The organism is Agrobacterium sp. D14 (assembly GCF_001526505.1).
GTDB classification, from domain to species: domain Bacteria; phylum Pseudomonadota; class Alphaproteobacteria; order Rhizobiales; family Rhizobiaceae; genus Agrobacterium; species Agrobacterium leguminum.
Genome location: NZ_ASXX01000013.1, coordinates 114,804 through 160,553 on the forward strand (window position 1 = coordinate 114,804; position 45,750 = coordinate 160,553).

Here is a 45,750-nt window from a genome sequence, read left to right on the forward strand (position 1 = left end):
CGGCATCGGCAAGATGCGCGACAATCCCGATTACGTGCATGTGAGAATGCGCGGTTCGACGCCGCCTTCCAGCTATCGTCTGACGATGCGCGAGGCGCGGTTCCATGGCGTCGAGGCCATTCGCCTGACGCCGGAAAACGGCGTCAACCCGCACGGTCGAGACGGTCTTCTGGCGCATACCTACATGCTGGCGAAACGCGGCGAATCGAATGGCTGCGTGGTGTTCCGGGATTACCCGCGCTTCCTTGCTGCCTTCAAGCGCGGCGAAGTCAAGCGCATGGTGGTGGTGCCGAAGTTGAACGGCAACCGGCCGACACTTGCGAGCAGCGGCGGTAAAAGCGGCGGCAAGACCCTGCTCGGCATGTTTTCGCGCGGCAGCGATTCCTGAGCTTTAAGCATTTTCCCGACGTAAAACCGCTGCGCACTATTACTGGAAATGCTCTAGCGACCGCGCCGCTGTGTCAGCACCATGCCGGCGAAGATGAGCAGGATGCCGAGTGCACTCGCCCAGAGTTTCGGCGGATGATCACCGAAAAGATCGAGAACCACGCCTGAGACCATCTGGCCGCTGATGACCAGAAGGGCGGTATTGACCGCACCGATGCGCGGAATGAGCCAGCTTCCCGAAGCGATGAAGACGACGCCGATCGGCCCGCCGATAAAGGCAAGCCAGGGCGCTTCGGTCGCGCCCGGCGGAATGAGGCCGCCGACGATGAGGCCGATGACCGTCAGCACGGCAAAACCGACGATATGGTTCCAGAACGATGCGATGAGCGGCGAGTTGGAGAGGCTGAGGCGGCCGTTGATCTGGCGGCTCAGCGCCACGAAGACGCCGCCGGTAAAGGCCATGGCGATCCAGACAATCATGCCGTTCTCCCGACAAGGATGATGAGTGCGCTGCCGCACAGGATCAGCGCCACCGCCGCCATGTCCCGCAGGTCCGGCTTTCTTTTGGGCAGGCCGAAGAGGCCGAAAAGATCCGCCAGGAGGCTGAAGATCACCTGTCCGCCAAGCCCGAGCGCAATGGTGCCGGAAAGCGCCAGCGGCGAATTGACGGCGGTGGAGGTGAGGATGACGATGGCCGCACCCACGACCCCGCCGCAATAGGCCCAGAGCGGCGCTTTCGGTTTTTCTGCCGCGCCGGCGTCTTTCTTCGGACGCATGATGGCGAGATAGATCAGCGCTGCCACCGTGCCGGTGCCATGCGCCGTCCAGGAGGAAAACAGCGCATTGCCGTAATGGGCAAGCTGACCGTTGAAATGCACCATCAATGTCAAAAGGCAGCCGCTGGCGAAGGCGGCGGCAAGATGCAGCGGGTTGAGGCGTGGATGCGTCGTGTCTGTCATGGCGGGCCGGAAAGCTGAAGATGGAGACGAGCTTTAGCCCATATGTGCCTGAAGCGGAATCGAATTGCGCCGGCTCACGGTTTTAGACGACATTATCCTGTGCGTTGCGGAACAAGCGATGCGGCCACGCATTATTCCACCATGAAGAAAACGACGCGCAAACCATTGAACCGGATGACGATTTTCGTCATTTCTATTTTCATTCTCGCAGCCGTGGTCGCGGCGGTCTATCTCGTCGGCTTCACGCCCGGCGAAGTGTAAGACGGATCGATCAGTGACCGGCCTGGGCGGTCTTACCCTTGCCGCGCTCCATCGCAACGCACACTTTGGCGACGGCGAAGCGAATGCCGCGCAGCAGGAACCGGCTGGTTTCCAGATAGGCGCGATAGGGCAGAACGGTGAAATAACGCCAGCGCGGCAGGCGGTAGATGCGCAGATTGTTCTGGATCTGGCTTTCTCCGTCCGCATCCTGCGTGGCGCAGAGCGGGTAGAGGAAGGCCGCCTTCAGCCCCGCGAGATATTCGAGATCGAATGCGATGTCATAAGCGAGCCGCATGGGGATCAGCTTCGATATCCATTTTCCGGCGCGACGGTTGACGAGATAGGCTCCCGACCCTTTTTCCCGCGTGATGGCAATGGCGAGCGAACGACCGTTGGAAAGCGGGCGGAACGGGAATTTCCGGCCATTGCTGACGGTCGTGAGCCGCAGCAAATCCCAGTCGCCGCCATTCAGCACCGCCTCGTCGATGGCGTTGAGAAAATCATCGTCGAAGACCACGTCATCCTCAAGGATGAGCGCGATATCGGCATCGCCCGCCATGAATTTATTGGCGCAGGCGACATGGCTGAGATAGCAGCCGATTTCCGGCGGCGAGGTACGGCGGCCATGCATGAGCATATAGGAAATCTCGCTGAATTCCGGGATGGGGTAATTCAGTTCCCTGCCATTGACGCCGGGGACACGCTCCGCCTTGAGCCCCATGGCGTCGAGGCGCGCGGTCATATCCGCGAGGCGTTTGGTGGCGCTGTCCATATTGATCAGGAAAACGGCGAGCCTGCGCTGGCTTTTCGGTAATATATGCAAAGCTGTCCTCGCCAGTTCCACTTCCCCATTGCAACTCCTTTATTGCAACGGCATGACGCGGGCTATGGAAAAAGCAGCCTTCAGGCACTCATGGTTGTCGAATCAGACCTTTTCCACAAATCCGTCCAGCACGCGCTTCTGGCCGGCGCGATCGAAGTCGATCGTCAGCTTGTTTCCTTCGATGGCGGAAATATTGCCATTGCCGAATTTGAGGTGGAAGACGCGGTCGCCGACAAAAAATTTCGATGGCGTGTCGGCAACGGATTTCGCCACCAGCTCGCCGTCGATCGTGCGGGTGCGCGGGCCGCTTTCGCCATAACCGATGCGTTCCACCGCATGGCCGGAGCGCGTGCCCCAATTGTCGCGGGTGGCGTCGCTGCGGTTCTGCTGCGCGCGCTTCCAGCCGGGGGTGGAATAGTTGTTGGTGAAAGGATCGGCCTTGTCGAAACGCGACTGGCCATAGCCGCCGCGTCCGCCATAACCGCCGTAACTGCTGTCGGATGCCGCGACATCCACATGGGCGGGCGGCAATTCATCGAGGAAACGCGAGGGCAGGGTGGATTGCCACAGCCCGTGAATGCGCCGGTTCGACACGAACCAGATATGGCAGAGCTTCTTGGCGCGGGTGATACCTACGTAAGCGAGGCGGCGTTCTTCCTCCAGACCGGAGCGCCCGCCTTCGTCCAGCGCCCGCTGGTGCGGGAACAGGCCTTCTTCCCAGCCGGGCAGGAAGACGGTGTCGAATTCCAGACCCTTGGCGGAGTGCAGCGTCATGATGGAGACGGCATCGAGATTTTCGTTCTGCTCGGCATCCATGACGAGGGCGACGTGCTCGAGGAAGCCGCGCATGCTCTCGAAGGCCTCCATCGAGCGGATGAGTTCCTTGAGGTTCTCAAGCCGTCCGGGCGCTTCGGCCGTCTTGTCGGCCTGCCACATGGCGGTATAGCCGCTTTCGTCGAGAATCTGCTCGGCAAGCGTGGTGTGCTCGGTGTTTGCCAAGAGGCCCTGCCAGCGGCGGAAATCCTGTACCACATCGAACAGCGCCTTGCGCGCCTTCGGCTTCAGCTCGTCGGTCTCGATGATGTCGGCGGCTGCAGCCAGCATCGGAATATCGCGGGCGCGGGCATAGTCGTGCAGGTTACGGATCGTCGTATCGCCAAGACCGCGCTTCGGCGTGTTGACGATGCGCTCGAAGGCGAGATCGTCGGCCGGCTGGCAGACGAGGCGGAAATAGGCCATGGCGTCGCGGATTTCGAGGCGCTCATAAAAGCGCGGGCCGCCGATGACGCGGTAATTGAGGCCAAGCGTGACGAAACGGTCTTCGAATTCGCGCATCTGGAAGGAAGCGCGAACGAGGATCGCCATGTCGTTCAGATTATGGTTCTTGCGCTGGAGCTGTTCGATTTCCTCGCCGACCGCGCGGGCTTCCTCCTCGGAATCCCAGGCGGCATGCACCACGACCTTTTCATCGTCCGGACTGCTGCGTTCGGTGAACAGCGTCTTGCCGAGACGTCCCTCATTATGGGCGATCAGATGGCCGGCCGCGCCGAGAATATGCTCGGTGGAGCGATAGTTGCGCTCGAGCTTGATGACCTTGGCGCCGGGAAAATCCTTGTCGAAGCGGAGGATATTGTCCACTTCCGCGCCGCGCCAGCCATAGATCGACTGGTCGTCATCGCCGACGCAACAGACATTCTGCGGTTCGCCCTTGGCGCGCTGTGCGAGAAGCCGCAGCCACATATATTGCGCCGTATTGGTGTCCTGATATTCGTCCACCAGAATGTAACGGAACTTCTGGTGATACTCCTTCAGAATATCGGTGTGGCGGCGGAAGATGCTGATCGGATGCATCAGAAGGTCGCCGAAATCGCAGGCGTTCAGCGTTTTCAGGCGGTTCTGATAGGCGGTGTAAAGTTCGCGGCCCTTGCCATTGGCGAAGGCGCGGCTGTCACCCTCCGGAATGTCCGGCGGCGTCAGGCCCTTGTTCTTCCAGCCGTCGATCATGCCGGCGAACTGCTTTGCCGGCCAGCGCTTGTCATCCAGCCCTTCGGCCTGAATGAGCTGCTTGATCAGCCGCACCACGTCATCGGTATCGAGAATGGTGAAGTCCGATTTCAGGCCGACGAGTTCGGCATGGCGGCGCAAAAGCTTGACGCCGATGGAGTGGAAGGTGCCGAGCCAGGGCATGCCCTCGACAGCGCCGCCGACGAGAACGCCGATACGTTCCTTCATCTCGCGGGCAGCCTTGTTGGTAAAGGTCACGGCAAGAATCTGACTCGGATAGGCGCGGCCGGTGGCGAGAATATGGGCGATGCGGGTCGTCAGAACGCGGGTCTTGCCGGTGCCGGCGCCGGCGAGCACGAGAACGGGTCCGTCCAGCGTTTCCACGGCATCGCGCTGTTCCGGGTTGAGGCCGGAAAGATAGTCGGGCGCAGCACGCGTCTGATCGCGCGCCGCCATGGCGCGGGCGGCAATGCCAAGCCCGCCGCCGCTTTCCGCACCGGCATTGTTCGTTGCCCTGCGCGGTGCGGCGGGTTCCTCATCGAAGAACGGCATATCGTCAAAACTGTTGCTCATGCGGCCCAATGTAGTGATTCGGGATATAAAGGCCAGAACCGTGTTCTGCTTTTATTCCGGTATCAACCGTCAAAACGCCCATTCCAAGGCATTTTTTCGTTTCATGTCTGCCTGTCGGCGTCGAAAGCGGCGTCAACGGGCACTTGCAGCGCCACCGCAAGCTGGTTGGTCTTGGCGGCAAGCGCGATGACGCGCAGCAAATCGGCATGTTGCTCTGTCGTCATGCCTTTCGCTTTGGCGGCTGCCGTGTGGGAATGGGCGCAATAGGAGCAGCCATTGGTGACGGAAACGGCTATATAGAGCATTTCCTTCACCACGGGATCGAGCGCCGAAGGTGTCGCCATCACCGCCTTGACCTCACCCCATGTCTTTTCAAGCAGATCAGTATCGAAGGCGAGGTAGAGCCACATATTGTTGATGAAATCCGATTTGCGGGTGGCGCGGATATCATCGAACACCGCTTTTACGCGTGGATCGGTTTCCGGGTTTTTGGTCTTCGTCACGGTACTCATGGCTTCCTCCGGTTATGGCGTCTCGGTGGCGCAGATTAGCCCAATGGCGGATATTTGCGACAGGAATGCACGGATGGATTGCGGATTGGCTGCTTCTGGCGGCAATTGCGCCCAAATTACAATTACGTAAGGAACGGATTTGTGCGTTGCCTTGCCTTGGCCAAGCAGGAATACTGCATCTGTCCCGGAACGTGTCGTTTTTGGGAACATATCGTGCTGCGCGGATCAACCGGAGAAATATATGCGGGTCTGGAAACAGGTGGGTGTCAGTGTTGCCGTGGTGGGAGCGGGGCTCTGTCTCTGGGGCTTCTATTCGCCCGAAGCCCGCAATGTGCTCGCCAGCATGGGGCTTGGCAAAACGCCTGCCGGGGCGATTGAAGTCGCCGCATCCGGCGGCCCGGCAGCCGGTGCGTCCACAGGGCAGAATGCCGGCGGTGCGCGCCGCAACGGCAACGCCACACTGGTGGTGACGGCCCCGGTGAAGAAGGGCACGGTCAATGACCGGCTGAACGCCATCGGCAATGGCGAGGCGATCCAGTCGGTTGTCGTCATGCCGCAGGCTTCCGGCACGCTTTCCGAAATCCGCACCTCTTCCGGCGCACGTGTCGTGAAAGGCCAGGTGCTGGCGCGGCTCGACGATGAAGAGCAGGTGATCGAGCGCGACAAGGCGCAGGTGGCGCTGCGCAGCGCCGTTGAAAAATCCAATTCCTACAAGAACCTCAAATCCGTTTCCCGCCTTGATGTGCTGGATGCGCAGATTGCCGAAGAAGCCGCCAAGCTTGCGCTGAGCACCGCCGAACTCAATCTCAAGCGCCGCGACATCGTTGCGCCGATAGAGGGTGTGGCGGGTATCGTCGCCGCCAATATCGGCGATAACGTCACCACGCAGTCAACCATCGTCAGCATTGATGACCGTTCGGAAATTCTCGTCAATTTCTGGGCTCCCGAGCGGTTCGCAACCGCGATCAAGGTCGGCATGCCGGTGGAGGCGACGTCCATTTCCCGCCCCGGTGAGACCTTCAAGGGCGAGATCGAGGCCGTCGACAACCGCGTCGACGAGGCAAGCCGCACGATCCGCATCCGGGCGAAGTTCGGCAATGAGAAGGACGAGCTGAGGGCCGGCATGTCCTTCGGTGTCACCATGCGCTTCGCCGGGGAAACCTATGCCTCGGTCGATCCGCTGGCCGTGCAGTGGGATGCGGAAGGCTCTTACGTCTGGCGTGTGGCCGACAATAAATCGAACAAAGTGCGGGTTCAGATCGTGCAACGCAATCCCGATGCCGTTCTCGTCAAGGCGGAGCTGGCGGATGGCGAGCCTGTCGTAATCGAGGGCCTTCAGCGTGTCAGGGAAGGCGGCGCGGTCCGCGTCGGCAGCCAGCCGAAGCCCGAGGAGGTTGCCAGCCAATGACGACGCAGCCGCCCTCGGTTAAGGATTCCAAACTCGCCTTTACGGCATTGTTCGTGCGCCGGCCGATTCTGGCGGCGGTTCTCAACACGCTGCTGGTCGTTGCCGGCCTTGCGGCTCTGGTGGGCGTTGAAGTGCGCGAATTGCCTGACGTCGACCGGCCGACGATCAGCGTCCGGACCACCTATGAGGGGGCTGCGCCCGAAACCATCGATCAGGAAGTGACGCAGACCATCGAAGGTGCGGTGGCGCGTGTCAGCGGCGTCAAGTCCATCTCGTCCAACTCGCAATTCGGCACCAGCCGCGTGACGCTGGAATTCGGCGACGATGTCGACCTGGCGGTTGCCGCCAATGACGTGCGCGACGCCATCGGCCGCGTCACCAACGAGTTGCCTGACGATGCCGACGAGCCGCAGATCATCAAGGCGGATTCCGACAGCCAGCCGATCATGCGCCTTGCCGTCACCTCCTCCACGCTCAGCATGGAAGACCTGACCAAGCTTGTGGATGACGAAATCATCGACCGTCTGGCCGCCGTCGACGGCGTGGCCGATGTGGAGCTTTACGGCGATCAGGAAAAGGTTTTTCGGGTCGATCTCAATCAGGCCGCATTGGCGAGCCGTGGTTTGACGGTGACCGACGTTTCCAATGCGCTTGCCAGCGCCGCACTCGATGTGCCGGCGGGATCGCTGAAAAGCACGACGCAGGATATTGTCGTGCGCGCCACGGCCAGCCTGACGAAGCCTGAGGATTTTTCCAACCTTCTCATCAAGAACAATATCCGCCTTCGGGACGTCGCGACTGTCATGCTGGGGGCGGATGACGAATCCACCTCGCTGCGCTCCAATGGCGTGCAGGGCGTCGGTCTCGGTGTCATCCGTCAGGCGCAGTCGAACACGCTCAGTATCTCGACCGGCGTGAAGGCCGCCGTCGACACCATGTCGGCCAATCTGCCCGAGGGCACGCGTATCGTCGTAACCAGTGACGACGCCGTCTTCATCGAAGGCGCGCTGCATGAGGTCGAGCTGGCGCTCGGTCTCTCGGCGATCATTGTCGTCGTCGTGCTTTATCTCTTCCTGCGCGACTGGCGCGCCACCCTCATTCCGGCAATTACCATGCCGGTGGCGCTGATCGGCACCATTGTCGCCATCTATATGGTCGGCTTCTCGGTCAATATCCTGACCCTGCTTGCCATCGTTCTGGCGACCGGTCTCGTGGTCGATGACGCCATCGTGGTGCTGGAAAATATCGTGCGCCGCCGGGCAGAAGGCATGGGGCCGCGGGCCGCCGCCGTTCTCGGCACGCAGGAAGTCTTCTTCGCGGTCATCGCGACGACGGCGACGCTTGCCGCCGTCTTCATTCCGCTTTCCTTCCTGCCGGGCCAGCTTGGCGGCCTGTTCCGCGAATTCGGTTTCGTGCTGGCCTTCGCGGTGGGCTTGTCCTCCATCGTGGCGCTGACGCTCTGCCCGATGCTCGCATCGCGTATGCTGAAGGAGGGGCTGAAGGAGCCGACGGGGCCGCTCGCATGGTTCGGCAATGTCTTTGCGTCCACCTACAAAACGACGCTTTCCGCCTGCCTCAACAATCCGCTGATCGTCATCGTCGTGGCGCTTATCTTTTCCGGCCTGTCATGGATCGCCTTCGGCATGATCCAGAACGAGTTGACGCCGCGCGAGGACCGCGCCTCGATCATGATGCGGGTCACCGCGCCGCAGGGCGTCAGCCTCGACTATACCCGCGACCAGTTGCAGCGGATCGAGGAAAACCTGCAGCCGCTGCGCGACAGCGGTGAAATCCGCAATATTTACTCCATCACCGGCATGAACGGCTCGTCCAATACCGGTTTCATGGTGCTGACGCTGGCGCCCTGGGCCGACCGCGAGCGCACGCAGAATCAGATTGCCGCCGATGTCACTTCCGCCGCGAACAGGGTGCCGGCGCTGCGCGGCAATGCGATGCAGCCGAACAGCCTCAGAATTCGCGGTGCCGGCAACGGCCTGCAGATGGCGATGGTTGGCAGCAACTATGCGGCGCTGACCGAGGCAACGCAGAAATTGCTGCTTTCCATGGAGGAAAGCGGCCTGTTCGATACGCCGCGTTTCGACAATGAGCCCAATCAGGCGCAGATTTCCGTCTCCATCGACCGCGAGCGTGCATCGGATCTCGGCATCGATATCACCGGCCTGTCGCGCGCCATGCAGTCGCTGCTGGAAGGGCGCTCGATTGTCGACGTCTTCGTGGATGGCGATGCGATTCCCGTGCGGCTTTTGTCCTCCACCCGGCCGATCAACGATCCGACCGATCTGGAAAACGTCTTTCTGAAAACCGGCGACGGTAAGATCGTGCCGATGTCGGTCATCGCCACGCTGAAGGAAAATGCGGTTGCGCCGCAGCTCAACCGCGAGCAGCAGCTTCCCTCCGTCGGCTTTACCGCCAACCTCAAGGACGGTGTTTCGCTGGGCGAGGCGCTGCAAAAGGTGAATGAGCTCTCGCAATCCGTCATGCCGCCCGGCGCACGCCTGCTGCCGCTGGGTGAAGCGGCGACGCTCGAGGAAAATTCGAGCGGCATGTTGCTGACCTTCGGTTTCGCCATCGCCATCATCTTCCTCGTGCTGGCCGCGCAGTTCGAAAGCGTCTTGAGTTCGGTCATCATCATGACGACGGTGCCGCTCGGCCTTGCCTGCGCGGTCATCGCGCTGCTCGTTACCGGTTCGAGCCTCAACGTCTATAGCCAGATCGGGCTTGTCTTGCTCGTCGGTGTGATGGCCAAGAACGGTATTCTCATCGTCGAATTCGCCAATCATCTGCGCGATCAGGGCGCAACCGTGCGGGAAGCCATTGAAAAGGCCACCAGCATTCGCCTGCGCCCCGTGATGATGACGATGATCGCCACCATTCTCGGCGGCGTGCCGCTGGTGCTGGCGCAGGGTGCCGGCGCGGAAGCGCGCATCGCGCTCGGCTGGGTCATTGTCGGCGGCCTCGGTTTTGCGACGCTGGTGACGCTTTACATCACGCCGGTCTCCTACCTGCTGATCGCCCGCTTCGCCAAACCGCAGGCGGATGAGGAAATCCGCCTTCACCGCGAGCTTGAACTTGCCGCCCGCCGCAAGGCGCTGGAAGAGGACAAGCCGTTGCTCGCAGCGGAATGAAAAACGGTTGCCGCCAAACAGTGTCTGGCGCAATCGCGATGCTGGACAAAGCGTTAACCTTATCCCATACCACCTGACGGAATTTCGTAACGGATCGAATCCGTTACGGGCAGATGTTGCGGTGGAGACGGACGATGGCGCTGAAAGATGTGGTGGCGGGAAAGCGGAACGAAGAGGGCATCGCGTCGGCACTCGCGGTGCTGAAACAGCAGCTTGGCGACAGGCTCCAGACCGGACAGGCGTTTCGCGAACAGCACGGCCACACCACCACTTATCTGACGCTACAGGCGCCTGACGGCGTCGTTTTTGCCGAGAGTGCGGACGATGTGAAGGCGGTGGTGAAGGTCTGCGCGCAATACAAGGTGCCGGTCATTCCTTTCGGAACGGGGTCTTCGCTGGAAGGGCAGGTGAATGCGCCGAACGGCGGAATCTGCATCGATTTCAGCCGGATGAATCGCATCATTGAGGTGAATGCCGAAGATCTTGACGTGACGGTGGAGCCGGGCGTGACGCGCGAGGACCTCAATGTCTATCTGCGCGATACCGGCCTGTTCTTCCCCATCGATCCCGGTGCCAATGCCTCCATCGGCGGCATGGCCTCGACGCGGGCTTCAGGCACCAATGCCGTGCGTTACGGCACGATGAAGGACAATGTGCTGGCCGTTACCGCCGTCGTTGCCAATGGCGAGGAAATCCGCACCGCCCGCCGGGCCCGCAAGTCGTCTGCGGGTTACGATCTGACGCGGCTTTTCGTGGGTGCCGAGGGGACGCTGGGCGTCATCACTTCCGTGACGCTGCGCTTGCAGGGCATTCCCGAAAAGATCGCCGGCGGGGTCTGCACTTTCGACAGCATCAAGGCTGCCTGCGATGCCGTCATCATGACGATTCAGATGGGGGTTCCGGTCGCCCGCATCGAATTGCTGGACGAGGTGCAGGTGCGAGCCTGCAACGCCTATTCCGGTCTGAACTATGCGGAGAAGCCGACGCTCTTCGTGGAGTTCCATGGCACCGAAGAAACGGCGGCGCTGCAATCGCAGCAATTTGCCGAGATCGCCGCCGAATGCGGCGGCGTCGATTTCCGCTGGACCAGCGACGCGGCCGAGCGCAACAAGCTGTGGAAGGCGCGGCATGACGCCTACTGGGCTTCCCGCGCGCTTGCGCCCCATCTCGACGGGCTTTCCACCGATGTCTGCGTGCCGATTTCGCGGCTCGCGGATTGCGTGGTGGAAACGCAGCAGGATATCGAGGAAAACGGATTTCTGGCACCGATCGTCGGCCATGCGGGCGACGGGAACTTCCACGTCCTCATCCTCTTCGACGGCAAGGATGCGGAAAGCGTTGCGAAAACCGAAGCCTTCGTCGCCCGCCTCAACCGCCGGGCCATCGCCATGGACGGCACCTGCACCGGTGAACACGGCATCGGCCAGGGCAAGATGAGTTTTCTGGCCGAAGAGGCGGGAAATGCACTGGATCTGATGCGTGCCATCAAAACGTCGCTCGATCCCGATAACATCTTCAATCCGGGCAAGTTGTTCCGTCTTGTCTGATCATTCTCATATTTGATTGGTACAAAAGGCTGCTTGCCGTTAAGGCAGAAAAGAATAGGTTTGCAGCGTTCGCGAAGGGAGATGCAGGTCAGTGCTCGGACGTATTCTGGTTTTTCTGGGCGGACTGCTGGCCGTGGTGCTGTTTTCGGCGCTGCTTATTCCCTATTTCGTCGACTGGACGGATTTCCGCCGCGATTTCGAGGATCAGGCAAGCCGTATTCTGGGCAAGAAGGTGGTGGTGCATGGCCGCGTCGAAGCCCGTCTCCTGCCTTTCCCTTCGGTGACATTGCATGATGTGCGTGCCGGAACGGATGCGGATGGATCGCCGCTCATTCAGGTCGCCCGTTTTTCCATGGATGCCGAGCTTGCACCTTTCCTCTCCGGCGAGGCGCGTATCTTCGACATGCGCATCGAGGAGCCCAAGGCCAAGATACGGTTGCTGAAGGACGGCACGCTGGACTGGATGCGCGGCAGCCGGGCGGAAATTCCCGCCCGCACCGTGGTTCTGGAAAGCGTGCAGATCGAAGGCGGGCAGATCGAATTCATCGATGAGCAATCCGGCCGCAACCGCGTGGTAACCGGTCTTAACGCCGATATGTCCGCCAATTCGCTGGCCGGGCCGTGGAAGGCGGAGGGACGCGCCGCCGTCGACGGGCATCCGGGCTCCTTCTCGCTCTCCAGCAGCGAGCCGGATTATGCCGCCGGTCGCATGGGGCTGAGGGTGCGGCTGGTGCCGGACGAACATCCGGTCGAGGTCGATCTCGATGGCGCGATTGCCGCAACGGCGGGAAAGCCAGCCTATAGCGGTTCTTTCTCCTTCAGTTTCCGCGAAGACGAAAAGCAGAAGCAGCAGGCCGGACAATCGCTGTTTTCCTCGCCGCGCACCCGCGGCAGCTTTGAACTCACCAATGAAAGCGTGCGTATCCCGAGCTACCGCATGGAACTCGGCGGCAGCGAAAATCCCTATGTCGTGACCGGGGAAGCAACGCTCGATACCGGCGCCAAGCCGGAATTCCTGCTGACGGCCGATGGCCAGCAGATCGATGTCGCCCGGTTTGCGCCGCCCGTTGTGCAGGCGGGCAAGACCTCGCGCCAGCCCACCGCCTCGGTTCGCCAGCGTATCGAGGCCTTTGCGGCCATGGTAGCCCGCATTCCGGTGCCGCCGGTGCCGGGCAAGGCGAGCATCAGCCTTCCGGCGCTCGTTTCCGATGACACGACCATTCGCGACATCAGGCTGGATGTGCGCCCGGAAGGCAGCGGCTGGCAGGTGGTGAATGCGGTTGCGACGCTGCCCGGCAGGACGCAGCTGGAAGCCAAGGGATCGTTGACGCTTCTCGGCGGCCCCGCCTTCAACGGCAATCTGCTTCTCGCCTCCAACCAGCCTTCGGGTCTGGCGAACTGGCTTTCCGGTTCCGTCGATCCGGCGATCCGCCAGCTCAATGCCGCCGGTTTTTCCGCCGATGTCTCGCTGACGACGCTCAACCAGCGCTTCGACAATCTGGAGCTTGCAGTCGGCGATGCGTCGCTGAAGGGTGAGCTGGAGCGGCGCTCCGACGGCAAGACCTCCAATCTTTCCATCGATCTTGCCGGTAACGAAATCGATCTCGATGCGCTGAAGGCGCTCGGCAGCCTGGCGCTTGGCGATCAGGTCGGCAGTTCCGTCCTCGACCACCGCATTACCGCAAAATTCAAGGCTGACCGGTTCAACATGGCCGGTGTCACCGCCAATCATGTCGAGACCGCCTTCACCATGGCGGGCGGCGTTCTCTCGCTGGAGAACATGACGGCCGGAGACATAGCCGGTGCGGAAGTCAGGGCAAGGGGTGAGCTGCAGGGTTCGCTGCTTAAATATGCGGGCAAGGGCACGGTGAACCTGCATGCGGCGGATATGCAGCCGTTCTTCACCATGCTGCAGCAGAAATTGCCGAACCATCCATTCCTCAGCCGTCTGGCGGCGAGCGCGCCCTGGTACGCCAATTCCGACCTGGCAATGGATGTTTCCGTCAATAGCGAAAATGGCGGCGCCAATGTCGCCGTTTCCGGCACCGTCAATGGCAGCCGACTGTCGGCCGTGGCCAAGATGCCGGATTTCCTGTCGATCACCGATGATACCGCCATGTCGCTGGAAGCGGTTCTGAAAAACCAGTCGACGGCCATCCTGTTCGGGCAGGCGGGGCTCGATCCGCTGCCCTTCGATGCGGATGGCGAGGGGCTTTTGTCCATCAAGCTCAATGGCACGCTCGGTTCGCCCGCCCAGACGGAACTGCGCTTCTCGACGGAGCGCACGCATTTTTCGATGAACGGTTCCTTTGCCGTTTCATCCGCCAATTTCGGTGAGGGCAGCGCCGACGTGGCGCTCGAAAGCGCCGACATCGAGCCCTATCTCATCATGAACGCCGTCGGTCTGCCGCAGCTCGGCGGCGGCATGGCGTTGAAGGCCAATGCGAAAGTGGCGGTGGATGGGCAAAAGATCGCGCTTTCCTCGATAGGCGGGCAGGCGGGCGGAAATCCGTTCTCGGGCAATCTGACCTTCCAGCGTGCCGCGCCATATCCTGTAAACGGCGATCTCTCTGTCAGAACGGCCGATCTCGCCTGGCTGGGTGATGCGATCTATGGGCCGGTGATCGATCCGGAAACCGGGGCGCTCAACGCCAAGCCGCTGGCCATGGCCGCGTTTCCGCAGCTCAAGGCTTCGCTTGCCTTGAAAGCGGAAAGCTTCGAGGCCGGCCCCTTCGGCACGGTCACGGGTGTTTCGGCCAAAGTCACGCATGATGCGGGCAGCCTCTCGCTCGACGATGTTGCCGGCACCTTCATGGGCGGCAAACTCACGGGACGGCTCGCCATGTCCACGGGCGAGGGGGCGGGCATTTTCCGCACCAAGATCGCGGTGACCGACGCCAATCCGGAGCCGATCCTGTGGGCGAATGCCAATGGGCCGGTCGCGGCGGGCCGGGTCGCCATCGACCTGACGGCCGAATCGACCGGCAAGAGCGTCGGTGAAATGCTGAAATCGGCAGGCGGTTCGGGTGAAATCCGGGTCGGTGGGCTGGTGCTGAAGGGGTTAAATCCCGGTACCCTGCCGCCGATCCTGCAGGCGGCCGATGGCTTGCAGCAGCCGATCGACGCGCCCAAGGTGCGGCCGCTGGTGGACCAGAGCCTGTGGCAGGGTGAAATCGGCCTCGGCGATGTGGCCTTGCCGTTCTCGCTGAATGGCGGCGCGCTTCATTTCAAGAATTTGCGTGCGGGGATCGATCCGGTAACGCTCACGGCCGATGCAACGGTCGATCTTGCGGCTTCGACGGTGAACGGCGACCTCGATCTCCTGTTCAATCCCGGCACCGAAACGGTTGCGGGGGCCGAGCCTTCGGTGCGCCTGAATTATAACGGCCCGCTTGCCGCGCCGGCTTTGACGACCGACGTTTCGGCGCTCAGCAATTACCTGTCGCTCCGGGCTTTCGAAAAGGAGCGTCGCCGGGTGGAGGCCATGCAGGCCAGCGTTCTCGAAAAGCAGCGCCTGCGCCGCGAAGTGGCGCTTTATCGCTCGCAGGCGGCCGAGCGGCAGGCCGAGAAGGAACGGGCGGAGGCGGAAGCCAAGGCCAAGGCCGAAGAAGAGGCGCGTTTGAAGGCTGCGGCCGAAGAACGTCTGCGTCAGGAAAAGGAACAGCAGGAGCGGTTGCAGCAGCAACAGCAACAACAGGAACAGGGGCAACAACCGACGCCCGAGCGGCAATCGGCGCCGGTTCTGGTGGTGCCTCCGACGGAAAACGCGATCCGGCAACTGGCGCCTGAAAACGCTCCCGCCACGCCGTAAGCTTGCGTGGCAGGGAGGCCGATTTCCCTTTAAGTTAGTTGACGGACGGCGTGGGGCTTCCCTCCGTATATCGCGTCATGCTCCGGCTTGTTTTAAAACGTGTTTAGATTTTTGGCTCGGTTCCGAGGACGTCGAACGAAAGTGCGTTCGTCACGGGCGACTTCAAGGGCACCGGACAGCAATGGCTTGCCCTAGCGATAGGGCCAAATCTCGCAAAAGGTTTGCGACCTTCCGCGGCGAGCATTTTGCGCCGCCCATCAACCGCTTTGACGGAAAAATCCCGACGAAACTGTCAAATCCAGGTTTCGCGTTCGCCGAATGGCGTGTCGGCGTCGAAGTTTTTGGTGCCGATCCTGGCGCTTTCACCGGAAAGGCCCGGCTTTTCCACATTCTCGCTCGACGATGCCGATTTTTCGGCGCTGTTTTCGAGAGCCTTGAGCTGAGCTTTGAGGGACGCGATTGCGCTCTTCAGCTCTTCCTGTGCTCTTGCTTCCGTGGTCTGGGCAAGCTCCGACTGCTTTTCGGCAATCTGTGCTTTCAGTTCGGAAACGCTTGAAGACGATGTGGATGAAGAAGACAGCAGGGAAACAGCGGTGCCCGTTCCCGAAACGGCAGAAACCATGGTCGCCTCGTGGCGGATGTGTGGAATGGAAGGATCTGAAACAAAATCTGAAAGCAAGGCTACGCAATACGGGGATGCCTTGGAGCGCAGATTATGCCGCTAATGTTTAATGAATACTTTCACGGCGTTACGAGTTTTCGGCGGAATTTTTCGTAGTGGCTGGATGGGTAAAATCCGGCGGCGACATGCCCGCTTGTGGCCGGAGCGTCTTTGACAGGACAGCTTGCGGAAGGTCAGCGGGTTTTCAGCCAGTTCAGCACATAAACCCGCAGCGACGAGGACAGGTTGCTGTCGGCGGAGCGGTTGTCGTCTATTTCGGCAAGCAGGGCCGCGAAACTGATCTTGCGTCTTTCCGCAATGGTTTTCAGCTCGTCCCAGAAGGCGTCCTCGAGTGAAATGCTGGTGCGGTGGCCGTGCAACGTCGCGGAGTGCTTGCGGATCATCAGATCGGTCTCCGGTGAAACCGGTTGGAGGTCTGAATCATGTCTCCCCGGCAAGTCCCTGTTTTGCGATTCTTTTCCGATAGTCCCGAAATCCGCGACGGTCGGCCGGCCTGTCAGTCTTTGCCGGTCCCGTCATCGTTTTTTTCGAGCCGCCCCTGATCGAGCGCCTTTTCGGCCTTTTCGTTCAGGGCCGAGGTAAGATTTTTTTCGGTCTTGGTGCGGCCGAAGGACAGGCGGTTCTGCTCCGCCTGCTTTTCTTTTTCGCTACGGGCTTTCTGTTTGCGAAACTGACGCAGATTGACGATATCGGCCGCCATGGGGATATGTCTCCTCGGGTTTCGTAAGCTCGGCGTAAAAGCCGTTATTGCTTCTTGCGGAAGGCATCCAGCGAAACGACCGAGCCTTCCTTCTTTTCCTCGCCGGATTTGGGCGTCTCGGAAGCGGCAGCGGGCTTTGCCTCATGGGAAACGGGATAAGCGGTGATCTCCGCGTCTTCGATTTCCTCCTCTTCGGCCAGAGGCACGTCGAATTCGAGCTCGAAATTGACGGAAGGATCGTAGAAACCCCGAATGGCGTTATAAGGGATCACCAGCTTTTCCGGCGTATCCGAGAAGGACAGGCCGATTTCGAAGCCGGTTTCGGTTACCTTCAGGTCCCAGAACTGATGCTGGATAACGATGGTCATCTGCTCGGCATATTTCGCCTTGAGGTGCTGGGAAATCCGCACGCCCGGCGCGCCGGTCAGGAAGGTGATGAAGAAGTGATGGTCGCCGGGCAGACGGCCGGTTGCGGCCACTTCACCCAAAACCTTACGAATAACGCCGCGAAGGGCATCCTGTGCGAGAATGTCGTAACGGATATGATCCTGCCCCATGCGGTCCTGTCTTTCCCTTATTCGAACGTCTTTTCATGCACGGCGCGGCTTGCGCGCCAAGGACGCTGTAACACTTTGAATCTTCGCGTAATCCTTGAGCCGGGATCATTTCCGATCCTGACGCTCACGCGTTGGCCGAGTATACGCAATGTCCTGAACGGCAGCAACGGAAAAGCCGATGCCGATTGCGAGTCAGCTATCATATAACCAATTCAGGCAAAATGGAGAAGGTGGAGGTTTCTGTTGCCAGGTACCTCCGAACCCCGCCTCACGGGGCTAACCGTGAGGACTTTAGAGCGGAATTCCCGCACCGCCATTAGGCAGCGAGAGCATATTCCTTAGCGTTGTTGTCGTTTGCAACTACACTTGTGACCCGATAACGGCGGTATCATGCCGAGCAAAAGTTCGATCTTTACGCCCTTGTCGATCCTATTTCGCCCCCATCAAAAGCCGGCCTTCGTTTCATGAAAGTCCGCCGGTTTTTGGTGGAGGCGCCGGGTACCGCCCCCGGGTCCAATAGGTTTATTACACCGACCGTTTATCGCCATAGCCGGGTTGCCCCGGCAAGGCTCATATAGGCGTTTCGACCGCCTGAGAAAAGGGGGGTGATGACAATTCCATGAAAAGGTTTCGTGATTGCGGCCCGCACTTTAGACAATTCTTGACGACGAGGGATTGCTGTCCCATTGTCCATGCAACCGGTCACCAGAAGCAACACCGGGCCGGGGACACACGAAGGAGTGGACATGACTGACTATCTCGCAGATGTGAAGAAATACGACGCAGCAGCCGACGAAGCCGTGGTCGGCAAGATCGTCAAGCATCTCGGCATTGCCCTGCGCAACCGGGATTCCTCGCTGGTGTCCGCTTCCGATCCGGAAGAGCTTGCACGTGTGAAGGCGAGCTGGTGCGGCAAGAAGCTCGGCGTGACCGACGGTACGGCCGATCAGGCAATCGATGCCGTTGCCAAGGCCATGGCAGCGGACCGCTCCAAATCGCGCGTGACCTTTTATTATCTGGTCGCCAAGGAACTCGGGAAACTGCAATCTCTCTGATTTTTCCTGAAAGGCGGGGATAAGCGTTTCCCCGGTGATTGGTTCTGCCGCCCTGTGCTATTATATTCCCCTGGTATCAGGGAATCGGCGGCAGAACGCATGAAACAATATCTCGACCTTCTCCGGCATGTGATGGAAACCGGCTCCGACCGCGGAGACCGCACCGGCACGGGTACGCGCTCGGTGTTCGGTTACCAGATGCGTTTCGACCTCTCCGAAGGTTTTCCGGTTCTCACCACCAAGAAGCTGCATCTGCGCTCCATCATTCATGAACTGCTGTGGTTCCTGAAGGGCGATACCAATATCGCCTATCTCAAGGAAAACGGCGTTTCCATCTGGGACGAGTGGGCCGACGAGAACGGCGATCTCGGCCCGGTCTATGGTGCGCAGTGGCGCTCGTGGCCCGCACCGGACGGTCGCCATGTCGACCAGATCGCGCTTTTGATCGAGGGCCTGAAAACCAATCCGAACTCCCGCCGTCACATCGTTTCGGCCTGGAACCCGGCGCTGGTGGACGAGATGGCGCTGCCGCCCTGCCATTGCCTGTTCCAGTTCTATGTTTCCGATGGCAAGCTGTCCTGCCAGCTCTATCAGCGCTCGGCGGACATTTTCCTCGGCGTGCCATTCAACATCGCGTCCTATGCGCTGCTGACGCTGATGGTGGCGCAGGTCACCGGCCTGAAGCCGGGCGATTTCGTCCATACGCTCGGCGATGCGCATATCTATGCCAATCATTTCGAGCAGGCGAAGCTGCAGATGACACGCACGCCGAAGGCCCTGCCGACGATGCGCCTCAACCCGGATGTGAAGGACCTTTTCGCCTTTAAGTTCGAAGACTTTACGCTGGAAAACTACGAGGCCGATTCAAGCATCAAGGCGCCGATCGCGGTATGAGCGAGCCGCGCGTCACCATCATCGTTGCGGTGTCCGAAAACGGCGTCATCGGCCGCGACCTCGACATGCCGTGGAAACTCTCCACCGACCTCAAGCGATTCAAGGCGATGACGATGGGCAAGCCGCTCATCATGGGCCGCAAGACATTTTTGTCCGTCGGCGAGCGTCCATTGCCGGGCCGCCCGCATATCATCGTCAGCCGCAATGCCGATTACCGGCCGCAAGGCGTGGATGTCGTCTCCTCGCTGGATGAGGCTTTGAAGCTTGCCAGAAGCAAGGCTGCGGAACTGGGTGTGGATGAGGTCTTCGTGGCCGGTGGCGGTGAGATTTACCGTCAGGCTATGCCCTTCGCCGATCAACTTTCCGTCACCCATGTCGCGGTAAAGCTCGATGGCGACACTTTTTTTCCGGAAATCGATCCTGCCGTTTTTGAGAAAACCGAGGAAATCCCCGCTCCCGCAGGGGAAAAGGACAATTATCCGGTTCTGTTTACCACTTATGTGCGAAGAGCCGCGTCAAAGTGAACTATTTACCCTGATTGGGTATTTAGTTACCACCTCTGCGTTGAAACGGACGCTTCTCCTTCCTATAACGGGTCGATATTCCCGCCGCACGCGAGCAATCGCTTTCGAACGGAACCGGGAGAGGCTTTTATAAAGAGGTATTGATGCCCTGGAGCAATCAGAATGGCGGCGGCGGCCCTTGGGGCGGCGGCGGTGGAGGAAACAACCAGGGCGGCGGTGGCGGCCCATGGGGGCAGGGGCCTAACCGGCCTCGCGGCGGTGGCGGCGGCAATGGCGGCCCGCCCGATCTCGAAGAGATTATCCGGCGCAGCCAGGACCGTTTCAAGAATGTGCTGCCCGGCGGCTTCAACGGCGGCGCGGTTGCCATCGTGGTTCTCGTCGTGCTGGTTTTCCTCGGCATCCAGTCCATCTATACCGTCCAGCCGGACGAGCGCGGCGTGGAGCTGCGTTTCGGACGTCCGAAGGACGAAATCTCGATGCCCGGTCTGCATTTCCATCTGTGGCCGATCGAGACGGTTGAAATCGTCAAGGTTACCGAGCAGCAGCAGAATATCGGTTCGCGCGCCTCGTCGTCTTCGTCGAGCGGCGTGATGTTGACGGGCGACCAGAACATCGTCAACGTGCAGTTCTCGGTGCTCTATACGGTTTCGGATCCGAAATCCTATCTCTTCAACGTCGACAGCCCGGCCGAAACCCTGCAGCAGGTTTCCGAAAGCGCCATGCGCGAAGTCGTCGGCCGTCGTCCGGCACAGGACATCTTCCGCGATAACCGTCAGGCGATTGCGGCGGATGTGCGCACCATCATCCAGTCCACCATGGACGGTTATGGCGCCGGCATTTCCATCAATGCCGTGGCGATCGAAGATGCGGCGCCGCCGCGCGAAGTGGCCGACGCCTTCGACGAAGTGCAGCGCGCCGAACAGGACGAAGACCGCTTCGTTCAGGAAGCCAACCAGTACGCCAACCAGAAGCTCGGCGCCGCTCGCGGTCAGGCCGCGCAGATCCTCGAAGAAGCGAACGCGTACAAGTCGCGCGTCGTCAACGAGGCGCAGGGTGAGGCGCAGCGCTTCGTCTCCATCTATGACCAGTATCGCACCGCGCCGGACGTGACCCGCCAGCGCATGTTCCTGGAAACGATGGAACAGGTTCTGAAGGGCTCCAACAAGATCATCATCGACGAGAAACAGGGCGTGGTGCCTTATCTGCCTCTGAACGAGATCATGCGTAACAATCCGGGCGCAGCACAGCAGGGAGGCAACTGATATGGGTAACCGTCTTTCTGCCATTCTCGTCGGCCTCGCCGTCGTGCTTTTCCTCGGTTATTCGTCGATCTTCGTCGTCAACGAGCGCCAGCAGGCCATTGTCGTCCGCTTCGGTGAAATCCAGGATGTGAAAACCGCGCCGGGCCTCTATTTCAAGCTGCCCTTCGCCTTCATGGATGCCGACCGGGTGCAATATATCGAGAACCGGGCGCTGCGCTTCGATCACGACAATATCCGTGTTCAGGTTTCCGGCGGCAAGTTCTACGAGGTCGATGCCTTCGTGGTCTATCGCATCACGGATGCGCGCCGCTTCCGGCAGACGGTCTCGGGTGACCAGATGTCGGCGGAATCGCGCCTGCGTACCCGTCTCGACGCATCGCTGCGCCGGGTCTACGGTCTGCGCGGCTTCGAATCGGCGCTTTCGGATGCACGTGCGTCGATGATGCAGGAAGTGCGTGACGATCTGCGTCCCGATGCGGAATCGCTCGGCATCAGCATCGTCGATGTCCGCATCCGCCGTACCGACCTGACGCAGGAAGTCTCGCAGCAGACCTTCGAGCGCATGAAGTCGGAACGTCTGGCCGAGGCCGAACTGATCCGCGCCCGCGGTAACGAAGAGGCGCAGCGCCGCCGCGCCATCGCCGACCGTCAGGTCGTCGAGCTGGAATCCGACGCCCGCCGTCAGTCCGAAGTGCTGCGCGGTGAAGGCGATGCGGAGCGCAACAAGGTGTTCGGTGAGGCTTTCCAGCGCGATCCGAACTTCTTCGAGTTCTATCGCTCCATGTCGGCCTATGCCAATGCGCTGAACGGCAACGGCACGACGCTGGTTCTGTCCCCGGACTCGACCTTCTTCCGTTATTTCAACAATATCGACGGTGCGGCTCCTGCCGCTCCGGCTGCCCCTGCGCCAGCGCCGGCGAACTGATAGCGGATAAAATGATTTTGGAGGGGCCGGTTTTACCGGCCCTTTCTTTTTGGTCCGTTTTCGTGCCAATGCTGTGGCTAAGGGCAAGGCGTCCCCCGCCTGTTCACGAAAAGGTATTTTTACACTTCATCATTCCGCCTTATGCTTTGCCGATATATGCAGGGCAAGACTATTTGAAACGCGAGGACGCTTATGGCCGTGACCCTTCTTTCGCCTTTTCGCAGCAGCATCGCCGCAGTCGCGGGCATCGCGCTTGTGGCAGGTAGCCTGACGGCACCGGTTGCTGCGAGAGCGCAGAGCCATGGGCCGGAATCGGTGGCCGATCTTGCCGAGCCGCTTCTCGATGCGGTGGTGAATATTTCCACGTCGCAGAACGTCAAGACCGAGGGCAAGGGCCCGGTTCCGCCGCGTCTGCCGGAGGGCTCGCCCTTCCAGGAATTCTTCAAGGATTATTTCGACAGCCAGAAGCCCGAGGGTGGCGAAAAGGTGAGTTCTCTGGGCTCGGGTTTCGTCATCGATCCGGCCGGCTACGTTGTCACCAACAACCACGTCATCGAGGGCGCTGACGCCATCGAGGTGATTTTCCCGAACGGATCGAAGCTCAAGGCAACGCTGGTCGGCACCGATACCAAGACCGACCTTTCGGTGTTGAAGGTGGAGCCGAAAACGCCGCTGAAGGCCGTCAAGTTCGGCGATTCGCGCAGCATGCGCATCGGCGACTGGGTGATGGCCATCGGCAACCCCTTCGGGCTTGGCGGCTCGCTGACGGTGGGCGTCATTTCCGCGCGCGGGCGTAACATCAATGCCGGTCCCTATGACAATTTCATCCAGACGGATGCGGCCATCAACAAGGGCAATTCCGGCGGTCCGCTCTTCAATATGAAGGGTGAGGTTATCGGCATCAATACGGCGATCATTTCCCCGAGCGGTGGTTCGATCGGCATCGGTTTTGCCGTGCCGACGGAGCTTGCCCAGAATATCGTCCAGCAGCTCATCGAGTTCGGCGAGACGCGTCGCGGCTGGCTCGGCGTTCGTGTCCAGCCCGTCACCGACGATGTGGCGGCAAGCCTCGGCATGGACAGCGCCAAGGGTGCGCTGATCTCCGGCGTCGCCAAGGGCGGACCGGTGGAGAACGGTCCGATCCAGGCCGGCGATGTCGTGCTGAAATTCGACGGCAAGGATATTCATGAAATGCGCGACCTCTTGCGGATCGTGGCGGAAAGCCCGGTCGGCAAGGAGGTCGATGTGGTGATCCTGCGTGACGGCAAGGAGGAGACCGTCAAGGTCAAGCTCGGGCAATTGCAGGATACGACCGACGAAAAGGCCTCGGCCGAAGATCAGCAGAGCGAAGACGGCGATAGCGGTGTGGTTGCACCGGAAGATGATGGCGGCGCCGACGATCAGGCGCAGGACCAGACGCCGGAAGTGCGCGAGGCGCCGCAGAGCGTGCTCGGTATGAACCTCGTGGTGCTGAGCAACGAGTTGCGCACCGAAAAGGGCATTGCCGAAAGCGTCGAAGGCGTGCTGGTGGCGAGCGTCGATCCCGGCTCGCCCGCCGAGCAGAAGGGCATGAAGGCCGGCGATATCATCGTCGAGGTCGGGCAGGACTTCATGGAAGTTCCGGGCGACGTGCTGGTGCGCGTCAACGGCCTGAAATCCGAAGGCCGCAAGAATGCGCATATGATGGTGGCCGATGCGCAGGGCAATCTGCGCGTCGTGGCGCTGCCGCTGGAATAAGGCGCTTTCCGCCCGGTCAGGCAGGAATCGGGTGGTTGTGATCCCGGCCGCTCTCTAATTCTTGGTCTCCATCGAACGGAGGCCAAGGATATGAAATTACTCGAAAACAAGGTTGTCATCATCACCGGCGCGTCATCCGGCATCGGCCGGGCGACGGCGATGCTGTTTGCCGCCGAAGGTGCGGCCGTTGTCATCAATGCGCGCGGCGAAAAGGCCCTGCATGAGGTTGCCGCAGATATTCGTGAGGCCGGCGGCCGCGTTCACACGGTTGCCGGCGATGCCGGTGTTGCCGAAACCCATTCGCGGTTGGCGGATGAGGCCATAAGCGTCTTCGGTGGCCTCGACATCGCCGTCAACAATGCCGGAGCGGTGGGGGCCATGAAACCGCTGGCGGAGATTTTGCCTGCGGAATGGGATCATGCGCTCAACGTCAATCTCACTTCCGCCTTTCTGGGCGCGCGCTACCAGATTCCGCCGATGTTGATGCGGGGTGGCGGTTCCATCGTCTTCACCTCGAGCTTCGTCGGCACCAGCGCCGGCATACCGGGCATGGCGGCTTATGGCGCGGCCAAGGCGGGGTTGATGGGGCTGGTGAAAGGCATCACCGCCGACTATGCGGTCAAAGGCATTCGCGCCAATGCGCTGCTGCCCGGCGGGGTCGATACACCTGCCGCGGGAGACGACGCGCAGAAGGAATGGGCCGCCGGCCTGCACGCGATGAAACGTATCGCTGAGCCGCCGGAAATTGCGCGGGCAGCGCTTTTCCTCGCGAGCCCCATGGCGAGCTTCGTCGCCGGTGCCGCTCTGTTCGCCGATGGCGGCAATGCCGCGGTGAAATGACCTTGGGAACTGGCGGGCAGGTGCCTTATCGCGCCCGCCACTCCTCCAGCGTCAGCGCATAGGTGACGTGCGGCCGCAGATGCGGATGCGTGTCTTCCGGCACGCGCGGATGGTCGAAGTCGCGGGAAGGATCGCGCTTCAGGCCGATGCGCTCCATCACTGCCGTCGAACGGTGGTTGTTGTGGACGGCGAAGGAGACGATTTCCGGCGTTTCCTTTTCATCGAAGGCCATGACGAGCAGCGACTGCGCCGCTTCCGTGACATAGCCGTGCCCCCAGAAGCGGGTGGCGAGCCGCCAGCCGATCTCCATGGTGCCGACCGGGAAGGGCGGATCGAGGTTCATGACGGGGGAGATGCCGCAGAAGCCCATGACCTCGCCGGTTTCGCGCAGTTCCATCGCATAAAAGCCATAGCCGCTGCCGCGGATCATGCCGTTGATGGTTTCCAGCACGGCGTCCGCTTCCGCATGGCTGCGGCGGAAGGGGAAAAACTCCATGACCTTTTCGTCGGCGTTGATTTCGCGGAACAGGTCACGGTCGCTCTCCTTCCACTCGCGTAGAATGAGTCGTGGCGTCTCTCGGATGATCATGGAGTGACAAAATCCGTCTTGCGGTAGCCCTGGATGTAGAGAAGCGCGGTCAGGTCGCCATGGTCGATGCGCATCTGCGCCTCGGCGGCCACGGCCGGCTTGGCGTGCAGGGCAACGCCTGCGCCGGCCAGATGCAGCATGCCCAGATCGTTGGCGCCATCGCCGACCGCCATTGCCTCTTCCGGCGAGATGCCGAGCCTTGCGGCAATATCGTTCAGCGCATCCACCTTGGCCTGTTTGCCGAGGATCGGTTCGGCAACGGTGCCGTCAAGCTCGCCATTGGCTTCGCCGAGCAGATTGGCGCGGTCCTCATCGAAACCCAGCATGGCGGCGACACGGCCGGTGAAGACGGTGAAGCCGCCGGAAACGAGGGCGGTGTAATAGCCCTTGGCCTTCATGGTGGCGATCAGCTCCCTGCCGCCGGGGGTAAGCGTGATGCGCTTTTCGATGACATCGTCGATAACCGAGACAGGCAGGCCCTTCAGCAGCGCCACACGTTCCCGCAGTGCGGGTTCGAAGGCGATCTCGCCATTCATGGCGCGGGCGGTAATAGCGGAAACTTTTTCCTTCAGCCCGACTTCGGCGGCCAGCTCGTCAATGCATTCCTGGCCGATCATGGTCGAATCCATATCGGCGATCAGCAGTTTCTTGCGGCGCTGATCCTGTTCCTGGATGACGATATCGACTGGCTGGCCGGCAAGCGTGGCTGCAATGGCGCTCCGCGCCTGTTCGGTTGCGGTGCCGGAGGGCAGGGCGATATCGCAGGCAATGCCATCGGCCAGCCAATAAAGGCCCGATGCGTTGACGGCCTTTGCGGCCGCCTCGCCGAGGGCCGGTGTCAGAACAGGATTTGACGGATTGGCGATAAGCGTGGCAACGAGAGCCATGATGAAAAACCTTGATGAGAATTTTGATGCGATCCTGATAACCGGCCCGACGGCAAGCGGCAAGTCCGCGCTTGCGCTTCGTCTGGCGCGGGAGCGGGACGGCGTCGTCATCAATGCCGACAGCATGCAGGTTTACGACACGCTGCGGGTGCTGACCGCGCGACCGTCCGACGACGAGATGGAGGGCGTACCGCATCTTCTCTACGGCCATGTGCCGGCGAGCAGCCTCTATTCAACGGGCGAATGGCTGCGGGAGATTTCCGCCCTGCTTGCGGATTTGCGCGGGCAGGGGCGTTTGCCCGTCATCGTCGGCGGTACGGGGCTTTATTTCAAGGCGCTGACGGGTGGGCTTTCCGACATGCCCGCCATTCCCGATGACATCCGCGATGGGCTGCGTGCCCGGCTGATCGGGGAGGGAGCGGCTGCGCTCCATGCCGAACTCACACGGCACGATCCGGCCATGGCGGATATGCTGCAGCCGGGAGACGGCCAGCGTATCGTCCGGGCGCTGGAGGTGCTCAAGGCGACCGGAAAGTCGATCCGGGATTTTCAGCGCGCCAGCGGCCCGGTGATCGTCGATCCCGACCGGGCGCAAAAATTCGTCGTCCTGCCGGAAAGGCCGGTGCTGCATGACCGCATCAACCGGCGTTTCGAGATGATGATGGATAGCGGTGCGGTGGAGGAGGTGCAGGCGCTTCTCGCGCTCAACCTCGCATCCGATGCCACCGCAATGAAGGCGATCGGCGTTGCCCAGATTGCCGATATGCTGGCCGGGCGGATCGGCGAGGCGGAGGTGATCGAAAAATCGGCGGCCGCGACCCGTCAATATGCCAAACGGCAGATGACCTGGTTCCGCAACCAGATGGGGGACGACTGGACACGTATCCAGCCGTGAGAGCGCCCATCAATCTTTCCGGTAGAGACTGCCGAGCGGCTTCTTCAGCAGGCTTTCGCGGAGCGAGGGACGTGCATCGCCGGGTGGCGGGCCATTCTGCGCCTGCATCTGGAAACTCGCCTTGCGCAACTCGTTGACGGCGCCGGAGGCGGCATCGGGTGCCGCCGGATTTGGCGATGCGGAGAGCGTGCGGCCGGGCAGCATGTCCGGGCGGTAGGGCTCGTATCCCTCCGGTGCGGCCGTTCCCAGTTCCCGCTTCCAGCGGTCGATGTCGTCCGTCTCCCGTTGTGCGGCTGCCGGCTCCGGCAGATCGGAAAAGGCTGCTTCGACGCTTTGCTGGAAGCCGGTGATAACAGGCTTGGCCGTGGCGCGCATGCGGGTGACGATGTTGTTCAGATCGACCGTGTCCGGGGTTTCATGGTTCGTATGGCTGATGGTGCCGCTCGCCTTCGGCAATTTGGCCGTGGCCACGCGGTCGAAACGCATGCGCATCGGCACATTGACGGCCTCGCCGAAGGCGATGGCCTCGCCATTGCCGATGGAAGACAGAAAGCTGGTGGTCGAGGTCGATGCGTTCGGTACGGCGGAGAGAATGATCTTCTGGTCGATCTCGTTCGACAGCCGCATGGCGAAAACGGTCGAGCATTGCGACAGGATGGTCTGGTCCAGCTCGCTTGGCCGCTGGCTGATGACGCCGAGCGAAATGCCGTATTTGCGGCCTTCCTTGGCGATCTGGGCAATGGATTGCCGGGTGGGGAAAAAGCCGCGCTCGGGGTCGGCAGGCACATAACGGTGCGCTTCCTCGCAGACGACAAGCATATGCAGCGAGCCGCGCGCCAGCACCGCCAGTTCGAAGGACATGCGGCAGAGGACGGAGACCACCGAATTCACCACTTCGGAGGGGATGCCGGAGAGCTGGAACACCGAAATCGGCTTGCCTTCCCCGGGAATGCGGAAAATATGCGCCACCGTCTCCAGAATGGTGTCGCTGATCGTATTGCTGGAGAACATGAAATTGTAGCGCGTGTCGTTGATGGCCGAGAGGATGCGGCCTTTCAGCGAGCGCAGCGCGGGTTTTTCGCCACGCCCTTCCAGCCGGCCGATACGTTCGTCGATGAGGGCGAGAAGATCGGCCATGCGATAGGGCACCGGCGTATCCGGCGTGATCGCGCTCTTGTCGGAGGTGCGGCGCACGGCGGAACCCTCGGTGCCGCGAAATGCCTTTTTCGCTTCCGGAACGAGGTCGCGAAGGACATCCATTTCTTCAGGTACGGGTTTGCGGCCGCGGAAAATCACTTCCGCAAATTCCTCAAGGCGCATCAGCCAGAAGGGGAGATCCAGCGTATCGGTGTCGATGACGACCGAATGATCGGGAAAGGCGGCCGCGAATTCATTATGCGGATCGAGAATGAGGACACGCAGCTTCGGGTCGGTCTCGATCGCCTTGTTCAGAAGCAGCGAGACGGCGGTGGTCTTGCCTACACCCGTCGAGCCGACGACGGCGAAATGTTTGGCGAGCATCTGGGGAATGCTGATGGTGGCGTTGATCGTGTCGTCCTGCGTCAGCCTGCCGATCGTGCAGGCGTCGCGCTTGCCGCTGTCGTAAATCTTGGCAAGATCGCTGGTGCGGATGCGATGCGCCACCGCACCGAGATAGGGGTAACGGGAAATGCCGGTGGAAAAGCGCTCGCTGCCGTCCTCGGTGCGATAGACTTCGCCCACCAGTTCAACCTCGATCAGCAGCCTGTTCGGCCTGTCCGCCGCCCAGTAGTCCTCGCCGGTTCGCATGGAAAAGACCAGCGCTGCGACACGGCTCGTACCCATTTCGATGGAGATCAGGCGTCCGACGGACCAGAGCTGCGAGACATCGGTGGTGCCGGGTTCCGTTTCGGCGGCGATGGTGGCATGCGCACCGTTACAGGCGATGACGCGGCCCAGCATGCGGTTCGCCGGCTGCTGGCCGGATCGCCGTTCGTTTTCGTCCATGCGGGACGCATTATGAAACGTGTCGTTACTCACATTTTTTCCCGGTACATGCGGATGATCGCGGTGGTTCGGGCAGTATCTGCGTTCTCGATATTAAAAGATTATGCTTAACAACATGTGTATCGGCTGCGTTCGAAAATTTCGCCGAAGCAGCCTTTCGGGTAATAAAAGAAGGCGGCGGCGATTTTTTCCCGCAATATGCGTTGACGGCTGGCGCTTTTGTGGCTAACACTCCGGCCCATGAAAAATCTTAACGTACTTATCGTGGTGGGACGGCGCATGGGCAGGATGGTGTAACCATCCGGCGAAAGCACCCATGCGCTGAACGAGGCTCCTCTAGGGGCCTTTTTTTATGTCTTCAAACAGGCCCTCGGGCTCCTCGATATCCAAAGCCAAAGCGGGATGGAAACAGGCAATGACGGATAAGGACAATACGGAAAACAGCAATCGCATGACAGGTGCGGAGATCGTTCTGCAGGCGCTGAAGGACAATGGCGTCGAGCACATCTTCGGTTATCCTGGCGGTGCCGTGCTTCCGATCTATGACGAGATTTTCCAGCAGGAAGACATCCAGCATATCCTCGTGCGCCACGAGCAGGGCGCTGGCCATGCCGCCGAAGGTTATGCCCGCTCCACCGGCAAGGTCGGCGTCATGCTCGTCACCTCCGGCCCCGGCGCGACCAATGCGGTCACCCCGCTGCAGGATGCGCTGATGGATTCCATTCCGCTCGTCTGCCTGTCCGGTCAGGTTCCCACCACGCTCATCGGTTCCGACGCGTTCCAGGAATGCGATACCGTCGGTATCACGCGCCCCTGCACCAAGCACAACTGGCTGGTCAAGGACGTCAACGAGCTGGCGGGCATCATCCATGAAGCCTTCCGGATCGCGCAGACGGGTCGTCCCGGTCCTGTCGTCGTCGATATTCCGAAGGACATCCAGTTCGCCACCGGCACCTACACGCCGCCCTCCGCCGCCACCCAGCATGAGAGCTACAAGCCGAAGGTTCAGGGCGATCTGAACGCCATTCATGCCGCCATCGACCTGATGTCGAAGGCGAAGAAGCCGGTTTTCTATACCGGCGGCGGCGTCATCAATTCCGGCCCGGAGGCAACCCGGCTGCTGCGCGAACTGGTCGAACTGACCGGCTTCCCGATCACCTCGACGCTGATGGGTCTAGGCGCCTATCCGGCTTCCGGCAAGAACTGGCTCGGCATGCTGGGCATGCACGGTTCCTACGAAGCCAATATGACGATGCATGATTGCGACGTTCTGGTCTGCGTCGGCGCGCGTTTCGACGACCGAATTACCGGCCGCATCAATGCGTTCTCGCCGAATTCCAAGAAGATCCATATCGATATCGACCCGTCCTCGATCAACAAGACGGTTCGCGTCGACGTGCCGATCATCGGCGATGTCAGCCATGTTCTGGAAGATATGGTTCGCCTGTGGCGCGCTCTGCCGAAGAAGGTTGAGAAGGCGCAGACGGCTGACTGGTGGGCGCAGATCGAGCGCTGGCGCGCCCGCAATTCCTTCGCCTACAAGAACTCCAACGATGTCATCATGCCGCAATATGCCTTGCAGCGGCTTTATGAGGCTTCGAAGGGCCGCGACACCTACATTACCACTGAAGTCGGCCAGCATCAGATGTGGGCGGCGCAGTTCTTCGGCTTCGAGGAGCCGAACCACTGGATGACCTCGGGCGGTCTCGGCACCATGGGCTACGGCCTGCCGGCGGCCATCGGCGTTCAGGTCGCGCATCCGGACGCGCTGGTCATCGACATTGCCGGTGACGCCTCGATCCAGATGTGCATTCAGGAAATGTCCTGCGCCATCCAGTACGGTCTGCCGGTGAAAATCTTCATCCTCAACAACCAGTATATGGGCATGGTGCGCCAATGGCAGCAGCTGCTGCATGGCAACCGCCTGTCCAACTCCTATACGGAAGCTATGCCCGATTTCGTCAAGCTGGCGGAAGCCTATGGCGCGGTCGGCATGTATTGCGACGATCCGAAGGAACTGGACGACAAGATTGCAGAAATGATCGCGGTCAAGAAGCCGGTCATTTTCGATTGCCGCGTCGCCAATCTCGCCAATTGCTTCCCGATGATCCCGTCTGGTAAAGCCCATAACGAGATGCTGTTGCCGGATGAGGCGACGGATGAAGCGGTTGCCAACGCCATTGACGCCAAGGGCCGTCAGCTAGTCTGAGCCGGGAGAGGAAAAGGACATGAACGCACACCTACAACCCACCGGCTCGGCCTATTTCATCCAGAAGGAAACGGCCGCCGTCGAAAATCACACGCTGTCGGTTCTCGTCAGCAACGAGCCGGGCGTTCTCGCCCGGGTCATCGGCCTGTTTTCCGGCCGCGGCTACAACATCGAAAGCCTGACGGTTTCGGAAACGGAACATGAGGCGCATCTGTCGCGCATCACCATCGTCACGCGCGGCACACCCATCGTGCTGGAGCAGATCAAGGCGCAGCTTGAGCGCATCGTGCCGGTGCACCGGGTTCTCGATCTCACCGTTCGCGCCCGCGAACTCGGGCAGGAGCGGCCTATCGAGCGCGAAGTGGCGCTCATTAAGGTCGCCGGTTCCGGCGAGGACCGTGCAGAGACGCTGCGCCTTGCCGATGCGTTTCAGGCCAAGGTGGTGGATGCGACCGTGGAGCATTTCATCTTCGAGATCACCGGCAAGTCGTCGAAGATCGACCAGTTCGTGGCGATCATCAAGCCACTCGGCCTGATCGAGATTTGCCGCACCGGTATCGCGGCGATGAATCGCGGCCCGCAGGGGATGTAACCTCCATATCCGGAGCATATGTTGGAATATAAGCCCGCGGTTCGCCGCGGGTTTTTTTATGGCTTCGCCCGGATCGGCAGATATTCAACCATATGGTTGACTTTCCGGGGCGGCAGTCTATATTCAACAACATGGTTGAATTATCCGCTTCACATCTCGATACCGTTTTTCATGCCCTTGGCGACGCCACGCGACGCACGATGCTACGTGACCTTTCCCGTGGTGAGCGAACGGTGAGCCAGTTGGCCCGGCCGTTCGACATATCGCTCGCTGCCGCCTCGAAACATATCAAGGCGCTGGAAAATGCGGGGCTTATCCGCCGCGAGGTGAGGGGTCGCATCCATGTCTGCCGCCTTGCGCCGGAACCCTTGGCAGAGGCGCATGAATGGCTCGATTTCTACCGACAGTTCTGGGGCAGCCGCCTCGATATTCTTGAGCAGATGCTCAGGGAGGATGATCAGGGAAAAATCCCTGCAGATGGAGGAAATGACAATGGCTGATATCGCAATGCCTGACGCCTATGGCCGTCTTGTCGAACCGACGACCCTGAAGATCGAACGGCTGCTGCCGGGGCCGATCGAGCGGGTATGGGCCTATCTGACACAAAGCGAGCTTCGCCGTCGCTGGCTGGCTTCCGGCGAAATGCGGCTTGCGCCCGATGCGCCGTTCGAACTCGTCTGGCGTAACGATGAGCTTTCCGATCCGCCGGGCCGTCGCCCGGAAGGCTTTTCCGAAGAGCACAGGATGGCGTCCCGCATCATCACCGTCGTTCCGCCGCACCGCCTTGTCTTCAGTTGGGGCGAGGGCGCGGAGGTGTCCATTGAGCTTCAGGCTCTGGGCAAGGACGTGCTTCTGACGCTGGTTCATCGCCGGCTTGCGGATCGCACGACCAAGCTCAATGTCAGCGCCGGCTGGCACGTGCACCTCGATATTCTCGCTGCCCGGCTTCAGGAAGAGGAGCCGGAACCCTTCTGGGATACCTGGCTGGGGCTGAAAGAGGAATATGAGCACCGCATACCGTAATGAAGCGCGGTGCGTTCTCATGATCTGACGGCGCGGCTTGTCGCGCCGTTTCTTGCGGTCCATGCCTGATGTCGCATCCCCGAACAACGGGCCTGCTTTTCGGCGTGGCGTTCATATTCCGATTCAACCGCTTGAGCGATCGATTCCGAAGTGTTTCGTAACCCTCTGTTACCTCACAGCATTTCCAGCGAGGTCTTGCGCGTTGGCGGCGGGAAGACGGCATCCAGCGCCGCCCAGTCTTCCTCGGTTATTTCAAGATCGGTTGCGCCTCGATTTTCCTCGACGCGGGAAACGCTGGCGGATTTCGGGATGGCGATGACGCCGTCCCTTTCCAGAAGAAAGGCGAGCGCCAGTTGCGCCGGTGTCGCCTGATAGGCCTTGGCGATGCGGATGAGTTCGTGGTTCTTCAAGATGCGGCCCTGTTCGATGGGGGAATAGGCCATCAGCGGCACGCCGCGCTCCTGGCACCAGGGCAGCAGCGAAAACTCCGGCCCACGTCGGGACAGATTATAGAGCACCTGATTGGCCGCGCAGTTCTTGCCGCCGGCAACCGCGAAAAGCTCCTCCATGTCGTCGGTGTCGAAATTGGAGACGCCCCAGTCGCCGATCTTGCCGTCGCTCTTCAGCCTTTCGAAAGCCGCCACAGTTTCTGCAAGCGGATGCTCGCCGCGCCAGTGCAGCAGATAGAGGTCGATATGGTCGGTGCCGAGCCTTGCAAGGCTGCGTTCGCAGGCCTCCGCCGTGCCTCTTTCGCTGGCGTTCCAGGGATAGACCTTGCTGACCAGAAACACGTCCTCTCGACGACCGGCGATGGCCGCGCCGACCACCTCTTCCGATCTGCCGTCCGCATACATTTCCGCCGTGTCGATCAGCGTCATGCCGAGATCGATCGCCTTGCGGATGCTTTCGACCTCCTGCGGCGCGGATGATCTCGTCTCCCCCATGTTCCAGGTGCCGAGGCCAAGGGCCGGAACCTCTTTTCCGGAGGGCAGGGTGACGGAAGGAATATCGTCATACATGGGTTCGCTCCAGCGGTTGGTGATCGGACAATAGAACTTTGTTCCGACTTCTCAAAGCCGGCATGGAGAGGATCGATCCATCAAAAAAATTGACCTCGGCCATCGATCCGGCGGGGTGGCCTGATGTTGGTCCGGCGGATAGGATTTCGGCTCAAGGAGAAATCATGACTGTCGAAACTCTTGTCGCGCTGGTGCTGTTTGCCTTCACCACATCCATCACGCCCGGCCCGAACAATATGATGCTTTTTGCCTCCGGCGTGAATTTCGGATTCCGCCGCACCATCCCGCATATGCTGGGCATCGGGGCGGGGTTCCTGTCGCTGCTGATCGGGGTCGGCTTCGGTCTCGGCGCGTTGTTGCATTCGGTGCCCGTGCTTTACACCGGGCTGAAATTCGCAGGCGGGCTCTATCTCGTCTGGATTGCGTGGAAGATCGGCACCTCCCGCAGTCTGAGCGAGGGTTCGGCCGCATCGGAGCCGATGAGTTTCCTTGCCGCGGCCGCCTTTCAGTGGGTCAATCCCAAGGCGTGGGTGATGGCGGTGACGGCAATGGCGACCTATACGGATGAGCGGCAATATTTCCTTACCATCCTTCTCGTCGGCGTGGCCTTCGCCGCGGTCAATCTTCCCAGCGTTTCCACCTGGGCGGGTTTCGGCTCTGCCTTGCGGGAATGGCTCGCGGTGCCGGTCCGGCTCAAATGGTTCAATATCACCATGGCCGTGCTTCTCGTCATCAGCCTCTGGCCGATGTTGAAATAACGATCTTCACGTCGGGAACTGCCGGTAGCATTCCTCGGCGATTGCCTGCACCTCGTCGCGCGTCAGCTCGGCGGACACGGCGTAACCCAGTTCATTGTCGATCCAGTAGAAGGTCTCGATGCCGTCGGCGCTGGCCATGCGGAAGCTGGTGGTGCGGTTTTCCTCGTTGTGGCCGATCAGCACCGTCACCCGACGGCCGGTCTTGTCCTGATACATCAGCATCGCGCCCGGTTTGCCGCTGACGGGGATAAGACGCCCGCCGACGAGGTCGTATCCGATCTTCGAGAGATCGGGGATGGTGAAGGGGTAACCGAGCCGCTTGCCGAGCCATGTGGCGAGATGCTGCTGTTCTCCCGCGCCGACTTCGACGGGATGCCGCACCTCGCTCGCATAGATGAGATAGGCGGATTTCGCCTGCGCCGGAATATCCGTCGTCAGCGACGCCAGCGTCACGTCCTGCGGTGTGGAAAAAGAAGGCGGCAGAAGCCTGCCCGCCGCAGCACCCGCCACGAAGATCAAAAGGGCCGCCGCTGTTTGCAGGAGAACCGGTTTTGCCCGCCATGAGCGGTCCCTCTTTTGCGGGCTGAGCATCGATGCATCATGCGGATGCGCGGCGGCATAGGAGGCGAAGGCATTGCGCAGAATATCGGCCTGTTTTCTCCATTCCTCCACACGGGCCTGCTCTTCCGGCCTTTCCGCCAGCCAGGCCTCGACAGCCGCGCGGTCATCGTCGGAAAGAAGTCCGTCGACATAGGCGTGCAGATCGTCTTCGGTTATGGCCTCTAGCCGTTTCATCTTGGTCTCCGCAGGGGAATGATATTATCCGCCGCCAGATGCTGGCGAAGGGTTTCGCGGGCGCGGGACAGTCTGGACATGACGGTGCCGAGCGGGATCGACAATGTCTCTGCCGCCTCCTGGTAGCTGTAGCCTTCCACCGTCACCAGCATCAGCACGGCGCGCATATCAGGCGAAAGAAGGGCGAGTGCGCCGTGCAGCCGGTCGTTCTCCAGCGTGTCGGAGAGCGTATCCGCGCCGGCGATGCTCTCATGGCCGTCCAGGCTCTCGGACGGGTGGCGTTTCTCGGCGCGATGGCGGTTACGATAAAGATTCGTCATTATCGTGTAAGCCCATGATTTCAAACCCGTTCCGCGCCATTGCCTTTTATTGGCCAGCGCCTTTTCCACGCAGTCCTGCAAGAGGTCTTCGCCATCGGCATCTGAACGGGAAAGGCTGCGGGAATAACGGCGCAGCATGGGCATCAGCGCCAGCATTTCGGTTTCGAAACTGCCGGCTGCGGGGGAATGGTTCCCCCGCTTTTCGTCCTTCATGCCATCAGGGTTTTGCGGCATCCCATACACCGTTCATACCGTCGCCGGTGGCGTCGCCTTTTTTCGTGTCCTTGACCCAGTAATAAAGCGGCATGCCATCCTTCGCCCATTGCATCTTGCCGTCCTTGCGCTTCACGAGGGAATAAGCGCCCTCGGCCTTGTCGCTGGCGGCTGCGAAAAACGGCGGCCAGTTCACCGCGCATTTGTCATAACAATTGGATACGCCCTTCTTGTCGTTCTTGAAAGTGTAGAGCGTCATGCCTTTTTCGCCCGCCAGCACATCGCCCTTGGCGGTCTTGACGGTTTCGACCATAGGGGCGGCATAGGCCGTTCCGGCAAAAGCCAGAACGAGGGCGGGAACGATAAAGCGGATCTTCATGGACATATCCTCCTTGGTTCGGGCGGCCTCTGCCGCCAGCACATCAAGAGACACCGCAACCCGACGGATTATTCCCTGCGGCAACGAATTTTCGCGATTTTTAAACTTATCCATTGAGCTAACTATTTCGATATGATAGTTAGCCTTATGGAAAACTATTCAGACGCGCTCGACGATATCTTCCAGTCTCTTGCCGATCCGACCCGCAGGGCGGTGATCCTGAAGCTGGGCGGCGGGGAGGCGAGTATCGGAACGCTGGCCGAGCCCTTCGACATGGCCCTGCCATCCTTCATGAAACATATCCGCCAGCTGGAAGAGGCGGGGCTGATCGTGACGCGCAAGCAGGGGCGCGTCCGGTTCTGCTCGCTGGAGAAACAGAGGTTCTCCATGCTCGATGGCTGGTTGTCGCAACAACGCGCCATCTGGGAAGGCCGCACCGACCGGCTCGAACAATTCGTCATGGCGCAACAGGACAGGATGTCCAGTAAAGGGGAGAATGACCAATGACCGAGACTTTCAATCCCGATCTCGACCTGAAGATTTCACGCGTCATCAGGGCGCCGCGCCGGCTCGTCTGGAATGCCTGGACGGACAAGGCCAGCCTCGAACAATGGTGGGTGCCGCATCCCGGCCAATGCCGGGTCGACCGCATGGAGCTTCATCCCGGCGGCGCCTTCGAAACGCGCTATAGCGAGGACGGCACGGCCTTCGGTCCGCATGTCAAAGGATGTTTTCTGGCGGTGGATCATGAGCAGCGTCTGGTTTTCACCGATGCGCTGACGGCGGGTTTTCGCCCCTCCGCCCAGCCGTTCCTCACCGCCGTGATGACATTTCGCGATCATCCCGACGGCATGGAATATGTGGCCTATGCCATGCACAACAATCTTGAGGATCGCGACAGGCACGCGGAGATGGGTTTCTTCGACGGATGGAACACGGTTGCGGAGCAGCTGGCGCAGCTTGTCGAGCGACAGGCGGTCAATTGAGCCGCATCAGCCGAACAGGGGAATATCCGGCTTGTTGAGCATGAGCCAGATGATGCCGAGAACCGCGAAAAAGGCGGGAAAACCGCAGGCGAACCAGATGCGGTAAAGCCGGAACCATTGCGCCGGCAGGGCCTGTCCGGTGGCGGCGCAGTCGCGGGCGATATCGCGCAGCCTGATCTGTATCCACACCACCGGCAGCCAGAAAATGCCGGTGAAGACATAAAGGGCGAGCGAAAGCGCGATCCAGCCTTCGGTCAGCGGCCAGCCGATGATGCGCGCGAGAGAATATCCAGTGACCGGCTGGATGATCGCGGCGGTGGCGGTAAAGACCGTGTCGGCGATGACGACGGTGCCTGAGACATGGGCGATCAGCGCCGGGCTTGCCGTCCGCCGTGCCATCACCATGAAAAAGGCAATGCCCGCGCCGGTGCCGAACAGCACCGTCGCGCCGATGACATGGGCAAGCCGCAGAAGTTCCTCAAGTGCCATCAGCGTTCATCCAAGGTGGCGAGGGCAACGAGCGTCAGGGCGACGGAAGGCAGAACCTTGACCAGAGGACCGAGCGGATCGAGCCAAAGGGTCGGTTCCAGCAGGCTGCCGCCGGCTAGATAAGCGGCGCTGACCAGCAGCATGGCGACAAGCGCCTTTCTGGCGAGCGGCCGCAGCAGAACGGCGATGCCGAGGGCTATATCGATGAGGCAGGTGGCGAGTGTGAGGGCGATGGCCGACGTCTGCGGCATGAAGGGCAGGAAATGCGCCGCTGCTCCAGTGATATTCAGCAGGGGTATGAGGCCGGACAGCAGCCAGAATAAAGACAGGCAGAGAACGATCATGGGTTTCAGCATATATAATCTGGCAAACCACAGGTCCTGCACGCCGGAAGGGTGGGCGGCCAGCGTCTGTTCCAGGGGCTTGAGTGACGCCATCGTCGGTCCTGCTTCATTCTCCGTCACGATGCCTTCCGACATGACCGTCATGGCGGTCGAACGCAGCGGCGACCGCCAGCCGAGTTTGCCTGCGGCATCCGCCACAAGGCCGACGGGGCGCATGAAGGCGGCGGGAAGATTTATGATCGGAGCACGGGGCAGGCCCAGCCATTGCCGGTGTCTGGCGACCACGTCCTGCAAAGTCAGCGTTTCCTTCGCGACGAGTTCGAGATCGCTGCCCGGCGGGATTTCGCCGTCGATCGCCGCGCATACCACGGTTGCCACATCCTCCACCGCGACCGTCCGGACGGCGATTCCTCCATTGACGAGCGGCACCACGAAGGGAAAGCCTGCAAGCGCACGCACAAGTGCCGTGCCGCCGTGCGCGTTTCGCCCAACCACCAGTGCGGGGCGCAGAATGACGTAAGGCAGACCGCTTGCGGCGAGCGCCTCATCGGCGCGGCGTTTGGTGGCGAGGAAGGGCAGGCCGGATGCGGCCCCCGCCGTGCGGGCCGATATCTGGATTATCCGTCTGCCGCCCGCCTGCGCCGCTGCTTCATAAAGCGCCAGCATCGCCTTTTCCTGCGTCGCGGCAAGGTCATCCGACAGGCCGTCCTGCAGCGCGCCCGCGCAATTGACTATGGCGTCATGGTCATGGACGAGCGATGACCAGTCTGTCGCGTGCTTCATCCTGGAAAGATCGGCTGAGACCCACTTGGCGAAAGGCCATTTGTCGCGGGCGCGGGTCACCGACCGCGCCACCCCCGTCACAGCATGCCCGCGGAGGTGAAGGCTTTTGAGAACCTCCGAACCGATGAAACCTGTTGCGCCGAGAATCAATATCTTCATACGAGGGATGATAACGACCACGGCTTAAAAACCAGCCGTGTTTTATTGCCGCATTCTCACGCGGCGATTCATCTTTCGTTCTTTTTCTGTTGCGCATGACGCTCGAATCCTGCGATGAGGGCGCATGTTATTTTCACCTCAACAGGACGAAGCGCTGAAGGCTGTTTCCCGCTGGCTGAAGGAAGGCCGGACGCCGGTTTTCCGGCTGTTCGGTTATGCCGGAACGGGCAAGACGACGCTTGCCAAGCATTTCGCGGAAAATGTCGATGGCGAGGTGCTGTTTGCGGCCTTCACCGGCAAGGCGGCGCAGGTGCTGCGCTCGCGCGGGGCGACCAATGCCCGCACCATCCATTCGCTGATCTATCGCCCGCGCGGCGAAGAAACCGTGGAAGACGAGGAAACCGGCAAGACTTCGATTGCGCCGATGTTCTCCATCAACCGCCAGAGCCCGCTCGCCAAGGCGGCGCTTATCATCATCGATGAGTGTTCGATGGTGGACGAGCAACTCGGCAAGGACCTGATGAGCTTCGGCACGCCGATTCTCGTGCTCGGCGATCCCGGCCAGCTGCCGCCGGTTTCGGGCGGCGGCTTTTTCACCGAACAGGAGCCCGATTATCTGCTGTCGGAAATCCATCGACAGGCCAAGGACAATCCCATCATCCATCTCGCCATGGATGTGCGGGAAGGCCGGGAGATCATGCGCGGCGATTACGGGACCGCGCAGGTGATTTCCAAATCCGAGGTGACGCAGTCGCTGGTTCTCGATGCCGATCAGGTGCTGGTCGGCACCAACCGCACCCGCCGCCGCTACAATCAGCGGCTTCGCGAGCTGAAGGGTTTTACCGCCGACTACCCGCAATCCGGCGACAAGCTGGTCTGCCTCCGGAACGATCCGGCCAAGGGGCTGCTCAACGGTTCGCTCTGGCAGGTGATGAGTTCATCGCGCGAGACGGTGAAGCCCGGCATCAACCTGATGATCCGGCCTGAAGACGACGATATGGATCGTGGTGCTGCCAAGATCAAATTGCTGAAGGCGGCCTTCGAGGATGTGGAGACGGAAATTCCGTGGTCTACGCGCAAGCGGTATGACGAATTCGATTTCGGCTATGCGCTGACCGTGCACAAGGCGCAGGGTTCGCAGTGGAACAACGTGGTTCTCTTCGACGAGAGCTATGCTTTCCGGGACTCGCGCGAGAGGTGGCTTTACACCGCCATTACCCGTGCGGCGGAGACACTGACAATCGTTCGTTGATCGTGACTATGCACGGATGACGCCGAGCAGAACCGCCTTGGCGACCGCCTGAAAGCGGTTGCTGGCATTGAACTTGCCGATGATCTTCGCCTCGAGAACATTGAGATCGCTGCCCGAAAGACCAAGGGCGCGGGCGAGTCTCACCGGGGCGTAACCCTCCGCCATCAGCTCCAGACATTTTCGTTCGGTGTCGGTGAGGGCGATATCCTTTGCCGGGGTCCGTTCCGCGCCATCCATGCCGTCCGCATCGGTGTCGGCGACCAGCAGTTCCTCGATCTGCTGGGCCTGGCGCTGAAGGGTGGAAAGCTCGGCCGTCAATTCCCGCTTCCGCTGCCGCAGCGCGGCGTGGAATATGTCGTCCGCCTCGCTTTGCGAGAGCGAACGGACGAATTTTTCCATGATCTCGGTAATGGCGGCGACGGAAATGCCCACTTCGCGGCAGACGTTGATGACGGCCATGCGCTGGACATTGCGGTGGGTATAGACCCGCATCTGGCCGATGCGCTTCGAGGTCAGCAGCGCCTTTTCCTCGTAAAAATGCAGCGTCCGGTGGGTCACCCCGAAGATATTGGCCATGTCGGCGATGGGCACGGGTTCCGCGGGCAGGGAGGAGGGCAGGCTTATATCCGGTAGAAAGCTGCTGATCCTTAGATTGGGTTTGTCCTCGTCGCCGTGACTTTCGAACGGCATCCGGCCATCCTGCATTGTCTCCCCCTTCGCGCTCTTTGACAGTGTGCCTGCCTTTTTAAAGGTGCCCGTTGCTTGTTCCCCCAAGACGGGCATGTTTTCCGATCAAGACCTCATGCCAAACGCTACATCAGAACCGTAACGTGTATTGCCTGTTTTCGTTCCCGCAATAATAAAAAATTCGCCGGCCTTCTTGCGATTGGCCTCAACCTGCGTGAAACAGGATGTCAATTCCGAACCGGAGCCCCGATGCCATGCCCGCAAAACTTTCTGTCAATCTGAACGCAATTGCCATGTTACGCAACCGCCGCGATCTTCCATGGCCGGATGTCGCGCATTTCGGGCATATTGCACTGGCGGCGGGGGCAAGCGGGCTGACTGTACACCCGCGGCCGGATCAGCGCCATATCCGCTTTTCCGATCTGCCGGTGCTGCGAGCCCTGATCGACGACAGTTTTCCCGGCGCGGAATTCAACATCGAAGGTTATCCGACCGAGGATTTCCTCGTTCTTTGCGAAAAGACCCAACCGGAGCAGGTGACGCTGGTGCCCGACGATCCCTCGCAGGCAACCTCCGACCACGGCTGGGATTTCCGCAAGCACGGCGTTTTCCTGAAAGACGTGGTGGGGCGCCTGAAGGCTGGCGGCATGCGCGTCTCGCTTTTTGCCGATGGCGATGGGGAGCGCGAGCCGGTGGAACTGGCCGCCGAGACGGGTGCGGCGCGTATCGAACTTTACACCGGCCCCTATGGCGGCTGTTTTGACGATCCGCAAAAGGGTGAGGCGCTTCTCGAAAAGCTCGGGCAGACGGCGGATCATGCCAGAGCGCTCGGGCTTGCCGTCAATGCCGGCCATGACCTCACCGTCGCAAACCTGCCCAAGCTGATGAAACGTATCCCTTATCTGGCTGAGGTTTCCATCGGCCATGGGCTGACGGCGGATGCGCTGGAATATGGCATGGCTGAAACAGTCCGGCGTTTTTGTCACGCCTGCGGTCAGGCTATTTCATAACCAAAGTCAATTTTTTTTGCCTATAGTTTGCCGGCGCATGCTCCGTGCGCGAGCTTTTGAAGGCAGAAGACATATGCAAGAACATCATGTTGTCGTCGTGGGTGGAGGCTTCGGCGGTTTGCAACTGGTACACGGGCTGGAGGGGGCCCCTGTCCGCATTACATTGATAGATCGTCGCAATCACCACCTGTTCCAGCCATTGCTTTATCAGGTTGCGACGACGGCTCTGGCGACATCCGAAATCGCCTGGCCGATCCGCCATCTCTATCGCGACCGCAAGGAGGTCACGACCCTGCTTGCGGAGGTGACCGGCGTGGACCGTGCTGCGCGGACCGTGCATTTAAGTTCGGGTCAGGTTATCGGCTTCGATACGCTGGTGCTGGCAACCGGCGCCCGCCACGCCTATTTCGGCCGCGACGAGTGGGAGCGTTCCGCTCCCGGTCTCAAGACGCTCGAAGATGCGACGACAATCCGCCGCCGCCTGCTTCTGGCTTTCGAACGGGCCGAACTCGCCACCAGCGAAGAAGAACGGCAGGCGCTGCTGACCTTCGTCATCATCGGCGCAGGCCCGACGGGCGTGGAAATGGCGGGCATGATCGCCGAACTGGCCCATAAGGTGCTGCCGGCGGAATTCCGTAATGTGGATACCAGAAAGACCCGGGTATTGCTCGTCGAGGCTGGCCCTCGCGTTCTGCCGGTCTTCACGGAAGATCTTTCGGCCTATGCAAAGGAAGCGCTTGAAAAACTTGGTGTCGAGGTTCTGCTCGGCACGCCGGTGACGGCGTGCAGCGATGAAGGCGTGACGGTGGGCGAGACCTATTATCCCTGCCGCACCGTGGTCTGGGCTGCCGGCGTACAGGCATCGCCCGCCGCAAAATGGCTCAACGCCGCCGCCGACCGGGCGGGACGTGCCGTTGTCGGGCCGCATCTTCATCTGGAAGACGATCCGAATATCTTCGTCATCGGCGATACGGCCGCCGTCAATCAGGAAAACGGCAAGCCGGTGCCGGGCATCGCACCCGCGGCAAAGCAGCAGGGCGCCTATGTCGCGAAAGTCATCAAGGCGCGGCTGGCCGGCCAGCCGTCACCGCCGCCGTTCCGCTACAGCCATCAGGGCAATCTGGCGACCATCGGCAAACGTGCGGCGGTAATCGATTTCGGCAGGTTCAAGCTCAAGGGCGTGCTGGCGTGGTGGATATGGGGGCTTGCCCACATCTACTTCCTGATCGGAACGCGGTCGCGATTGGCGGTGGCGTGGAGCTGGCTGTGGATTTACCTGAGCGGCCAGCACAGCGCGCGGCTGATTACCCAGAAAGAGACGCTGAAGGACGAGGCCTGAGGGCAGGGGTAAGGCAAAGGGCGGGAAGCCTGCGCTTCCCGCCCCCCGTGCTTCTGTAGGCGCGCCCAACCTCTCCTCCGTCATGCCGGACTAGATCCGGCATCCAGCCACGGCGCGTCTGCGCCGTGAAAAGAGTCTTTTTCGATCAAAGACTTGATCGCGCTGGACCCCGGATCTAGTCCGGGGTGACGGAGTGGGGATGTGGCGTGTGTGCCCTATCCAACGCTCAAGCGTCGAGCGACGCCATATCGATGACGAAGCGATACCGCACATCGCTTTTCAGCACACGCTCATAGGCTTCGTTGACGTCCTGGATGTTGATCGTCTCGATTTCCGAGACGATGTTGTGCTCGCCGCAAAAATCCAGCATGTCCTGGGTTTCCTTGATCGAACCGATCATCGAGCCGGACAGGCTTTTCGCGCCGATGATGAGCGAGAAGGCGTGCACCGGGATTGCATGTTCCGGCGCGCCGACGACGACCATGCTGCCCTTGGGTTTCAGCAGGCCGAGATAGGCGTTCCAGTCGATGGCGACGCCGGCCGTGCAGATGATCAGGTCGAAGGTGCCGGCCAGCTTCTCGAAGGTCGAGGCGTCGCTGGTGGCGTAATAGTCCTTCGCGCCGAGTTTCAGGCCGTCTTCCTTCTTCGACAGGGTCTGGGAAAGAACGGTGATATCCGCGCCCATGGCCGCGCCGAGCTTGACGCCCATATGGCCGAGGCCGCCCATGCCGACGATCGCGACCTTCTGGCCGGGACCGGCATTCCAGCGGCGCAGCGGCGAATAAAGCGTGATGCCGGCGCAGAGAAGCGGTGCGGAAGCGTCGAGCGGCAGGTTGTCCGGGATCGACAGCACATAACCTTCCTTGACGACGATCGAGTCGGAGTAACCGCCATGGGTCGCGGTCTTCGTGAAGGGATCGACGTCGTTATAGGTCTGGACGAGGCCGGGCATGTAATGCTCGTTGTCGAGATCGCGGGTGGCGCAGCCGACGCAGGAATCGACGAAGCAGCCGACGCCGACATGGTCACCGACCTTGAACTTCGTAACCTTGGAACCGACGGCTTTCACGACGCCGGCGATTTCATGGCCGGGAACGATCGGGTAGACGGCGTTCTTCCATTCGTTGCGGACGGTGTGGATGTCCGAGTGGCAGATGCCGGCATATTTGATGTCGATGACGACGTCGTCATCGTTCGGCTCGCGGCGTTCGAAGGTGAACGGGGTAAGCGGCTTCGACGCATCGGTCGCAGCGTAACCTCTAGCAATAGCCATCTGAATATCCTTTCGGGAGTTGGGGACGACGGAATATGCGATGGAAGCGTGAGGCGGCGTTAGAGCGATCCTCCGAGCTTTTTGCACGATCCTGCAAAAATATGGTGGCGCACTCTTTGCGCGGGCCGCGCGGCTTTCTAGATAAAAGGCATCCAAAGCATCTCTTCCTTCAGTTAAGGGATTTCCCCTATGTCCTTGCCGTTCAATGTCTATCAGGAGATCGCCTCCATCGCCGCGCGGCATGCCACCCAGGACGGCGAGGTACAGACGGCAATCGACTCCCTCGGCATCAGCCGGCGCACGACGCCGAGCGCCCCATGCCACGGCAGCTATCGCCCCTGTCTCGCGCTGGTGATCCAGGGCTCGAAAAGCGTTCAATTGGGAACGGACACCATCAATTATGGCGCGGGGGATTATCTCCTGACCTCGCTTGATCTGCCGGTTGCATGGCGGGTGGTGGAGGCGAGCAGGGAGGTGCCGCATTTCTGCATCGCTCTTGCCATCGACAGCGAAAAGCTGCTCGATCTCATGCGGCGTGTGCCCATCGATCCGCCTGCGGAGCCGGCGAACGCCCAGCGCGGCATCGTCGTCAATACGGCCACGCCGGAACTTCTCGATGCGGCTATCCGCCTGTTGCGCCTGCTCGACCGTCCGGCGGACATCGCGGCCATGGCGCCGCTGATCGAACAGGAAATCCTCTATCGCATTCTGACCGGACCGGCGGGCGGACAGCTGATGAACATCATCGCGGCCGGCAGCCACGGAAACCGCATCGCCCGCGCCATCGCCTGGCTGCGCGAGAATTTCGCACGCCAGCTGCGTATCGAGGATCTCGCCGATCATATCGGCATGAGCGTCTCGTCCTTCCACCATCACTTCAAGACGATCACGGCCATGACGCCGGTTCAGTATCAGAAGCAACTACGCCTGCATGAGGCGCGGCGGCTGATGCTGCTGGAGCGGCTGGATGCGGGCACCGCCGGCCATCGCGTCGGTTATCAGAGCCCGTCGCAGTTCAGCCGCGAATATAGCCGTTTCTACGGATTATCGCCGTCGCGGGATATTGATGCATCGCGGGAGATCAGCGCGGCTGGGTAGTTGGGAAGGTTGTGCGTCGGTTAGTGGATCGATGGCGGGTGGAGCTTACCCCCCCCCC

At 60.9% G+C, this 45,750-nt stretch carries 44 protein-coding genes and 1 other RNA gene (1 of these 45 cut by a window edge); 24 read left to right on the forward strand and 21 right to left on the reverse strand.

Features of this window, described 5'->3' with window-relative positions; genetic code table 11:
• Positions 1-388 carry the 3' portion of a DUF2778 domain-containing protein gene (locus tag L901_RS11455; RefSeq protein ID WP_059756690.1) on the forward strand. Its footprint begins 899 nt before the window's first position, so the window shows 388 of its 1,287 coding nt (coding positions 900-1,287); its start codon lies off the left edge, out of view; the stop codon is at positions 386-388.
• Between the two features lie 53 nt (positions 389-441).
• On the opposite strand, the gene L901_RS11460 is transcribed toward L901_RS11455, so the two are convergent.
• The 5 genes from L901_RS11460 to L901_RS11480 all read right to left on the reverse strand — a co-directional run bounded on the left by L901_RS11460 (position 442) and on the right by L901_RS11480 (position 5,519).
• Positions 442-867: a DMT family transporter gene (locus tag L901_RS11460; protein WP_059756693.1), complete on the reverse strand. Its 426-nt coding sequence runs from the start codon at positions 865-867 to the stop codon at positions 442-444.
• Entirely contained in the window at positions 864-1,346 is a 483-nt protein-coding gene (locus tag L901_RS11465) for a DMT family transporter (protein ID WP_059756695.1), read from the reverse strand. Before L901_RS11465 ends, L901_RS11460 begins: the two co-directional genes overlap by 4 nt.
• Positions 1,347-1,617: 271 nt before the next feature.
• A complete protein-coding gene (locus tag L901_RS11470) occupies positions 1,618-2,430 on the reverse strand; it encodes a glycosyltransferase family 25 protein (protein WP_003522355.1) in 813 nt (270 codons plus the stop codon).
• A 102-nt stretch (positions 2,431-2,532) separates the two neighbouring features.
• Entirely contained in the window at positions 2,533-5,007 is a 2,475-nt protein-coding gene (locus tag L901_RS11475; RefSeq protein WP_059756759.1) for an ATP-dependent helicase, read from the reverse strand.
• A 101-nt stretch (positions 5,008-5,108) separates the two neighbouring features.
• Positions 5,109-5,519, reverse strand: a complete 411-nt coding sequence (locus L901_RS11480; RefSeq protein WP_059756698.1) for a carboxymuconolactone decarboxylase family protein — start codon at positions 5,517-5,519, stop codon at positions 5,109-5,111.
• A 241-nt stretch (positions 5,520-5,760) separates the two neighbouring features.
• On the opposite strand from L901_RS11480, the gene L901_RS11485 reads away from it, so the two are divergent.
• The 4 genes from L901_RS11485 to L901_RS11500 all read left to right on the forward strand — a co-directional run bounded on the left by L901_RS11485 (position 5,761) and on the right by L901_RS11500 (position 15,431).
• Positions 5,761-6,927 (forward strand): efflux RND transporter periplasmic adaptor subunit, encoded by a 1,167-nt coding sequence (locus tag L901_RS11485; RefSeq protein WP_059756700.1) that lies wholly within the window; start codon positions 5,761-5,763, stop codon positions 6,925-6,927.
• The gene (locus tag L901_RS11490) at positions 6,924-10,073 is read left to right on the forward strand and encodes an efflux RND transporter permease subunit (RefSeq protein ID WP_059756702.1); all 3,150 of its coding nucleotides are present in this window, start codon (positions 6,924-6,926) and stop codon (positions 10,071-10,073) included. Before L901_RS11485 ends, L901_RS11490 begins: the two co-directional genes overlap by 4 nt.
• A gap of 134 nt (positions 10,074-10,207) precedes the next feature.
• A complete protein-coding gene (locus L901_RS11495; protein WP_059756704.1) occupies positions 10,208-11,620 on the forward strand; it encodes an FAD-binding oxidoreductase in 1,413 nt (470 codons plus the stop codon).
• Between the two features lie 91 nt (positions 11,621-11,711).
• Positions 11,712-15,431, forward strand: coding sequence for an AsmA-like C-terminal region-containing protein (locus tag L901_RS11500; protein ID WP_059756707.1), 3,720 nt, complete (start codon positions 11,712-11,714; stop codon positions 15,429-15,431).
• Positions 15,432-15,723: 292 nt separating this feature from the next.
• Here L901_RS11500 and L901_RS11505 read toward each other — a convergent pair whose 3' ends face one another.
• From L901_RS11505 to ssrA, 5 genes are all read right to left on the reverse strand, one after another.
• Complete coding sequence (locus tag L901_RS11505; protein WP_059756709.1) at positions 15,724-16,053, reverse strand: hypothetical protein; 330 nt, start codon at positions 16,051-16,053, stop codon at positions 15,724-15,726.
• 233 nt (positions 16,054-16,286) lie between these two features.
• A complete protein-coding gene (locus tag L901_RS11510; RefSeq protein ID WP_003522362.1) occupies positions 16,287-16,496 on the reverse strand; it encodes a ribbon-helix-helix domain-containing protein in 210 nt (69 codons plus the stop codon).
• 113 nt (positions 16,497-16,609) lie between these two features.
• Entirely contained in the window at positions 16,610-16,813 is a 204-nt protein-coding gene (locus L901_RS11515) for a DUF4169 family protein (protein ID WP_003522363.1), read from the reverse strand.
• Positions 16,814-16,857: 44 nt separating this feature from the next.
• Positions 16,858-17,370 (reverse strand): SspB family protein, encoded by a 513-nt coding sequence (locus tag L901_RS11520; RefSeq protein ID WP_020812051.1) that lies wholly within the window; start codon positions 17,368-17,370, stop codon positions 16,858-16,860.
• Positions 17,371-17,599: 229 nt separating this feature from the next.
• Positions 17,600-17,974: a transfer-messenger RNA gene (gene ssrA, locus L901_RS11525) on the reverse strand.
• Positions 17,975-18,116: 142 nt separating this feature from the next.
• Between ssrA and L901_RS11530 the strand changes: the two genes are divergently transcribed.
• The 7 genes from L901_RS11530 to L901_RS11560 all read left to right on the forward strand — a co-directional run bounded on the left by L901_RS11530 (position 18,117) and on the right by L901_RS11560 (position 24,607).
• A complete protein-coding gene (locus L901_RS11530; protein ID WP_003522365.1) occupies positions 18,117-18,425 on the forward strand; it encodes a DUF2853 family protein in 309 nt (102 codons plus the stop codon).
• Positions 18,426-18,524: 99 nt separating this feature from the next.
• Positions 18,525-19,319 (forward strand): thymidylate synthase, encoded by a 795-nt coding sequence (locus L901_RS11535; RefSeq protein WP_059756713.1) that lies wholly within the window; start codon positions 18,525-18,527, stop codon positions 19,317-19,319.
• A complete protein-coding gene (locus L901_RS11540) occupies positions 19,316-19,843 on the forward strand; it encodes a dihydrofolate reductase (protein ID WP_059756715.1) in 528 nt (175 codons plus the stop codon). The genes L901_RS11535 and L901_RS11540 overlap by 4 nt, the downstream gene beginning before the upstream one ends.
• Positions 19,844-19,986: 143 nt before the next feature.
• Positions 19,987-21,105, forward strand: coding sequence for an FtsH protease activity modulator HflK (gene hflK / locus L901_RS11545; RefSeq protein WP_003522368.1), 1,119 nt, complete (start codon positions 19,987-19,989; stop codon positions 21,103-21,105).
• A gap of 1 nt (position 21,106) precedes the next feature.
• Positions 21,107-22,030: a protease modulator HflC gene (gene hflC, locus L901_RS11550; RefSeq protein WP_020812048.1), complete on the forward strand. Its 924-nt coding sequence runs from the start codon at positions 21,107-21,109 to the stop codon at positions 22,028-22,030.
• Between the two features lie 192 nt (positions 22,031-22,222).
• Positions 22,223-23,767 carry a Do family serine endopeptidase gene (locus L901_RS11555; RefSeq protein ID WP_059756718.1) on the forward strand — a complete coding sequence of 515 codons (1,545 nt, stop codon included), beginning with the start codon at positions 22,223-22,225 and terminating at the stop codon, positions 23,765-23,767.
• A 90-nt stretch (positions 23,768-23,857) separates the two neighbouring features.
• On the forward strand, positions 23,858-24,607 hold the full coding sequence (locus tag L901_RS11560) for an SDR family oxidoreductase (RefSeq protein WP_059756719.1): 750 nt from the start codon (positions 23,858-23,860) through the stop codon (positions 24,605-24,607).
• Positions 24,608-24,632: 25 nt separating this feature from the next.
• Here L901_RS11560 and L901_RS11565 read toward each other — a convergent pair whose 3' ends face one another.
• Positions 24,633-25,196: a GNAT family N-acetyltransferase gene (locus L901_RS11565; RefSeq protein ID WP_059756722.1), complete on the reverse strand. Its 564-nt coding sequence runs from the start codon at positions 25,194-25,196 to the stop codon at positions 24,633-24,635.
• On the reverse strand, positions 25,193-26,083 hold the full coding sequence (serB, locus tag L901_RS11570) for a phosphoserine phosphatase SerB (protein WP_059756724.1): 891 nt from the start codon (positions 26,081-26,083) through the stop codon (positions 25,193-25,195). Before serB ends, L901_RS11565 begins: the two co-directional genes overlap by 4 nt.
• Here serB and miaA point away from each other — a divergent pair.
• Entirely contained in the window at positions 26,082-26,978 is an 897-nt protein-coding gene (gene miaA, locus L901_RS11575; protein ID WP_059756726.1) for a tRNA (adenosine(37)-N6)-dimethylallyltransferase MiaA, read from the forward strand. The two genes, serB and miaA, sit on opposite strands and share 2 nt — an antisense overlap.
• A 9-nt stretch (positions 26,979-26,987) precedes the next feature.
• Here the strand turns inward: miaA and L901_RS11580 are convergent, their stop codons facing one another.
• The gene (locus tag L901_RS11580) at positions 26,988-28,997 is read right to left on the reverse strand and encodes an ATP-binding protein (protein WP_082710597.1); all 2,010 of its coding nucleotides are present in this window, start codon (positions 28,995-28,997) and stop codon (positions 26,988-26,990) included.
• A gap of 382 nt (positions 28,998-29,379) precedes the next feature.
• On the opposite strand from L901_RS11580, the gene L901_RS11585 reads away from it, so the two are divergent.
• The 4 genes from L901_RS11585 (at position 29,380) to L901_RS11600 (ending at position 32,788) form a co-directional block, all read left to right on the forward strand.
• Positions 29,380-31,173, forward strand: coding sequence for an acetolactate synthase 3 large subunit (locus tag L901_RS11585; RefSeq protein WP_035239227.1), 1,794 nt, complete (start codon positions 29,380-29,382; stop codon positions 31,171-31,173).
• A gap of 19 nt (positions 31,174-31,192) precedes the next feature.
• Positions 31,193-31,765, forward strand: a complete 573-nt coding sequence (gene ilvN, locus L901_RS11590; RefSeq protein ID WP_003522378.1) for an acetolactate synthase small subunit — start codon at positions 31,193-31,195, stop codon at positions 31,763-31,765.
• Positions 31,766-31,896: 131 nt separating this feature from the next.
• On the forward strand, positions 31,897-32,265 hold the full coding sequence (locus L901_RS11595) for a helix-turn-helix transcriptional regulator (protein WP_059756762.1): 369 nt from the start codon (positions 31,897-31,899) through the stop codon (positions 32,263-32,265).
• Entirely contained in the window at positions 32,258-32,788 is a 531-nt protein-coding gene (locus L901_RS11600) for an SRPBCC family protein (RefSeq protein ID WP_059756730.1), read from the forward strand. Before L901_RS11595 ends, L901_RS11600 begins: the two co-directional genes overlap by 8 nt.
• Before the next feature lie 173 nt (positions 32,789-32,961).
• Here the strand turns inward: L901_RS11600 and L901_RS11605 are convergent, their stop codons facing one another.
• A complete protein-coding gene (locus L901_RS11605) occupies positions 32,962-33,807 on the reverse strand; it encodes an aldo/keto reductase (RefSeq protein WP_059756733.1) in 846 nt (281 codons plus the stop codon).
• A 164-nt stretch (positions 33,808-33,971) separates the two neighbouring features.
• Here L901_RS11605 and L901_RS11610 point away from each other — a divergent pair, with 164 nt between their 5' ends.
• Complete coding sequence (locus tag L901_RS11610; protein ID WP_059756735.1) at positions 33,972-34,565, forward strand: LysE family translocator; 594 nt, start codon at positions 33,972-33,974, stop codon at positions 34,563-34,565.
• 6 nt (positions 34,566-34,571) lie between these two features.
• On the opposite strand, the gene L901_RS11615 is transcribed toward L901_RS11610, so the two are convergent.
• From L901_RS11615 to L901_RS11625, 3 genes are read right to left on the reverse strand one after another with little or no spacing between them, the layout of a single operon-like run.
• Positions 34,572-35,360 (reverse strand): anti-sigma factor, encoded by a 789-nt coding sequence (locus L901_RS11615; RefSeq protein WP_059756737.1) that lies wholly within the window; start codon positions 35,358-35,360, stop codon positions 34,572-34,574.
• Positions 35,357-35,914 (reverse strand): RNA polymerase sigma factor, encoded by a 558-nt coding sequence (locus tag L901_RS11620; RefSeq protein ID WP_059756740.1) that lies wholly within the window; start codon positions 35,912-35,914, stop codon positions 35,357-35,359. Before L901_RS11620 ends, L901_RS11615 begins: the two co-directional genes overlap by 4 nt.
• On the reverse strand, positions 35,898-36,278 hold the full coding sequence (locus L901_RS11625; protein ID WP_078051963.1) for a hypothetical protein: 381 nt from the start codon (positions 36,276-36,278) through the stop codon (positions 35,898-35,900). The genes L901_RS11620 and L901_RS11625 overlap by 17 nt, the downstream gene beginning before the upstream one ends.
• Positions 36,279-36,419: 141 nt before the next feature.
• Here L901_RS11625 and L901_RS11630 point away from each other — a divergent pair, with 141 nt between their 5' ends.
• Together L901_RS11630 and L901_RS11635 are read left to right on the forward strand one after the other, a co-directional pair.
• Complete coding sequence (locus L901_RS11630) at positions 36,420-36,779, forward strand: helix-turn-helix transcriptional regulator (protein WP_059756764.1); 360 nt, start codon at positions 36,420-36,422, stop codon at positions 36,777-36,779.
• Complete coding sequence (locus tag L901_RS11635; RefSeq protein ID WP_059756743.1) at positions 36,776-37,258, forward strand: SRPBCC family protein; 483 nt, start codon at positions 36,776-36,778, stop codon at positions 37,256-37,258. The genes L901_RS11630 and L901_RS11635 overlap by 4 nt, the downstream gene beginning before the upstream one ends.
• A 6-nt stretch (positions 37,259-37,264) precedes the next feature.
• On the opposite strand, the gene L901_RS11640 is transcribed toward L901_RS11635, so the two are convergent.
• Together L901_RS11640 and L901_RS11645 are read right to left on the reverse strand one after the other, a co-directional pair.
• Positions 37,265-37,747, reverse strand: coding sequence for a DUF2269 domain-containing protein (locus tag L901_RS11640; protein WP_059756746.1), 483 nt, complete (start codon positions 37,745-37,747; stop codon positions 37,265-37,267).
• Complete coding sequence (locus tag L901_RS11645) at positions 37,747-39,033, reverse strand: SDR family oxidoreductase (RefSeq protein ID WP_059756766.1); 1,287 nt, start codon at positions 39,031-39,033, stop codon at positions 37,747-37,749. Before L901_RS11645 ends, L901_RS11640 begins: the two co-directional genes overlap by 1 nt.
• A gap of 124 nt (positions 39,034-39,157) precedes the next feature.
• Between L901_RS11645 and L901_RS11650 the strand changes: the two genes are divergently transcribed.
• Positions 39,158-40,285 (forward strand): ATP-dependent RecD-like DNA helicase, encoded by a 1,128-nt coding sequence (locus L901_RS11650; RefSeq protein WP_059756749.1) that lies wholly within the window; start codon positions 39,158-39,160, stop codon positions 40,283-40,285.
• A gap of 6 nt (positions 40,286-40,291) precedes the next feature.
• Here L901_RS11650 and L901_RS11655 read toward each other — a convergent pair whose 3' ends face one another.
• On the reverse strand, positions 40,292-40,990 hold the full coding sequence (locus L901_RS11655; protein WP_020811167.1) for a MerR family transcriptional regulator: 699 nt from the start codon (positions 40,988-40,990) through the stop codon (positions 40,292-40,294).
• A gap of 236 nt (positions 40,991-41,226) precedes the next feature.
• Here L901_RS11655 and L901_RS11660 point away from each other — a divergent pair, with 236 nt between their 5' ends.
• On the forward strand, positions 41,227-41,982 hold the full coding sequence (locus L901_RS11660) for a pyridoxine 5'-phosphate synthase (RefSeq protein ID WP_059756769.1): 756 nt from the start codon (positions 41,227-41,229) through the stop codon (positions 41,980-41,982).
• Between the two features lie 73 nt (positions 41,983-42,055).
• Entirely contained in the window at positions 42,056-43,321 is a 1,266-nt protein-coding gene (locus tag L901_RS11665) for an NAD(P)/FAD-dependent oxidoreductase (protein WP_059756751.1), read from the forward strand.
• 226 nt (positions 43,322-43,547) lie between these two features.
• On the opposite strand, the gene L901_RS11670 is transcribed toward L901_RS11665, so the two are convergent.
• A complete protein-coding gene (locus L901_RS11670) occupies positions 43,548-44,594 on the reverse strand; it encodes an NAD(P)-dependent alcohol dehydrogenase (RefSeq protein ID WP_059756753.1) in 1,047 nt (348 codons plus the stop codon).
• A gap of 189 nt (positions 44,595-44,783) precedes the next feature.
• Here L901_RS11670 and L901_RS11675 point away from each other — a divergent pair, with 189 nt between their 5' ends.
• Positions 44,784-45,692: an AraC family transcriptional regulator gene (locus L901_RS11675; protein ID WP_020811163.1), complete on the forward strand. Its 909-nt coding sequence runs from the start codon at positions 44,784-44,786 to the stop codon at positions 45,690-45,692.
• Positions 45,693-45,750 lie beyond the last annotated feature (58 nt).

Bases quoted from the DNA above. Each gene is read 5' to 3' on its own strand.
- L901_RS11460 (WP_059756693.1), bottom strand. From the start codon at position 867: ATGATTGTCTGGATCGCCATGGCCTTTACCGGCGGCGTCTTCGTGGCG.
- L901_RS11465 (WP_059756695.1), bottom strand. From the start codon at position 1,346: ATGACAGACACGACGCATCCACGCCTCAACCCGCTGCATCTTGCCGCC.
- L901_RS11475 (WP_059756759.1), bottom strand. From the start codon at position 5,007: ATGAGCAACAGTTTTGACGATATGCCGTTCTTCGATGAGGAACCCGCC.
- L901_RS11480 (WP_059756698.1), bottom strand. From the start codon at position 5,519: ATGAGTACCGTGACGAAGACCAAAAACCCGGAAACCGATCCACGCGTA.
- L901_RS11485 (WP_059756700.1), top strand. From the start codon at position 5,761: ATGCGGGTCTGGAAACAGGTGGGTGTCAGTGTTGCCGTGGTGGGAGCG.
- L901_RS11490 (WP_059756702.1), top strand. From the start codon at position 6,924: ATGACGACGCAGCCGCCCTCGGTTAAGGATTCCAAACTCGCCTTTACG.
- L901_RS11495 (WP_059756704.1), top strand. From the start codon at position 10,208: ATGGCGCTGAAAGATGTGGTGGCGGGAAAGCGGAACGAAGAGGGCATC.
- L901_RS11505 (WP_059756709.1), bottom strand. From the start codon at position 16,053: ATGGTTTCTGCCGTTTCGGGAACGGGCACCGCTGTTTCCCTGCTGTCT.
- L901_RS11510 (WP_003522362.1), bottom strand. From the start codon at position 16,496: ATGATCCGCAAGCACTCCGCGACGTTGCACGGCCACCGCACCAGCATT.
- L901_RS11515 (WP_003522363.1), bottom strand. From the start codon at position 16,813: ATGGCGGCCGATATCGTCAATCTGCGTCAGTTTCGCAAACAGAAAGCC.
- L901_RS11520 (WP_020812051.1), bottom strand. From the start codon at position 17,370: ATGGGGCAGGATCATATCCGTTACGACATTCTCGCACAGGATGCCCTT.
- L901_RS11530 (WP_003522365.1), top strand. From the start codon at position 18,117: ATGACTGACTATCTCGCAGATGTGAAGAAATACGACGCAGCAGCCGAC.
- L901_RS11535 (WP_059756713.1), top strand. From the start codon at position 18,525: ATGAAACAATATCTCGACCTTCTCCGGCATGTGATGGAAACCGGCTCC.
- L901_RS11540 (WP_059756715.1), top strand. From the start codon at position 19,316: ATGAGCGAGCCGCGCGTCACCATCATCGTTGCGGTGTCCGAAAACGGC.
- hflK (WP_003522368.1), top strand. From the start codon at position 19,987: ATGCCCTGGAGCAATCAGAATGGCGGCGGCGGCCCTTGGGGCGGCGGC.
- hflC (WP_020812048.1), top strand. From the start codon at position 21,107: ATGGGTAACCGTCTTTCTGCCATTCTCGTCGGCCTCGCCGTCGTGCTT.
- L901_RS11555 (WP_059756718.1), top strand. From the start codon at position 22,223: ATGGCCGTGACCCTTCTTTCGCCTTTTCGCAGCAGCATCGCCGCAGTC.
- L901_RS11560 (WP_059756719.1), top strand. From the start codon at position 23,858: ATGAAATTACTCGAAAACAAGGTTGTCATCATCACCGGCGCGTCATCC.
- L901_RS11565 (WP_059756722.1), bottom strand. From the start codon at position 25,196: ATGATCATCCGAGAGACGCCACGACTCATTCTACGCGAGTGGAAGGAG.
- miaA (WP_059756726.1), top strand. From the start codon at position 26,082: ATGATGAAAAACCTTGATGAGAATTTTGATGCGATCCTGATAACCGGC.
- serB (WP_059756724.1), bottom strand. From the start codon at position 26,083: ATGGCTCTCGTTGCCACGCTTATCGCCAATCCGTCAAATCCTGTTCTG.
- L901_RS11585 (WP_035239227.1), top strand. From the start codon at position 29,380: ATGACGGATAAGGACAATACGGAAAACAGCAATCGCATGACAGGTGCG.
- ilvN (WP_003522378.1), top strand. From the start codon at position 31,193: ATGAACGCACACCTACAACCCACCGGCTCGGCCTATTTCATCCAGAAG.
- L901_RS11595 (WP_059756762.1), top strand. From the start codon at position 31,897: ATGGTTGAATTATCCGCTTCACATCTCGATACCGTTTTTCATGCCCTT.
- L901_RS11600 (WP_059756730.1), top strand. From the start codon at position 32,258: ATGGCTGATATCGCAATGCCTGACGCCTATGGCCGTCTTGTCGAACCG.
- L901_RS11605 (WP_059756733.1), bottom strand. From the start codon at position 33,807: ATGTATGACGATATTCCTTCCGTCACCCTGCCCTCCGGAAAAGAGGTT.
- L901_RS11610 (WP_059756735.1), top strand. From the start codon at position 33,972: ATGACTGTCGAAACTCTTGTCGCGCTGGTGCTGTTTGCCTTCACCACA.
- L901_RS11615 (WP_059756737.1), bottom strand. From the start codon at position 35,360: ATGAAACGGCTAGAGGCCATAACCGAAGACGATCTGCACGCCTATGTC.
- L901_RS11620 (WP_059756740.1), bottom strand. From the start codon at position 35,914: ATGCCGCAAAACCCTGATGGCATGAAGGACGAAAAGCGGGGGAACCAT.
- L901_RS11625 (WP_078051963.1), bottom strand. From the start codon at position 36,278: ATGTCCATGAAGATCCGCTTTATCGTTCCCGCCCTCGTTCTGGCTTTT.
- L901_RS11630 (WP_059756764.1), top strand. From the start codon at position 36,420: ATGGAAAACTATTCAGACGCGCTCGACGATATCTTCCAGTCTCTTGCC.
- L901_RS11635 (WP_059756743.1), top strand. From the start codon at position 36,776: ATGACCGAGACTTTCAATCCCGATCTCGACCTGAAGATTTCACGCGTC.
- L901_RS11640 (WP_059756746.1), bottom strand. From the start codon at position 37,747: ATGGCACTTGAGGAACTTCTGCGGCTTGCCCATGTCATCGGCGCGACG.
- L901_RS11645 (WP_059756766.1), bottom strand. From the start codon at position 39,033: ATGAAGATATTGATTCTCGGCGCAACAGGTTTCATCGGTTCGGAGGTT.
- L901_RS11650 (WP_059756749.1), top strand. From the start codon at position 39,158: ATGTTATTTTCACCTCAACAGGACGAAGCGCTGAAGGCTGTTTCCCGC.
- L901_RS11655 (WP_020811167.1), bottom strand. From the start codon at position 40,990: ATGCAGGATGGCCGGATGCCGTTCGAAAGTCACGGCGACGAGGACAAA.
- L901_RS11660 (WP_059756769.1), top strand. From the start codon at position 41,227: ATGCCCGCAAAACTTTCTGTCAATCTGAACGCAATTGCCATGTTACGC.
- L901_RS11665 (WP_059756751.1), top strand. From the start codon at position 42,056: ATGCAAGAACATCATGTTGTCGTCGTGGGTGGAGGCTTCGGCGGTTTG.
- L901_RS11670 (WP_059756753.1), bottom strand. From the start codon at position 44,594: ATGGCTATTGCTAGAGGTTACGCTGCGACCGATGCGTCGAAGCCGCTT.
- L901_RS11675 (WP_020811163.1), top strand. From the start codon at position 44,784: ATGTCCTTGCCGTTCAATGTCTATCAGGAGATCGCCTCCATCGCCGCG.